Below are 57,671 nucleotides of genomic sequence, written 5' to 3'. Positions count from 1 at the left end.
CAGACAGAGCGTTTCCTCGCAGACCTCGCCCAGCGCCGCATGCGGCTCGACAGCCAGATCGCCAACCAGAAACGCGAACTCGAGGGAATAGAAGCCCGGCTGTCGGCCCTGCCCGATCCCGAAGTCAGGCGCGAAGAACTTGAAGGCGCCGAGATTGCCCATGAAGACGGTGAGGCAGCGCTTGCCTCCGCCGAAATCGCGCTGGCGCATGCCCGAACCGCAGAGACAGACGCCCGCAAGCCGCTGGACGAAGCGCGCGCAAGGCTTCAGATGCTGGATACGGAAGCCCGCACGATCCAGAAAATGCTGGCCGCGGGCGGCAACGCCGAGCATACACCGGTTTCGGAACTGATATCGACCGATGAGGGACTGGAGACAGCGCTGGGCGCTGTGCTGGGTGACGATCTCGATTCGTCGCTAGATGCCGAAGCGGCCTCGCATTGGTCGATGTCTGGCGATGGGGCTGATGACCCCGCTCTACCGGGCGGCGCGCGGCCGTTGATCGGCTTCGTGCGGGCGCCGGAAGAGCTTTCGCGACGTCTCAGGCAGATCGGTCTTGTCGAAGCCGCCGATGGCGCAGCGCTGAGCAAGCAGCTCAAGCCGGGGCAGCGGCTCGTGTCGCGGCAGGGACACATCTGGCGCTGGGACGGGCATGTTACAGACGCTGGCGCGCCGAGCGCGGCTGCCCTTCGCCTGCAGCAGAAGAACCGGTTGGCAGTGCTGGAGGCTGAGAAGGACGAAGCTTCCATCCTCGTCGAGGATTGCGAACTCCGCCATCAGGACGCCGTCGAAACCGTTCGCCGGGACGAAGCGAAACTGGCCAGCAACCGCGACATGGTGCGGCTCTTGGCCCGCAAGCTGACCGAGGCGCGCGACGCCCTGCAGCAGGCCGAGCGCGCCAGCGCCGAACTTGTTCGCCAGAAGGATACGGTCGCTCAGCAGGTGTCCGGCCTGGAAAGCCAGATCGAGGAACTGGCGGTTGCCGAGGAAGATGCCCGGGTCGCACTGGCCGATGCGCCGGACCTCTCCCATCTCGACCAAGCGCTCAGCCAGCATGGGCTCGTTGTCGCTCAATGCCGGGCTGGCCTTGCCGAAGCACGTGCCAACCATGACTCCGAGGCCCGCGAAAACGATGCTCGGCGGCGGCGGCTCACCGCGATTGCCACCGAGCGGCATGTTTGGAAGGAGCGCGAGGCAAGCGCCGGCCGCCAGATCGAAACGCTCGAAACGCGCGAGGAGGAAGCCCGCATCGAGCTGGAGGATCTTCTGGCAGCCCCCGAAGAGTTCGACGACAGGCGCCGCAGCCTGCTCAGCGAGATCGGCAAGGCGGAGATCGCCCGCAAGGAAGCCGCCGACCGGCTGGCGGCCCAGGAAAATCTTGAACGCGAAGCCGACCGGGGCGCCTCGCAGGCGCTTTCCGCGCTTGCCGAGGCCCGCGAAAAACGCGGCCGCTCTGAGGAGCGGCTGCTGTCGGCGCGTGACTGGCGGGTCGCAGCCGAGGCCCGTATCCGCGAAACGCTGGATTGCGAGCCGTACGAGGTTCTCCGGCTCACCGGCCTCGCACATGACGAGCCCCTGCCCGAGATCCGCGCCATCGAAATCGAACTCGAGCGGCTGAAGATGGAGCGCGAGCGGCTGGGAGCCGTCAACCTGCGGGCGGAAGAGGAACAGACCGAGCTTACCGGAAAGCTCGACACGCTGGTCACCGAGCGCGACGACATAATCGAGGCGATCCGTAAACTACGGTCAGCGATCCAGAATTTGAACCGCGAAGGCCGCGAGCGGCTCACCGCCGCCTTCGATGCCGTCAACATGCAGTTCAAGCGGTTGTTTACCCACCTCTTCAATGGCGGCGAGGCCGAGCTTCAACTGATCGAGAGCGACGACCCGCTGGAAGCCGGTCTCGAAATCCTCGCGCGCCCGCCGGGCAAGAAACCGCAGACGATGACGCTGCTATCGGGCGGCGAACAGGCGCTGACCGCCATGGCGCTGATTTTCGCGGTCTTTCTCACCAACCCGGCGCCGATCTGCGTGCTCGACGAAGTGGATGCGCCGCTCGACGACCACAATGTCGAGCGCTATTGCAACCTGATGGACGAGATGGCCGCAACGACGGCCACCCGCTTCCTGATCATCACCCACAATCCCATCACCATGGCCCGCATGGACCGCCTCTACGGCGTCACCATGGCCGAACTCGGCGTCAGCCAGTTGGTGAGCGTCGACCTGCAGACAGCTGAGCGTCTGGTCGAGGTGGCGTGAGTTGACAACGCATTGTTGCAAAAACTATAACAATAGAATGTTTTTCAATGCTTTCCTTGGTGTATAATGGGCATACTTGCGTCGGACGAATTTGTTTCGGCCCCTAAATTGATCTCTGATATACTGGAAAATGGCCATACTTTCGAAATCGGCTACGATCAAAGCGGAAGTAAGATTGTCGGAAGGGAACTCGATGCGTCTGGTGCCAAGGTCGGCGAAGACATCGTTTTCCTGAGATTCGTCGGGCAAACATATCACAGCTATACTGCGTCAAAAGGCCCCGGCGGCAACTACGTCATTTGCGATATCGCGCCAGCCTCGGACACCAGCAGCGACGAGACGATAAAAACCTATTATGAGTTCACTCCATCAGGAACTCTGCTGCAGACCCAGGTGGTGGACTTCGATGCAGATTGGGGTTCTTCGCAGACACTCGGTTTTGCCGGCGACGTTTATGTGGAGTTGAATCGCTACAATTTCGACTCCCGTGTTCAAATCTCCTTCCTTTCTGCTGGAGGCACAATCGTCGATGCCCTGCGCACTTTCGAGCTGACATACAGCCGCGGTCAGACAATCACAGCACTTGATGAACACAGATTTGTCCTGGCATGGCAGCAGGAGTATGACGCCCGAGACGGATCCTCTCCCAGCGGCGCCTATTTCCAGATCTACAACAGTGATGGCACTACGGCGTCGGACGTTGTCAGCCTCCATCCCGGCGTATCCACCTATGCCCCGATTGCAGACGTGATTGTTCTCGCAAACGGGAGCTTTGTTGTCACTACTCTCGAAGAGCGCGAAGTTTCCAATTTTTTATATGATTCCAGCGGAACGCTCTTGGGAGTCACCTCGCCTGCAAACGTGGATCCGGAGACCTACAAACTGGTCGCCGAGACGTTGCCCCTGGCGGATGGAGGATGGATTACCGTCTGGGGAGAAGACGAGGGATACAGCAATGTCACGGAACTCAATTTCCAGCGCTTCGACAGCGATGGCAACCCAATCGGGCAAATCACCAATATCAGCGAATTCGACCCTGTCGGATCATGGTCCTTGGGACTTACCGCGACCCTGCTGGCCGGTGGCGAGTTGGTCGTTACATGGAGCGAAGGACGGCGTTTTCAACAGATATTCAGTGCCGATGGTACGGCTTTGGGGACGGCTGCTCGCGTTTGGGAAAATGAAACGTGGCTCGGGACAGCCAATATAGTCGCGCTGGACGACGGGGGCTGGATGGTCTCCTCCGGCTCAAAGACGAAGACATTTCACCTGACGGACACACACACGCCTCCAAAGGCGGTGGACAGCGGTAGCTGGTGCTACGAGGACGGGTATGTCAGCCGCTTCGATGAAATATTCCAATACAACAGCAGCGCGGGCTATTACGACAGCGAGGGCGACAAACTTCAAAGCATCACCATTACAGACTTGCTCGATCACGGCAAATTGACGCTTGCAGGGATTGAGGTGAAGGAAGGAGACGAGATCTCCTGGTCCGATACCGACAAGCTGGTCTGGACTCCCGATGCCAATTTCCACGGAACCAACGTGGCATTCAAATTCAAGGTGAAAGTCGACAACGGTGACGTCAGCCAGAACGAAGCCGCCTTTACGATTCAGGTTTTTTCGGTGTCGGACGCTCCCGTTGGTGCAGACCGGCGTGTTTCGATCGATGAAGACAGCGCCTACCGCTTTTCGAAGTCAGATTTCAGCTTTACCGACATCGAAGGCGACCAACTGGCCCTTGTTGCCCTGTCCAGCATATCGAAGAATGGCACACTTTGGCTCGGCGACAGGATTTACACCGCAGACGAACCTATCGACGCAGGTGAGATCAAGAACCTTGTCTGGAAGCCAAAGCATGACTTTCACGGCGATGGCGAGGTCATCTTCAAATTCAAGGTCGTGGATACGGGCGAATCCGATCGGGGTGAGTATGTCGATGCCGTCTGGCGAACATTCACGATAGACGTTGCATCCATTGCCGATGCGCCATCCGGAAACAACCGGACTGTTACGCTTGCCGAGGACACGTCATATCGCTTCACGCCAAGCGACTTTCCTCTTCACGACATAGATGGCGATCGTCTGCGGTCGATCATCGTCGACACGCTTCCCGGTGACGGTAAGCTAGTTCTTGACGGCGAGAGGGTGCACGCAGGCGATGAAATCAGGCGCGGAGAGATCGGCAAGCTGTTGTTTGTACCCGATCGAAACGCAATCGGGAATGATGCCGGACTTTTCACATTCCGCGTCAGGGACAATAGCGGCTCAAGCAGCGCCGACACGTCGATCACATCGCACACTTTCAGCTTCAGCATCGCCGATACACCGGACACCTTCATCGGTACCGCATCCGCGAACCGGCTGCTTGGTACCGATGGCAAAGACGAAATCAAGGCGCTGGGCGGCAACGACGCCATCGACGCCGGCATGGGCAACGACCGCCTTTGGGGCGGATCCGGCCGAGATCGGTTCGTCTTCAGGGATGGCAGCGATGTCGATATCATCAAGGATTTCACCGCCAAAGGAAAAGCGCATGACGTCATCGATTTCAGTGGATCGACCGAGTTTCTCAGCTTCGCCGATCTCAATCGCAACCACATGTACCAGTACGGCGATAACGTGATCATCCAGAACTTCCGCGCAAAGCCGAACCTTGACGCGATCGTGCTGCTGGACACCGACTTGGACAGCCTGACCGCCGGCCATTTCATTTTCTGACCAGATGCTTTGTATCTGAACGCACGCCGTTCCGCGCTAGCATGCAAATCGGTGGCCCAACAAATAGTCGCGCCCGCTGTTCGTCAGGATCGATCAACCGCTCGGCCGACCTGCGGGCGGCCGAGCGGTTGATCGAGGTGGCGTAAGCCGCCGCCTCACTCCTCGCGCGGCAGCACCGTCAGCACCCGTTTGATGAACTGGTGGTACTCAGCCATGTAGTTGCGGAGGAACTCGGCGGTGGAATCCACCGTTACCTCGCCGGCATCTGTGATCAACCCGAGCGAGAAGGTGATATAGGCCTCGGGCGAGTTCATTTGCGGCGCGTTGCAGAAGCTGAGAACGCTTCTCAGGCTTTGCTGGGCAACGGCGGTGCCAATTGCACCCGGCGACGTGCCGATCACAGCCGAAGGCTTGCGGGCAAATGCATTGGTGCCGTAAGGCCGGCTCGCCCAGTCGATGGCGTTCTTCAGCGCGCCCGGAATGGAGCGGTTATATTCCGGTGTCACGAACAGGATCGCATCGGAGCTGGTAATGGCTTTCTTGAAGTCGCGCGCGACTTGCGGATAGTCGCCATCGTAATCCGGGCTGTAGAGCGGCAGGTTGCGGAAGGAGATCTCGGTCATCTCCAGTTCGTGCGGGGCAAGGCGAACCAGCGCCTGGGAAAGCTTGCGATTGATCGAGGTGCTGGAAAGGCTGCCGATGAGATAGCCAACTTTGTAGGTCGTCATGATCTATCCTCAGAGTTGCGTCGGGCCGATCTGGCCGATGGCCGGACAGGGCTGGCATGTTCGCACCGGGAGGGCGTAGCAGGCTGACGAACTCAAGCATCCCTCAAAGAGGCTGCACGGCTTCGCCAAAACGTGTGATCGCCGCCCACCATTGGGTTCGAGCTCGAATGAACACGCAGGACCAAGAGGTATTCTTGCGACGTCGGATGCCGCTTGGTCTATATCAAAGACCACGGAAACCGCCCGCTCGCAAATCAAATCTTGCGGAGACCGATCGATGATATCGGGCTCTAAACGATGAGGAAATCGCCGCTGCGTAGATTGAGGTCAGCATCGAGCCTGGCAAACAGCACCGCCGCGCCCCCCTGGCTGCCGTCCTCATCATAAAACAACCTGCCGGTGTCGGGCTCGTAGATGATCCGGTCGTCTCGGTCCTGCGCTAGGCCGCTGGCACCGATGTGAAATGTGCGCGCAGCTACTTGGCCGGTTCCGGTTCCACCCAGCCCCGAATAGACGTCCGTGGAAAGCACGATGACGTCGGTGCCGGCTTCAAAATCCCGTATGCGGTCGAAATTCTTCACCGCATCCGGGGTGGTATCAAAGACAAAGGAATCGGCGCCACCGGCCCCCCTGAGAATGTCCTTTCCCAAGCCGCCATGGATGACGTTGTCCGCCGCATTGCCGATGATCGTATCAACGCCGCGCCCGCCTCTCGCTTCTTCGATCACAGTTCCGCACGAGATGCCGAGGTTGCCGATGTAGCCGTTTATGTCCGAGTATGATTCCGCGCGCATGTCGATCCGCTGCGGGCGTCCATTCCATGAAAAATCCAGCGTGTCATGGCCGTCGGTATCGACAATCGTCCGCGCGACCATGAAATCGAAGTTGTGACGGAAGGAATAGGTGTCGTCGCCGGGACGGATTTCCATGGCTCCGTACAGATTCCTTATCGCCACGATATCGGCCATCATCGGCGTCACAGCATAGGCGAGATCAGCGCGCACATCGGTATTGTCCAGCTGGCTGAAGTAGGACATCACTGTGGCCTGCCAGGAGTCGTTGATGAAGAGATTGTCAACACCGTATTGGGCGGAGCCATTGTAGTTACCCGCATGGCCGAGACCGATCGCATGGCCGATCTCGTGAATGTAAGTCTGCATCGAATAGGTATGGATGCCTGCTCCATAGTCCGCCAGCCATTGACGGGAGATGTTGATCTGCGAAGACGTTATGATGCCGCCGCTGATCGAGGACGAAGCGTAGGCGCCCACATCCTCGTCGTCGAAGGTGATGTTGGCAGATCCGCCGGTAACCTGCAGGAACTGCAAACCACTCGCGGCTGTCCAGGCATCAAGTGCCCAAAGAGCCAATTGCTGGCCTTTCGCGGTCAGGCTGGAGATATCGACGGTAATTTCGCCGCCCGCAGAGATGTCGAATTTGCGTGGGCCCGTCCCTTCGAAAGTCCAGTAGCCATCAGTCAGCTGGAAGGCGAGTTGATCCAGTGGCTTGGAAACGCCCAGAGTGGCGCCGGCGCTCCGCGATGTCACAATCGCTGGAAGCAAGCTTGTATTCAGGTTGGCAACTTCAGAAATACGAGAATGCCTGACAAAGGCATGGTTCTGGGACGTAGAGTTTCCAACAAGCATAACTCAGACCCCCAGTCGCTGGCGATACGCCAACGAAAATACGGACAAGAGCTACAGCGATTCCTTGCTGGACTAACTTTATACTATTTTAAAATCGAAATACATTTTCCATGGATACCAATATAGGCTAGTAACTACGTTGATCTACATCTTTTCTAATACTTTTGAGGTAGCTGGCCACATCGCAAAACAAACAGCCCGGGAAACGCTTACGCTTCCCGGGCTGGTTTTCCTCTTCCGGGACTGAAGGACCTAAACCGGAAGAAGTGATGAAGAAGGGTGGAGGAAGAGGCCGGAGGTCAGCCGCCCGCTCCCTCCATCCCCTTGCGGATGATTGCTCGGAGATCGTCGATGGGGCGCAGGGAAGAGCCCTCCTCGAAATGCCAGAACGTCCATCCGTTGCATGCATCCAGACCCTGCACCTTGGCGCCGAGCCGATGAATGGAACCTGCTTCTCCGCCCGAAGCCAGAGTGCCGTCAGCGCGCACGATCGCCGCATAGCGGCGGCGCGCATCGGTCAGCACCGTGCCGGGCTTGATCATGCCGCTCTCGACCAGTGTGTTGAACGCCACGCGTGGCTCGGCCTTCTTGCCGGTCATGACCGTGAGTTCGGCGGAAGACAGTGGCTCGACGGCAGCGATACGGGCGGAGGCCGCATCGATGTAATCCTGCTCCCGCTCGATGCCGACGAAATTGCGACCCAGCCGCTTGGCGACCGCACCGGTTGTGCCGGAGCCGAAGAACGGGTCGAGCACGATGTCACCGGGCTTCGACGACGCCATGAGGATGCGAGCCAGCAGCGCTTCCGGCTTCTGGGTCGGGTGCACCTTCTTGCCGTCCTCGCCCTTCAGGCGTTCGCCGCCGGAGCAGATCGGAAACAGCCAGTCCGAGCGCATCTGCACGTCGTCATTGGCCGCCTTCATGGCATCGTAATTGAAGGTATAGCTTTTGGCGCTCGGGTCGCGGCTCGCCCAGATCATTGTCTCGTGGGCGTTCTGGAACCTGCGGCCCTTGAAATTCGGCATCGGGTTGGTCTTGCGCCAGATGACGTCATTGAGGATCCAGAAATTGAGATCCTGCAGCGTCGTGCCGACACGGAAAATGTTGTGGTAGGAGCCGATGACCCAGATCGAGCCGGTCGGCTTCAGCACGCGGCGGCAGGCCAGCAGCCAGGCGCGGGTGAAGGCATCGTAGGCCTCGAAGGAAGCAAACTGGTCCCACTCGTCGTCGCAAGCATCGACGAGGCTCTGGTCCGGGCGATGCAATGCGCCCCCGAGCTGGAGATTGTACGGCGGGTCGGCGAAGATGACATCGACCGATTTGTCGGGAAGTGCTTCAAGGGCTGCAACGCAATCGCCCTTGATAATGGAATTGAGCCAGGAATTGCCGTGAAGGCCAGTCGTGGCTTCTCTCAGGGATAGTACAGCCGCCATGTGAAAATCACCAATACGCTTACTCGTTTACTGGCTGTTATGGTTACCGATCTTGGTTACCAAAGACTGAAGGCGGGCGTCATTTGGGCGCTTTTTTATTGCAGGGTCGATGAGACCGAAGTTCAGGTGCGTGGCTTGCACCTCTGAAAGCGCCCTTGCCGGGCACAAGAGTCGCCTTCAAATCCTTTACCGATACCGGCTATCATATCGGCCAGTTCAGCATATATTTCATTGTTGCAATTTTAGCGGGAGGAAAAGACATGTGCCTTGAATGCGTGGCAACAGGTATCAACAGACGCAGCCTTCTTCTGTCACTTGCCGGCGCCGGCTTCGCGGCGGCGACACTTTCCCGCGGCGCTTTCGCAGCAACGCCGGCGGAAGGCGCGCTGTCGCCGGATGAAGCGCTGGCGAAGCTCAAGGCAGGCAACGAAAAATTTGTGGCCGACGCCAATGCCTGCGCGGCGCATCTCGCCGACCAGCGAAAGCAAGCCGCCAAGGGACAGGCGCCCTGGGCGACGATCCTTTCCTGCTCGGACAGCCGCGTGCCGCCCGAACTGGTGTTCGGCGGCGTCAACCTCGGCGAATTGTTCGTCATCCGCAATGCCGGCAATGTGCTTGAGACAAATGGCCTGGGCACGATCGAGTATGGCGCAGAACACCTGCTTGCGCCTCTGGTCGTGGTCATGGGACACAAGAACTGCGGCGCCGTCGTGGCCGCTTGCGAGGTCGCCAAAAACGGCACGGCCTTTGGCGGCTCGATCGACCGGATGATCGAACCGATCGTGCCCGTCGCACTTGCCAACGTCCGCGAGGCTGGCGATTTCGTCGACAACACCGTGCGCGCCAATGCCATACGCGGTGCGGCGCGGATTGTTGCTGAAAGCGCAATCATCGCCGCTATGGTGAAAAGGGGAACGGTCAAGGTCGTGCCTGCCTATTACGACCTGGACAGCGGCCGCGTCGATTTTCTTGCGTAATCTGGCTTTGCGTAGTTGGGCGAATCCCCCTCCGTCGCCATCCCTCGGTCGGCTGCGAAAGTGAGCCTTTCGCAGCCGACAGAAAAGCACATGAATGGCGAACGCGCCCATATCCCCACATGATGCGACTGCGATAACCTCTATATTTCAATTAGATAAAATGATGCATCCGTATTCCCGACGGTTTTTGGGTTGACGAACAGGGCTCGAAACACGATCCTGCACCGCAACATAGGGAGACACGACATGCTGAAAATCTATGGCGTTTACCGATCACGGGCGTCCCGAACCTACTGGATGGCGCTCGAGCTTGGCATCGAGTTCGAGAGCGTACCGGTTGTGCAGGGCTACGCGCTCGATGATCCGCTGGCCCCCGGCGCTCGGCTCAACACTCGCTCTCCCGAATTTCTGAAACTCAACCCAAATGGCCATATCCCGACGATCGACGATGACGGATTGGTGCTGGGCGAATCCATCGCCATCAACCTCTATCTCGCCAGCAAGCACCGCGGGCCCCTCGCGGCCGGCAGCTTGCAGGAAGAGGGCATGATCACGATGTGGTCGTTCTGGGCCGTCAACGAGATCGAGCAGCATTCGATCAAAATCGTCCAGACCTACGACAATGCGCTCGACGCAACGCCCGGCGGCAAGGAAACCATCGCGGTCGCGTCGCGGCTGCTCAAAAAACCGCTTGGCGTGCTCAACGATCACCTTGCCGAACACCAGTATCTGGTCGGCGAACGCTTCACGGTCGCCGATCTCAATCTGGTGGAGATCATCCGCTATGCGCTTTCGGAGAAGGAATTGTTCAAGGCCTTCCCGCATGTCTTGAAATGGGTGGAACGCTGCCATGACCGCGACGCGTTCCGGGAGATGATGGCCGGCCGCGCGGCGGAAGGCTGATCAATCATGCTTGTGGCACAGTCGCTGCGCCACAAGCTTTGTCACTTTGGCATCGACACCCCAGCGAGGAGCAACACCTGACAGCCTCGTTGCCCGCAAGCAAGCATTGAGGCAATACGCCTCAAGCTCAGACCGCCACGCCCGGCACGTCCTTCAGATCGTACCAGACCGGAATGCCGCGTTCTGTAGCGATCTTCACGTCGTTGTCAGCACCCTTGGATGCCCCCGGCAGGCGCAGCACGCCCTCGCACATGGCCAGCAGCCGATGGGCGACCGGATGGAAGATCTCCTCATAGAGTTCATCGCCCACCTCGCTGCCACCAGCCGCGTTCCACACCGGCAACGCCACCCATTCGCCGATCATCGGCACATGGCCGGCCCTGAACAGCGCATGCGACGGCGCCTCCAGCACTCTGAGATTTGCCGCCATCTTCGCCGGATCGTCACCGGTTCCCGAGCGGTAGGGGCCTGCAATCAAAATCAACATCTTTCATGTTCCTTCGTCAGAAAATCAACGACATACCAGCACGAAAAATCCGTATTTCACTTGATCCCGGGTAATTTCGTCGATACATATGTAAATATTCGCGCAACTTCGTGCAATGTCAAGATCGGAATCTGAGAATGCTGACGACCGAACGCAAAGCCCTGATCATGGATCGCATCCGCCGGGACGGGCGACTGGTGGCCAAAGCCTTTGCCGAGGAACTATCGCTCTCGGAAGACACGGTGCGCCGCGACCTCCGGGAGATGGCGAGCGAGGGGCTGCTGAGCCGCGTTCACGGCGGCGCACTGCCCATCCAGCCCGACTTGCCCGATTTTACCGCGCGTCGCGCCGTCGCCTCGGACGAGAAGCGGCGACTGGGGGCAAAGGCAGCCTCGATGATCCAGCCGGGACAGATCGTCTTTCTCGATGGCGGCACCACCAATGCCGAGATTGCCCGCGCGCTGCCAAAGACAATTGCCTTCACCATCGTCACCCACAGCCCGACCATCGCAACTGAGCTGGAACATCATCCGACGGCCGAGGTGGTGCTGATCGGCGGCCGTCTCTACAAGCATTCGATGGTGGCGGTGGGCGCCGTCGCGGCAGCAGCCATTTCCGCAATCCGCCCGGACATTTTCTTTCTCGGTGCGACCGCGATTCATCCGCGCCACGGCTTTTCCACCGGTGACTTCGAGGAAGCAGCGATCAAGCGCCAGATTGCGGCTCAATCGTCCGCGACCTGGGTTCTGGCGACCAAAGAGAAACTCGATGCCGCCTCGCCGGTGACGATCATGCCACTGGAAGCAGCAACCGGGGTTATAGCCTCTACGCAAGTTGAGGCGGAACAGCGTCAAATGTTGGAAAGCGCAGGGCTGGAACAGCTCTTGGTCTAGACCCTGGCCGCTACCTTCCAACTGGAGATTTACGCTTGCCAGCCAATGGCTTGCGATGCAAATGTCGAATAAGATGATCCTGCTGCGCGTTACACAGAAGCACATGCCTCACGGGAAAAATCATGCTGACCGACGCCGATCTTCGCTCCATTCGTGATGCTGGCATCATCGACGATGCCAAGCTCAAGGAAATCTCCGATTTCCTGACCAGCAGAAAGCGCGCCGATGTCGTCGCCAGCACGCCGCGCTTCGATCTGACCCACGTGCTCTGGTATGCCGGCGCGCTGATCATCATCGGCGCGATGGGTCTTTTCACCAATGAGGCATTCAATCGCATGGGTGGCTGGGCGCTTGCCGCCTGCGGCACGATCTATGCCGTGGTCTTTCTGGCAACCGGTCACTACCTCTGGCGCGACAAGAGCCTGCGCGTGCCCGCCGGGCTGCTGATCGCAGTTGCGGTATCGATGGTGCCATTGATCATCTACGGCATTCAGGATGCGCTCGACCTGTGGAAATATGCGCTCGGCAATCCCGGAGAGTACAAGAACTTCTATCCCTATGTGAACGGCAGCTGGCTCTACATGGAGATCGGCACAATCGTTGCGGCCCTGATCGCGATCTGGCGCTACCCCTTCCCCTTTATCCTGCTGGTTGGCGGCGTCGCGCTTTGGTTCATGTCGATGGATCTTGCCATGTGGTTCACGCGCGGCGCGGAAAGCTACGGCGACTGGGAAATCCGCCGGCAGGTGTCGCTGGTTTTCGGGTTGGCAATGATCGTCGCGGCCTGGGCGGTCGACGTCCTCAGGAAGGACGGCCCAGACTACCCCTTCTGGATCCACATCTTCGGCGTCATGGCCTTCTGGGGCGGCATGACGATGACGGATGGCGGTACGGAACTGCAGAAGCTTCTCTATTGCCTGATCAATATCGGGCTGGTCGGGCTCAGCTTGTTTCTCAATCGCCGCGTCTATGCGGTATTCGGAGCACTTGGTATCGCAACCTATCTCGGCTACCTCGCCAGCGAGGTGTTCCAGGACGTCATGTTGTTCTCCTTTGCGCTGTCGGCGATCGGCATTGCCATCATCGGCCTCGGTTTGCTGCTGCACCGCAACCGGGCAAGGCTGGCGGCGGCAATGAACGAGATCCTGCCGCCATCGCTGGCATGGCTGCGGCCGCAGCACGCCAAGACTGGTTGACGCCGGCGGTCCGCTTTTGGCGAGCCGGTGACTGCCCAGGCAACATAACCGACGGAAACGCCCCTCATTTGGTAACTGAGGGCGTTTCCGGCGGTGCTCTCGGCTAGGCGATCTTGTCGAAGAAGGTCATGCCCACATTGGCGATCAGCGAGCCACCGTCCACCGCCAGCACGGCACCATTGACGAAAGATGCTGCAGGCGACAGCAGCCAGGCGATAGCTTCGGCAGCTTCATCCGCTGTTCCGGCCCGACGCTGGGGAACATCCTCGCTGACCTTGGCATAGGCACCTTCCAGGTCTTCGGCGATGTTCATCGTCGCCATTTCCTCGTCGCCCATTTCGGTGCGAATCCATCCCGGTGCGACTATGTTGGCGCGCAGCCCGTTGCGGGCATGCTCATAGGCGATCGCCTGGGTCATCAGCGTGAGGCCGGCTTTCGAAGCGGAATAGGCAGCAAGTCCCGGACCGGTCTGAACCGCGCCGACCGAACTGACCGAGACGATGGCGCCCTTGCGCGCAAGCAAATGGGGAAGCGCCGTCTGCGCCAGCACGAAGGGGCCGGTGAGATTGACTGCAATCTGCTGGTTCCAGTTATCGAGCGAGGTTTCGGCAAAGGGCTTGGTGATGACGATACCGGCATTCAGCACCAGTCCGTCCAGCCGGCCGAACCGCGCCACGACCTCGTCAATCAACTTGCTGGCGGCGGCAGGGTTACCGATGTCGGCGACAAAAGGATGGATGCCTTCAGCGCGCTCTGCGACCGCATTCAGCGCATCGCCGCGTCGGCCGCAAATGGCGACGTCATACTCCCCCGCCAGTCGCAATGCCGTGGCGGCACCAATGCCGCTTCCTCCGCCCGTGACCAAAACGACGGGTCTACCACTGCTGCCTGGAACCAAGATAACCTCCTCCTGAATTATCTGAAAGTGCATATATATTCGGGAAGCAGAACTCTGTCGAGACAAGGCAGTGTCACTATGGTGGAACTGGCGGAAAAATTCACCGCAGGAACAACTCCGCGGCTGCGGCGCGGCCCGGCAGAAGCTGCCCCACAGCGCCAACTTCCATGCAAAGGAAAATAATGGTCTATAGAAATCCGGGATCGGACATCAGGATCGTGCCGCGTAAACACGCCTTGGCGGATTGCCTCCAATGACATTGAGAAGTGCAGATTTTCAGTTTATGGATCTATAAATGGCGGGCGCACCTTCCCTGACCCGTCGTGCATCTTTCACGGAGATCAGCATGCAGTTCCGGCCGGAAACGGATCGAACACCTTCGGCCGAACCCCTTCATCAGCAGACGGAATCATCGCAACAAAACCGAGCGGCAGCGGAAGACGGCCTACCACTTCCACAACGATATATCGCCGCGGCTGCGGTGCTCGCGGCCATCGTGCTGGCCGTGCTCGATGGCGCAATCGCCAATGTCGCCCTGCCCTCGATTTCGCAAACCCTTGCCGTCTCGCCATCCGCCTCGATCTGGGTCGTCACCAGCTATCAGCTGGCTCTGGTGGTGGGGTTGCTGCCCTGCGCCGCACTGGGGGAGAGTTTCGGCTTTCGCCGGGTGTTCACGACAGGCGTCATCGTCTTCACCCTTGCCTCCGCACTCTGCGCCCTTTCACCGTCGCTTGGCTGGTTGATCGCAGCGCGCTTCCTGCAGGGCCTGGGCGGTGCCGCCATCATGTCGCTGATTGCCGCACTTCTGCGTCTCACCTATCCACAGCGGCTGCTGGGAACGGCGATCGGATGGAATGCGCTGGCCGTGGCGCTATCATCAGCCGCCGGCCCGACGATCGGCGCCGCAATCCTGACGGTGGCGGATTGGCCCTGGCTGTTTGCCGTCAATGTCCCTGTCGGCGTGCTCGTGCTGATCGCCTCCCGCTTCCTGCCAACCAACCACGGCACGGGCAGGCGACTGGACCTGTTGAGCGTGATGCTGAATGCGGGCTTTTTCGCCCCTCTCGTGTTCGGCGCCGAATTGTTGTCATCGCGTCCCGCTATCGGTGCTGTACTGCTGGTCGCGGCAGTGATGAGCCTCGTCGCACTGATCCGCCGGGAATTGCATCGGCAAGCGCCGCTTATTCCGCTCGATCTGCTGCGCGCAATTCCGTTTCGCATCTCCGTCATCGCTTCGGTATGCTGCTTTACCGCCCAGATGGTGAGTTACGTCGCCCTGCCCTTCTACCTCCAGCAGGGCCTCGGGCTGCCAGCGCTCGAAACCGGCCTCTACATGACGCCATGGCCCCTGGCGGTCGCGCTTGCCGCGCCGATTTCGGGACATCTGTCTAACCGCATCCCGACTGCCTGGCTCTGCGCAGCCGGTGGGGTGTGTCTTGCTGTCGGCTTGCTTGGCTGCGCCCTATGGCCATTGCAGGATGATCTTACGCCGTTCATTCCGCTTTCCATCCTGTGCGGGCTCGGCTTCGGGTTTTTCCAGACGCCCAACAACCGCAACATGCTGCTTTCGGCGCCACGTGCCCGCAGCGGCGCCGCCGGCGGCATGCAGAGCACGGCGCGCCTGACCGGCCAGACGGTGGGCGCGGTGATCATGGCGCTGCTGTTCACCCAGATTTCGGCCGACATCGCGCCCCGCGTCGGGCTTGCACTGGCAGCGGCACTGGCGCTTGCGGGCGGTATCGTCAGCACGCTGCGGCTGGAAAAGTAGAGCCGGCAGCGCCAATGCGCTGCCGGCATAGGTGCCTTTACCGGTCGCTCGTTTCCCAGCGCGGATTGATCCAAGGTCGCTGATTGGAGCGCGCCAGACGCGGTTTGCCGAGGATGTGATCGGCCGCTTTCTCTCCGGTCATGATCGAGGGGCCGTTGAGGTTGCCATAGGTCAGGCGCGGAAAGATCGAGGAGTCGGCAACGCGAAGGCCTTCGACACCGATGACCTTCGTGTCCGGATCGACCACGGCCATGGGATCGTCTTTCGAGCCCATTTTGCAGGTACCGCTGGGATGATAGGCGCTTTCGAGATGTTCGCGCAGAAAGTTGTCGATCTCGGCGTCGGACTGTACCTTCTCGCCCGGCTGGATTTCCGGACCGCGGAAATCGCCGAAGGCTTGTTGCGCGAAGATTTCGCGAGTGAGCCGCACGCAGTGACGGAACTTCACCCAGTCTTCCTCGTGGCTCATATAGTTGAAGCGGATGACCGGATCGGCCATCGGATCGGGCGAGCGGAGTGTCACCGAACCGCGCGACTTCGAATGATTATAGCCGACATGGACCTGGAAGCCGTGGCTTTTGGCTGCCGCCTTGCCGTCATAGGAAATCGCCACCGGCAGGAAGTGAAACTGGATGTCCGGCTGCTTGACGCCGGGTGCCGAACGAACGAAAGCGCAGCTCTCGAACTGGTTCGACGTACCGAGACCGGATTTGGAAAACATCCATTGCGCGCCGGCAACGCCTTGCCAGAACCAGGGCAGCCAGGAATAGAGCGAGACCGGCTTGGTCGAGACCTGCTGGAAATAGAACTCCATATGGTCCATTAGGTTGGCGCCGACACCGGGGCGGTCGACCTTCACTTCGATGCCCATTTCCTTGAGATGCGCGGCCGGGCCGATGCCCGACAGCATCAATAGCTTCGGCGAGTTGAAGGACGAGGCCGAGACGATGACCTCGCGGTTAGCCCTGACGATCTCGATCCTGCCATCGCGTTCGATTTCCACGCCTGTGGCGCGGCCGTTCTCGATGACGATTCGGCGGGCAAAGCAGCGGACGAGCTCGACATTTTCACGCTTCAGCGCCGGCTTGAGATAGGCGTTTGCGGCGGACCAACGGCGACCCTGGTGGATCGTCTGCTCCATCAGGCCGAAGCCTTCCTGTTTCTCGCCGTTATAGTCCTCCGTCGTTTCGAAACCCGCCTGCTGGCCCGCCTCGACAAAGGCGCGGACGAGCGGGTTCTTCGCCGGCCCACGCTGGACATGCAGCGGACCGTCGGTGCCGCGCCAGCCCTCCTGCCCGCCCTTGGAATTTTCCTGCCGCTTGAAATAGGGTAGCACGTCGGCATAAGACCAGCCGGTGGCGCCTAGCTCGTCCCAGGTATCGAAGTCTTCGGCGCTACCGCGCACATAGACCATACCGTTGATCGAGGACGAGCCACCAATGACTTTTCCGCGTGGCGCGGTGATCCGGCGGTTGTTGAGGTTCGGCTCGGGCTCCGACAGATAGCCCCAATTGTAGCGCTTCATGCTCATCGGCCAGGCCAGAGCCGCCGGCATCTGGATGAACGGGCCGACATCGCTGCCGCCGAATTCCAGCACCAGAACCGTATTCTTGCCGTCCTCGGAAAGCCGGCTGGCCAATGCCGAACCCGCCGAACCCGAACCAATGATGATGAAATCCGCCTGCATCATTTACCTGCTTGCCTTATCTCAAAAGCCCCCTCATCCGGCCCTTCGGGCCACCTTCTCCCCGCCGGGGAGAAGAGGGAGCATGCCGCTTCAATGCCATTCAAATTAAACCGTTCGCACCCACGACGGTCGCGATTGGGCCGCCGACCGCGCCGCATTCCTCTTGTCCCCGACGGGGAGAAGGTGGCCCGAAGGGCCGGATGAGGGGGTGCCGCAAACACCAGGCGTCAATACGGCGCGTCCACCTTGCCCATTGCCACATAGACCGTCTTGATCTCGGAATAGTGGTTGATGGCTGCAGTCGAATTTTCGCGGCCGAAGCCGGATTGCTTGACGCCGCCGAACGGGATTTCCACCGGGCAGAGGTTGTACGTGTTGATCCACAGCGTGCCCGCTTCCAGCCGGTCGACGACCCGATGGCCGCGCGACAGATCGCGGGTGAAGACACCGGCCGAAAGCCCGAACTCGGTCGCATTCGCCCTCTCGATGACCTCGTCCTCGCCATCGAAATCGAGCACGCACATGACCGGTCCAAAAATTTCCTCGCGAGCGATGGTCATTGTGTCGGTCACATCAGCAAACACCGTCGGCTGGATATAGCAGCCGTCGGCGGAAACGTTGTTGGGGATCGCACCGCCCGTCACCAGGGTGGCGCCTTCGGCCTTGCCCTTGGCGATATAGGACAGGATCTTTTCCTGCTGAGCACGGTTGATCACCGGCCCGAGTTGGGTCGCCTCGTCCATCGGATCGCCGATCAGGATCGCTTCGGTGCGCGCCTTGAGGCGCGACAGGAATTCCTTCTTTACCGCTTTGTGAACGAAAACGCGGGTGCCGTTGGAGCAGACCTGGCCGGTGGAATAGAAATTGCCAAGCATCGCCCCACCGATGGCGGAATCGATATCGGCGTCGTCGAAGACGATCAGCGGCGACTTGCCGCCCAGTTCCATCGTCACGTGCTTGAGATGACCAGCAGCGGCTTCGGCCACCTTGCGACCGGTCGGTACCGAGCCGGTCAGCGACACCTTGGCGACGTCGGGGTGATTGACGAGCAGCGGGCCGGTTGAGCGATCGCCCTGGATGACATTGTAGAGACCCTTGGGCAGGCCGGCTTCGATGAGGATCTCGGCGATCTTCAGTGCGCCGAGCGGCGTATTTTCAGACGGCTTGAAAACCATGGCATTGCCACAGATCAGCGCCGGCGCACCCTTCCAGCAGGCGATCTGCTGGGGATAGTTCCAGGCACCGATGCCGACGCAGACGCCGAGCGGCACGCGCTTGGTATAGGCCCAGTCACCGCCGAGCGGGATGTGCTCGCCATTCAGCGCCGCAGCCGCAATGCCGCCGAAGAATTCGAAGGAATCCGCGCCCGACGCCGGATCGGCGACCGTGGTCTCCTGGATTGGCTTGCCGGTATCGAGCGTTTCGAGTTCGGCGAGTTCGCGATTGCGTTCGCGGATGATGTCTGCTGCGCGCTTGAGTATGCGGCCGCGTGCGCTGGGGCTTGCCTTTGCCCATTCGACCTGCGCTCGCTTGGCCGAAGCGATTGCTTTTTCGACAATCGCAGGCGTGGCGGCATGCAATCTCGCGATCACCTCGCCCGTTGCCGGATAGACGCTCTCGAACGGCGTACCGGCAGTATCCTCGACATATTCGCCATCGATGAAATGGCTGGCTTTCGGCTGTGCGCGCATTTTTACCTCTGCCGGATTTTACACCCGGTGCAATGAATGTTGCGAGCATATAAGCGCGAAGCCCTCGGATACTCCCTTTTAATGAGACCATATTCATAGTCTGTTTGCGACGGGATTTTTTCGCAAGCATCACCACCGGCATTGCACAAACAAAAAACGCGCATGGTCGGGCAACCATGCGCGTTTTTCGGGTGAGTACTAATGAACGATGCTCACCGTTTCAGCGTCGAGTTTCTTGCCCACCTTCTGATAGGCGACTTTCACCTTTTCGCCGACCTTGATGCCAGGATCCTTGAAGTTTGCCGGCAGGACGAAGGTATCGCCATTCGCCAGTTCCAGCGACTTGTGGGGAGCGTATGCCTTGACCGTACCGGTCATAGTCATGCTGGCCGCATAAGCCGCAGGAATGATTGCAAAGGAGCTGAGAACTACAACAGAAGCATAGAGCGCGCGCATAGGCGTCATCCTTCAATAACAACTCGGCGGGAACTGGGTCGTTCATCACGCCGTATCGCCACGTGGAACCGTCTGAAGTTGTCGCGTCGCACCCAAGTCGAATGATGCCGGCATCTTCCGGTTCCGTATGGATTATATACCTATGGTTACGCCATTCAAATTAATTCGCCTTAATATTTCCGGCGTAAATGCTTAACTATATTTAACATCTACTTTATTAAAGACTGCCGTATTTGAATAAAATCTGGCGGGATTGCGGCGAAAACTTGGCGATCGCAATCCCGCGACAATATTACTCACTCGCGGGAAACGTTATTCACCCCGTGGATAACGCTTTGAATCTTCGAGATTATCGAGGTTCATGTGGTTGCGCATGTAGCGCTCGGATGCCTTTTGCAACGGCTGGTGATCCCATGGGAAATAGGCACCGTTGCGCAACGCTTCGTAAACCACCCAGCGGCGCGCCTGGCTTTCACGCACCTCGGCATCGAAACGGCCGATGTCCCACCGTTCGCCAGCGCGCGCCTGAAACTGCGCCAGCACGCTGGCATGGGCGGAATTTCCAGCAAGATTTGTGCGCTCCAGCGGATCGGCATCCAGATCATAGAGCTGATCGGGATCCAGTGGGCAATGGATGTACTTCCACTTTCCCTCGCGGATGCAGACAAGCGGCGCATAGGATCCTTCGGCGGCGTATTCCATCAATACCGGCGACGTGCGCGCGCGGCCAATGATAACAGGCAGCAGGCTTTCGCCATCGGTCCAGGGCATCATCTCGCGCATCGGTACGCCGGCGAGATCGGCCAGCGTGGGCGCGATATCGAGATTGGAAACCGGCGCGAGATGGGTGCCAGGTGCAATGCCGGGGCCCGCGATCATCAATGGCACCCGCGCCGAACCCTCGAAGAAATTCATCTTGAACCAAAGGCCGCGTTCGCCCAGCATGTCGCCGTGATCCGAGCAGAAGAGGATGACGGTGTCATCGAGCTGGCGCGTGCGGGTCAGGGTGTCGATGAGTTCTCCGACCTTTTCATCGAGATAGGAAATGTTGGCGAAATAGGCACGACGCGAACGGCGGATATTCTCATCGCTCAGGTCGAAATTGGTGTAGTCGCAGGCCAGCATCAGCCGCTGGGAATGCGGATCCTGTTCTTCGAATGGGATCGCCGGCACCTTCGGCTCGAGATGCTCGCAATTCTCATACAGATCCCAGAACTTGCGACGCGCCACATAGGGATCATGCGGGTGGGTGAACGATGCAGTCACGCACCACGGCCGGCGATCCGCGTCATCGTTTTCCCGCGCCAGCTGGTAGATCTTCTGGTTGGCGAAGAAGGCCACCTCGTCGTCGTATTCCATCTGGTTGGTGATCTCGGCCACCCCTGCCCCGGTCACCGAACCGAGATTGTGATACCACCAGTCGATCCGCTCGCCCGGCTTGCGATAATCCGGCGTCCAGCCGAAGTCGGCGGGATAGATGTCGGTCGTCAATCGCTCCTCGAAGCCATGCAACTGGTCGGGTCCGACAAAGTGCATCTTGCCGGACAGGCAGGTGTAATAGCCCAGCCGCCGCAAATGGTGAGCATAGGTGGGAATGGCGGAGGCATATTCGGCGGCGTTGTCATAGACCTTCGTCCGGCTCGGCAGTTGGCCGGCCATCAGCGAAGCGCGCGCGGGCGCGCAAAGCGGCGAGGATGTGTAGTTGTTGACGAAACGGGCGGAGCGGGCGGCGAGCGCCTTCAGGTTCGGCGCATGCAGGAAATCGGCGGGGCCATCGGGAAAGAACGTCCCGTTGAGCTGGTCGACCATGATGATGAGAATGTTGGGCTTTGCCACCGCCATGTCCTGATGTTCCCGCTCGTCGTTGTCCACTCCCTCCTTTATAAGGCCAGCAGGAAAATCCGCAGCCCTCCAGGAGCAGAATTCTCGCCTGTTTGCGACGATATGGGTGGGCAACCGGGCCCTCATGGCAGCACGACATGTCTGCGGTTGCACGCTCGACCATATTTCGCCACTGTCACGGAACTATCACACTGGAAGAACTATTTATTCAATAATTTCAGTGAACTCTCGGCATGTTGCCAGCCGGAGTATTTCATGACCGCGCCATTGTCCGAGAAGATTTCGTTTCCCATCCGCTATGCCGGTGAAAAGCTGCTGTCGATGGCCAAGCTGGCTCTGCAGCCTGCCTTTCAGCCCTTGGTGGAGATCAATACTGGCGTCGTCTTCGGTTACGAATCCCTGATCCGGGGACATGACCAGATGGGGTTCGATGGGCCGCTCGAACTCATCGACCGGATGGCCGAAATAGGCCAGCTCGCAGCACTCGACCAGATGATGGCCGTGCGGGCGTTGAGCAAGTTCTCGTCGCTTGCCGATTATCGCTCGGCGACGCTGTTCATAAATCTCGACGTCAGGCTGATCCCGGAAGGGCAGGCCTTGCTCGACCTCTTGCTGCGCTATCTGCGGATGCACGCGATACCGCCGTCCTCGATCTGCTTCGAGCTCTCCGAACGCTTCGACAACACGGCCATTCCGGAATTTGCGTCGCTGGTGGCCCGGATGCATAAATCCGGCTTCAAGATCGCCATCGACGATTTCGGCGTCGGAAGGGGTGAGTTCAAACTGCTTTGCGATTATCCCGTCGACTATCTCAAGATCGACCGGCATTTTATCAGCGGCCTCGACAGGTCGCCCCGCAAGCAGCATCTGGTGCGCAACATCGTCGGCATTGCGCATGCGCTGGGTATCCGCGTCATTGCCGAGGGTGTCGAAACAGAAGCCGAATTCCTCGCCTGCCGCGAATATGGCGTCGACATGGTGCAGGGGTGGTACATCGCGCGTCCCAGCGTCAATGCAAGCGAACTGACGGGCTATTATCCGCATCTGGCGGAATCGGCAAAGCACCGGATGTCCGGTCCCTCCTTTGACGAACTCTTGATCCGCCGCCAGATCGAGAACCCGCCAGTCGCCTACGAGAACGATCCGATCGAACGTGTTTTCGAGATGTTCCGCCAGCATCCGGAGAGCAGCTACTTTCCCGTGCTGAACGCCAACAACGAGCCGCGCGGCATCATCCCGGAAAACCAGCTGAAGGAATACATCTACCATCCGTTCGGGCGCGATCTGCTCAAGAACCGCGACTACCTTCGTTCGGTTTCCTATTTCGTCAAGCCGGCGCCGATCGTCAGCCTCGATTCCGACACCAGCGGGCTCGTGAGCGCGTTTGCCAACATGGAGGGTTGCCAATGCGTGCTGCTGACCGAGAACATGCGCTTTGCAGGCGTCATCTCGGCGACGTCGCTGATCAGGATTCTCAACGAGAAGCAGTTGAAAACGGCGCAGGACCAGAACCCGCTGACCGGATTGCCGGGCAACCTCGCCATCGTCAACCACATGCGGTCGGTGGCGATGAATGCCGAGCAGGCGCGCTATCTCTGCTATTGCGACTTCGATAATTTCAAGCCGTTCAACGACCGCTACGGCTTCCATTCGGGGGACAAGGCGATCTGCCTGTTTGCCGCGCTGATGAAAAAGCACATCTTTTCCGGTCAGGACTTCATCGGTCATGTTGGCGGCGACGACTTTTTCCTCGGGCTGGAGGGATACGGGCAGTCCCGAACAGAGGCGATGCTTGGCGCGCTACTGGCTGAATTCAACGCCGAGGTTCGCCAACTCTATACATCAGAGGATCGGCAGGCCGGTTATATGCTGAGCCAGGATCGTGACGGCATGGAGCGGCAGATGCCCCTGATGCGCTGCTCGATCGGCGTGCTCGAATTGCCGGAGGGCATTCTGGTCAATGACCTCAACCGGATCAGCGCCGAAATCGCCAATGTCAAATCCAGCGCCAAGAAAAGCGAACTCGGGCTCAGCTTTAGCCGACTGAACGACTTCGGCATCGCAAGAGCGACAGCACCGGGCGCCGATGCTGCCTGATCCCTGTGAGAGTTCGGGGAGGTCAATTAGCCTCCCCAGAGATCGCCTGCACTGCGATAGAGCACGTAGCCGGCAACGACGAGAATGACTGCGGCGAAAATCCGGCTGAGCAAGTTCTTGCGGGCCGACAGCCGCGTCGCAAGCAGCATGCCGATCGCCCCGCCGGCAATACCGCCGCTGATAAACTCAGCTGCCACGCGCCAGTCCACCAGACCGGACATGGCATAGTTGAGCGCCGTCGCCAGACCGAACGTGCCAACCGCCAGCAGGGACGTGCCGACGGCGTTGATCATCGGCATGCCGGTCGCGATGATCAGCCCCGGCACGATCAGGAACCCGCCACCGATGCCGAAGAAACCGGAGGCAACGCCCGAAACAAGCGCCACGGCGGCGGTCGTGACGCACATTCGCATGTCCACCGGTCTTGGGCCGGAAGTCGCGACCCTGCGGGGTTTGAGCATCAGCCCGCCAACCACAACCATCACCAGCCCGAACAGAAACAACAGTTGCGTTCCGTCGATTGCCTTGCCGAGCGTCGACCCTAGTGCGGCGCCAAGTGTTCCCAGGAGAGCGAACACGATGGCGCAGCGCCACCAGACATGGCCCTTCCAGGCATGGCCGGCGAAGTTGGCAAACGCATTGATGGAGACGGCAAGCGCACCGGTGCCGATTGCCACATGCGGCTGGGCAATTCCGACGATGTAGATCAGCAGCGGCGTGGCCAGAATGGAACCGCCGCCGCCGACCAGGCCGAGCATCAGCCCGACCAATCCGCCGGAACCGACTGTCGCCAGCATAGTGGCGCTCACGATGCCCTCCGGGCGACGAACCTGTCGTGGACGACCATGCCGGCGACCATGAACACCACGAACAGCATGGTCTGGCCAAGCCCCAGTGACAGCGATGCGACAGCCGGACCGGGGCAGAAGCCGCCGAGACCCCAGCCGAAGCCGAAGATTGCCGAACCGACGATCAGTCGCCGGTCGATGCCACGTGTCGGAGGAAGATGAAAAGTATCGCCAAGAACCGGTTGGCGCATGCGCTTGACCAGCCACATGCCTGCCATGGAGACCACTACGGCGCCACCCAGCACAAAGGCCAGGGTCGGATCCCACGCGCCGGTCACGTCCAGAAAGCCCTGTACGCGGGCCGGATTGAGCATGCCCGAAAGCGCCAGTCCGAAACCGAAAACGATGCCCGAGGCGAGGGCGGCGAGCGCCTGCAATCTGTTGTTTCTCACAGGCCTGCCCCCCTGATAATGGCGACGGCGACAACACCGGCCGCAAGGAATGTCGCCACAGCAGCGATGGAACGCGGTGAAAGGCGGGCCAGACCGACCACGCCGTGACCGCTCGTGCAGCCCGAACCCATGCGGGAACCGAAGCCGACCAGAAGTCCTGCCGCCATGATGATCGGCAAAGAGGCACTGATGGTGATCTCGGGCCAGCGGCCAAAGAAGAGAAGATACACAGCCGGGCCAATCAGAAGCCCGGCTACGAAAGCAGCGTTGACGTAAGCGTTCACGCCCTGCGCCAGCCGGCCGACAATGCCGCTGATGCCGGCGACCCGGCCGTTGAGTGTCAGGAAAATCACCGCCGACAGGCCAATGAACGCACCGCCGGCAAGGGCAGTCAAATAGGTGGTCATGCTGTTTCTCCGTCAGCGCAAAATATGGTGTAGAGAGCGGCGATCAGCCGCGTCGTCTTTTCGGCTGTCAGCCAGTAGAAGATCTGCTTTCCCTCGCGCCGGGTTTCGACGATCCCGGCCTCGCGCAGCACTGTCAGTTGCTGGGAGAGAGTCGGCTGGTGAATGCCAAGCTTCTCCTCAAGTTCACTGACCGAATATTCGCCCTGCACAAGCGTGCAGACGAGCATAAGCCGGGCGGGATGGGCCAGCGTCTTGAGAATGGCCGTCACTTCCTTGGCCCGGGCCTCCATGATTTCAGGAGACATTTCGACCTTGCCCATCATTTCCTGAATGCTGCCGTTCACCATGTGGCTCCCCCCAAGGCGTCGAGCGGGATCTTCAGGTAGCGCCGGCCGTTTGCTTCAGGCTCGGGCAGCCTGCCGCCACGGGTGTTGACCTGAAGCGCGTGCAGAATGAGCTTCGGCATCGGCAGGGTCTTGTCACGGGCAGTGCGCAACTCCACGAATGCCTGCTCGCTGACACCGACCAGATGCGCGTTGGCCCGCTTTTGCTCGGCCACCGTACTTTCCCAGCGCGGCGCACGGCCGCCGGGCTGGTAATCGTGGCCGGTAAACAGGCGCGTGTCATCCGGCAAGGCCAGAATGTCCTGCAACGACTTCCACAGCACGCGCGCATCGCCACCTGGGAAGTCGGCGCGTGCAGTGCCGCTATCGGGCATGAACATCGTGTCATGGACAAAGGCGGCATCGCCAATGACATAGGTGATCGAGGCCAGCGTATGCCCCGGCGAGAACATGACGTGCGCGTCGATGGAACCGACCTTGAATGTGTCGCCATGTGCAAACAGCCGATCCCATTGTGAACCGTCCGCGCGGAATTCAGGCCAGTTGTAGATATCCTTCCAGAGGCGCTGCACATCGACCACCCGCTCGCCAATTGCGGTCGGCGCGCCAGTCTTCTCCTTGAGATACGTGGCAGCCGAAAAATGGTCGGCATGCGGATGGGTGTCGAGGATCCACTCGACCGTGAGGCCCTTCTTTGCAATGAAGTTCAGGATCGCGTCAGCGCTGTGCGTCGAGGTCGAGCCCGATTTCTCGTCATAATCGAGCACCGGATCGATGATCGCGCACTTGCGGGTCTCGGGGTCGGAGACCACATACTGGACGCTCCATGTCCGCGGATCAAAAAAGCCCTCGACCTCCGGCTTGCGAACGGAATTTGCCTTCAGCCACTTTTCCGCAGAGGTCAGGTCGTAGCCATGGGCGCTGCCGAATCCGGCCAGATCGGCGATCTTCATCCGGCCATCCAGGACTTCGCCAATGGCATGCAGCGCAATGGCGCGCGAACCGCCCTTGCAGTGGGCGAGCACGGGGCCACTCGCCTTGGCAACCGCGGCCTGGAAGGCGCGGACATCGGCGAGCGTGATCGTCGGCATCGTGACCGGAATGAAGTCATAGGCAAGGCCCGCGGTGCCGGCTGCTGCCGCCTCGACCTTGTTACCGGGCTGGCTGGACTCCTCTCCATCCGGACGCAGGTTTATCAGGGTGGTGAAACCCTGGCTGCCCAACGATGTGATTTCCTCTGCCTGGGGCTGACCTGAAACAGAAAGCCTCTCCGTGATCGCCGTGATTTTCATGGCTGGTCCCTTTGTTAAACTACATTATACATTTTCATATATTGTATAATGTCTGCGCATTCAAGTGCGGAATTGGCGCTTTTTCGCACGCCTGAAAAATTCACCCGAGCCGCGAGCATGGCATTCCCACCTTTGCCGAAGACGGGTTTTGGAATAGGACTCGATCACGCATCATATTGGAGACCGCCATGTCCCTGCCCGACGAAATGACCTTTATCGATCTGCCCGCGCCCGGAGCGCCGGAGGCCATGGTTCTCGCCAAGGGGCCGTTGCCCAGGCTGCGCGCAAACGAGATCCTGATCCGCAGCGAGGCAATCGGCGTCAATCGTCCCGACGTCGCGCAGCGCCAGGGCAGCTACCCGCCGCCGGCGGATGCAAGCCCGGTTCTCGGGCTCGAGGTTGCCGGAGAGGTGGTGGCTGCTGGTGACGAAGTCGTCGGTTTTCGCGTCGGCGACAAGGTGACGGCGCTCGCCAATGGCGGCGCCTATGCCGAATATTGCGCGGTGCCTGCCAGCCAGGCCCTGTTCTGGCCGAAAGGCTATGATGCCGTCCGCGCTGCAGCGATCCCGGAAACTTTCTTCACCGTATGGGCCAACCTGTTCATGATGGCCGGCCTGAAGCAGGGCGAAAGCGTCCTCATCCACGGCGGATCGAGCGGCATCGGCACGACCGCGATCCAGCTCGCCCGCGCAATTGGCGCCGAAGTTTTCGTTACCGTCGGCAACAAGGAAAAGGCCGACGCCTGCCTTGCACTTGGCGCGAGCCGGGCGATCAATTATCGCGAAGAGGACTTTGCCGCCGTCATCAAGGCAGAAACGGGCAAGCGCGGCGTCGATGTCGTCCTCGACATGATCGGTGCGGCCTATTTCGACCGCAACCTCGCCTCTCTGGCGCGCGACGGCCGGCTGTCGATCATCGCCTTCCTCGGCGGCGCGGTGGCCGAAAAAGCAAATCTTACTCCGATCATGGTGAAACGCCTGCGCGTGATGGGCTCAACAATGCGACCGCGCACGGCTGATGAAAAGCAGGAGATCCGCGACGAACTGCGCGAGAAGGTGTGGCCGCTACTCGAGGCCGGCAGCGTGGCCCCCGTGATCAACAAGGTGTTCGCATTCAATGAGGTGGTGGAGGCGCATCGCCTGATGGAATCCAGCGATCACATCGGCAAAATCGTGCTGAAGGTGGGGTAAGGGCGAGGATCAGCCCTTCCGCACAAACCCGCCGATCTTCTCGCGTGTCGCAGATAAATCCATGTTGTCCGCCATGGCAACGGCAGCGTCTGCATAGGCATCGGCGATCTCAAGTTCGGTCTGCCGATAGAACAGGGATTTGCCGAGGCCGATGGCCTCAGGCAGCTTGGCGGCGATTGCACTTGCAGCCGCCTGCACGACCTCATCCAGCCGTTCCGCGGGCACCGCCTCGTTGATCAACCCGATCTCGGCGGCACGCGGCGCCAGGATCAGGCGCCCGGTCAGGGCCAGATCCAGCGCCTGCTTGGGCTGGACCGCCCGTGACAATGCCACCGACGGCGTCGAGCAGAACAGGCCGAGATTGATGCCATTGATGCCGAACTTGGCCGTTTCGACTGCATAAGCGAGATCGCAGGTTGCCACCAGCTGGCACCCGGCGGCCACAGCCGCCCCCTGAACGCGGGCGACAAACGGTTTGGGGCAGGCACGAATAGCCATCATCAGCCGCGAACAGCGGTCGAAATGCGCCTGCTGCCAGCCGCGATCCTCATGCTCCAGCATTTCCTCGAGATCGTGACCGGCCGAGAAGATCTTGCCATTGGCGGCGAGTATGACGACCCTGACATCCGGATTGGCGGATACTTCCGCTACGCGGTCCTCCAGCGCGTCCATCATTGCTGCCGACAGGGCATTGCCCTTGTCGGGCCTGTTCAAGGTTATGGTGGCGATATGATCGGCCACATCGATCAGCACGAGTTCGTTTCGCATTCCACTAATCCTTGAACCGGTCGCGCAGCTTGAATTTCTGGATCTTGCCGGTCGAGGTGCGCGGCAGTTCCGAAAAGATGAAATGGCGAGGCACCTTGAAGTGCGCAAGATGCTGGCGGCACCACTCTGCGAGTTCCGCCTCGGTCGCCTGCATGCCAGGGCGAAGCTCGATGAAGGCACAGGGTGTTTCGCCCCACTTCGGATCCGGCCTAGCGACCACGGCTGCATTGGCGACGGCAGGGTGCTTGTAGAGTGCATCCTCGACCTCGATCGAGGAAATGTTTTCGCCGCCGGAGATGATGATGTCCTTCGAGCGATCCTTGAGCTGGATGTAGCCATCGGGATGCATGACGCCGAGATCGCCCGAATGGAACCAGCCACCGGCAAAGGCATCTTCGGTGGCAGAACGGTTCTTGAGATACCCCTTCATGACCACATTGCCGGAGAACATGACCTCGCCGAGTGTCTCACCGTCGCGCGGCACCGGCTCCATCGTTTCGGGATCGATGACATCGATCCGCTCCAGCGTCGAATAACGCACGCCCTGCCGTGCCTTCTTGCGGGCCCAATCGGATGCGTCGAGAGCGTCCCAGTCGCCTTGCCATTCGTTGACGACAGCGGGACCATAGGTTTCGGTCAGCCCGTAGAGATGAATGACCTCGAAACCGGCCTCTTTCATCGCCCCGAGCACGGCCTCGGGTGGCGGTGCGGCCGCGGTCATGAAGGTGATGCGCTTTGCCACCGGGCGTTTTTCTGTTTCGGTGGCATTCAGGATGGTCGACATGACGATCGGCGCGCCGCACATGTGGGTCACGCCATGTTTCTCAATCGCCTCGTAGATCGCCGCCGCGCGGACCTGCCTGAGGCAGACATGCGTGCCGCCCACTACAGAGATCGACCATGGGAAGCACCAGCCATTGCAGTGGAACATCGGCAACGTCCAGAGATAGACCGCAGCCCCCGGCATCGTGCTTGTCAGGATATTGCCAAGAGCGAGCAGGTGCGCGCCACGATGATGATAGACCACGCCCTTCGGATTGGACGTGGTGCCGGACGTGTAGTTCAGCGAGATTGCATCCCATTCGTCGTCCGGGCCGCGATACGGATGGTTTTCGTCACCGGCTGCGACAAATGCCTCGTAGTCGATCTCACCGAGCAAAGCGCCCGACTGCGGATATTCCTTATCGTCGTAGTCGATCACCAGTGGCTTGTGGACGGAAATTTCCAGCGCGGCGTGGATCGTCGCCGAAAATTCCCGGTCGGTGATCAGCACCTTCGCCTCGCCATGGTCGATCATGAAAGCAATGGTGGCGGCATCGAGCCGCGTGTTCATTGTGTTGAGGATTGCGCCGGTCAGCGGTACGCCATAATGGCATTCGATCATCGCCGGGGTATTGGCGAGCATGACGGCGACCGTATCTCCCTTGCCAATTCCGCGACTGGCCAGCGCCGATGCAAGCCGACGGGATCGAAGGCGAAGGTCGCGATAGGACGTGCGCGTCTTGCCGTGGATGATAGCAATCCGGTCTGGGAATGTATCGGCGGCGCGCTCCAGAAATGTCAATGGCGTCAGCGCCTGGAAATTGGCCGCATTGCGGTCAAGGTCTTTGTCGTAAATGCTTGTCGTCATTGTCGGGCTCCTCCCCTTGCCAATATGTGTAAGTCAAACGCGACCGGTTGGAAAGTTGGCATAAGGTCTGATGCGCCTGGAGAGGTCTGCCACCCTTTGCGAATGGCTACTATGCGCCGGCCGGCATTGCCTGAAAGGGCTCCATCGTGTAGTCAGCGGCACTGAACACATCCTCCCCCGACACCGAGAGACCTATCCCCAATGTCAGGCATCGACCTCATCCTATTTGATTGCGACGGCGTGCTCGTCGATTCCGAAATCATCGCGGCGGAGGTGGAATCCAAACTTCTGCGCGACTCCGGCTTCGAGATCACCGCCGAGGACATGTGCGTGCGGTTTGCCGGTCTCGACTGGAAAAACATCCTGCTGGCGATCGAGAAGGAATCGGAACTGCCGCTTTCGGCCAGCCTGATCGACAAGTCCGAAAGGATCCTCGACCAGACACTGGCAAGGCGGGTAAAGATCATCGACGGCGTCCGCACCGCCCTTGCCCGGATCACCGAACAGCGCTGCATCTGCTCGAACTCGTCGTCGCAGCGGTTGGACATGATGCTGACCAAGGTGGGGCTCAAGCCCTATTTCGAGGGCCATATCTATTCCGCCAAGGATCTCGGTCCAGACCGCACCAAGCCGAAGCCGGATATCTATCTGCATGGCGCCCAGCAGTTCGGCGTCGACCCTTCGCGTTGCCTGGTTATCGAGGATTCCGTGCATGGCGTGCATGCGGCGCGTGCAGCGGGGATGCGCGTGATCGGCTTTACCGGCGGATCGCACACCTATCCGACGCATGCCGACCGACTGACCGATGCGGGCGCCGAAACCGTGATCTCGCGGATGATCGAACTGCCGCAGATGGTGGAAGCGCTGAAGAACTGGACGGAACTGGCGTAAACAAGTCCCAGTTCAGCCTGTCGCCATGTCCCATCCGGCCATTGGGCCAGCTTCTCTCCGCTGAGAAGAAGAAGGGGATCTTTCGATCACTCCAAATGGTGTCATCCTCGGGCTTGACCCGAGGGCCCATGACGCAAGCGGCCCGTGTGATCGTGGATCCTCGGGTCAAGCCCGAGGATGACTCGTGGCAGGAACTGGCTTCCAGTTAACATGGTCTTCGCAACGGTAAGAACGTCGTCAGAAGGGCCGTCTGACGGGGCAAGTTTCCAAGCCTCGCCAATCTCACTTCGTATTGTACGGACCTTCGTCGATGCCGGCGAACAGCCGCGTCATGCCGCCCGCGCCTTGCAGCACGACGTCGTCCTTGGAGAAAATGAACTGGCCGCTACCCTGCCCCGCCGGCACCGTCACCGGGAACCTGGTCAGTTCGGAATAGAGCGTCTGATCGCCATCGGTGGCAGCGACGCGGATCGGCAGCGTATAGCTCCCGGCCTTGCCGGCCGGGCCAAGCACGACGCGAACGCGCACAACTGCGGTCACTTTCAGTCCTTGAGCGGTCTGAAAGCACTGACGAGTGGTGCCGTCGAGCGTCGCCTGAAACTCCAGCTTTTCCGGATCGGCCATGCCGCTCGGGTCCTTCTTCGTTCCCTTGGCATATTGGCGATAGATCGCCGTGCCCTCGCGCAGGTAGATCTGCGGGCATGACCCCTGGACAACGACCGGGGTCGAACTGGAAGGGGCCGTCTCGTCCGTTTTCTTGCCGAGATTGAAGCTGCTGCTCATGTCGGAGGAACTGCAGCCAGCAACGAACGCAGCAATCGAAAGAGAAGCAAGAAGTCGGAAAATTCTACCGGACACTGTGTCGCCCCATCCTGTTAACTCATAAATCCAACACGGAATATAGCTGTTGTTTTCTCATGCAATCGGGCCTTTTCATGGCCCAGCGAGTTGGTCTATATCAGCCGCAAAATAAAAAATCGATTGGTCAGGGCAAAGATTCAGCCATTTTACGGGCGGCAGCGGACGCAAAATGGACAATCGGCGGCGCAACCCGCTGATAGGCTTGTTTTCGCATGCAATCGACAGCAACAGAGGTAGGCAAGTGCGGTACGTATCGACGCGGGGAGAAGCCCCGGAACTCGGATTTCTGGACGTTCTCCTGACAGGCCTGGCGCGGGATGGCGGTCTTTACATCCCCCGGGAATGGCCGCAGTTCTCCAAAAAGGAAATCCGGTCCTGGCGCGGCAAAACCTACCAGGACATCGCATTTGCGGTCCTGACACCTTTCGTCAACGGCGAAATCGAAGCCGACGAACTCAAGCGGATGATCGATGAGGCCTATGCCACATTCAGGCATCCTGCCGTAGCGCCGCTGGTTCAGACCGGGGCAAACTCCTATATCCTCGAGCTCTTCCACGGCACGACGCTGGCTTTCAAGGACGTCGCGATGCAGTTGCTCGCCCGCCTGATGGACCACGCGCTGGCTGTTCGCAACCAGCGGGCAACGATTGTGGGCGCGACATCCGGCGACACCGGCGGGGCCGCGATCGATGCCTTCGGTGGCCGCGACCGCACCGACATCTTCATCCTGTTTCCACATGGCAAGGTCTCGCCGGTGCAGCAGCGCCAGATGACGACATCGGAGCACAAGAACGTCCATGCCATTGCTGTCAACGGCACGTTCGACGATTGCCAGGACCTCGTCAAAGCGATGTTCAACGACATCAAGTTCCGCGACCGGATGCAGCTCGCCGGGGTCAATTCGATCAACTGGGCGCGCATCATGGCCCAGATCGTCTATTATTTCACCTCGGCGATTTCGCTCGGCGGGCCGGACCGCAAGATTTCGTTCACGGTGCCAACCGGCAATTTCGGCGACATCTTCGCCGGCTATGCCGCCAAGCGGATGGGACTGCCGATCTCGCGGCTGGTGGTCGCCACCAACGAGAACGACATTCTCGCCCGCACGCTGAAGACCGGCCGCTACGAGATGAAGGGCGTCAAGGCCACGACCTCGCCATCGATGGACATCCAGATATCCTCGAACTTCGAACGGCTGCTGTTCGAGGTGTACGACCGCGATCCCGCCAAGGTCCGCTCCGCGATGGATGGCCTCAAGCAATCGGGTGCTTTCGAGATCGAGAAGAAGGCGCTTGCCGCCATCGCCAAGGATTTCAGGGCTGATCGCGTCAGCGAAGCGCAGGTCGCCAAGACGATCAAGAACACGCTCGCCGAAACGGGTTACCTGCTCGACCCGCATTCCGCCATAGGCGTGTTCGTCGCCAACAAACAGGAAAAGCCCAAGGCGCCGATGGTGACTTTGGCCACCGCGCACCCGGCAAAATTTCCCTTGGCTGTAGAATCAGCTTGCGGTATTGCTCCCGCGCTGCCATCGTGGCTCACTGGTCTTATGCAAAGGGAGGAGCGCTTCGAGGTGCTGGATGCGGACATAAAGACGGTGGAAGCCTTCATCGCCCAAAATGCCCGGATCAAGAGCTGACCGGGCGTCAATAACTAAAATGAATGTTAAGTCCACTACGCTTCCCTCGGGTCTGACTGTCGTCACGGAAGAGATGCGAAATCTCGACAGTGTCGCACTCGGTGTCTGGATCAAATCCGGATCGCGCAACGAGGCCGAGGGGGAGCACGGGATTGCCCACCTGCTCGAGCACATGGCGTTCAAGGGAACCGGGCGGCGCACCGCGCGGCAGATCGCGGAAGAGATCGAAAATGTCGGCGGCGAAGTCAATGCCGCCACATCGACGGAATCAACCTCCTATTATGCACGCGTGTTGCGCGACGACGTACCGCTCGCAGTCGACATTCTCGCAGACATCCTGACGAACTCGGCCTTCGACGTGGACGAGCTTGAGCGCGAAAAAAGTGTCATCCTGCAGGAAATCGGTGCAGCCAACGATACGCCTGACGATATCGTCTTCGACAAGTTTTCCGAGACCGCTTTCCGTGCTCAGACGATTGGCCGGCCGATCCTTGGCACGCCGGAATCGGTGATGGCATTCAATCCCGACGAAATCCGCCGTTATCTCTCGCGAAACTATGTGACCGACCGGATGTTCGTGGTCGCGGCTGGCGCCGTTCGCCACGAGGACTTCGTCCGCGAGGTCGAGAAGCGGTTCGAGAACCTCCCGACCACGGCGTCATCGCCACTGATCATGGAGCCGGCCCGCTATACCGGCGGAGACATCCGCGAAGCCCGCGACCTCATGGACGCACAGGTGCTGCTCGGCTTCGAAGGCAAGGCCTACCATGCGCGTGATTTCTATTGTTCGCAGATCCTGGCAAATGTGCTGGGTGGCGGGATGTCGTCGCGTCTGTTCCAGGAAGTCCGGGAAATCCGCGGCCTCTGTTATTCCGTCTATGCATTCCATTGGGGCTTTTCGGATACCGGAGTCTTCGGCATTCATGCCGCCACAGGTGGTGACAACCTTCCCGAGCTCATCCCCGTTATCGTCGACGAGCTGAAAAAGTCCTCCATGTCCATCCGGCAGGAAGAGATTGATCGTGCGAGAGCGCAAATTCGTGCGCAGTTGCTGATGGGCCAGGAAAGTCCGGCCGCGCGTGCGGGCCAGCTTGCCCGCCAGATGATGCTCTATGGCCGGCCGATTCCCAACTACGAGCTGATGCAGCGCCTGTCCGATATCACCACTGACCGGCTGACTGACCTCGCCGGACGATTGTTCTTCAATACCACGCCGACGCTATCGGCAATCGGTCCGGTGGATGCGCTGGCACCAACCAGTGATATCGTGTCTTCACTGAGCGCTGCGCAGGCAACCGCGCACAAGACGGCAGCAGAATAACTCCTCCGGCGGTTGGCGAATGGCAAGATCAGTTTTCGGCTTCTTGTCCAAGCAAGCGACCGTCGAAGAGATCTCGGGTCCGGACCATTTTTTCCGGCTGCCGCGCAACTCCGACTATCCGCAGTGGTACAAGCTACGCTCGGAGAGTCGCAACTTTCTCGAAAAATGGGAACCGGCCTGGGAATCCGACGCCTTGACGGAAGGCTCGTTCCGCTCGCGTGTCATCCGTTGCAATCAGGAATTTGCCTCGGGGGTCGCCCAGCCCCTCTTCCTCTATTCCCGCCAGCAGGAAACGCTGCTCGGCGGCCTGACCATCGGCCATATCAGGCGTGGAGCTTCACAATCCTGCATGGTGGGCTACTGGATGGGCGAGCGGCATGCGGGAAAAGGCCATATGACGGCCGCGATCGAACTTGCTGTCCACCACATCTTTGACCGGCTAAACTTGCACCGGATCGAAGCTGCCTGTATTCCGGAGAACGAACGATCCATCCGCCTGCTTGAAAAAGCCGGATTTCGGCGCGAAGGATACATGCACGACTATCTCAAGATAAGAGGCGAGTGGCGCGATCATCTTCTCTATGCGCTCGTCTCGAATAAGCACAGCAAGTACGGGGCCTCAAGCATTTGACAGCACAACATCAGGAGCACGCCCCCGGCTTGGGCCCGCTTGGCGTATGCGTTCGCATATTGCTGTTTCTGGCTGCCCTGCTTCTGCCATCGCTTGCCCATGCGATCGAACCCGTAAAAATCTCCCGAGAAGACAAGGCACTGGATCTTACGGCAATTGCCGAGATCTATGCCAACCAGGGCGAAGCATTCCAGGTTTCGACCGCCGCCGGCACTGACGGAATCGTGCGCCGCATCGAAGTCAGGGCCAGTTCCAAGAATCACAATGGCGACTGGGCCGTCTTTGCGCTCGCCAACGTCTCCGACGAGCAGCTCGAACGATTGATCGTGGCGCCGCACTATCGTCTCGTCAACTCCAGCATCTTCTGGCCGGACCTCGGTTCCGACCGCATCCAGTCGATCACGCCCAGCGAAGGTTTTGCGCTCGACAGGGTCGAGAACAATGATGCCGATATTTTCTCCATCACGCTCAATCCCGGCGCGGTCATCACATTCGTCGCCGAGATCAATTCGCCCAATCTGCCGCAGCTCTACCTTTGGGAGCCGGAGGCTTACAAGGATACCGTAAACGCGTTTACCCTTTACCGTGGTATCGTGCTCGGCATCGCGGGCCTGCTGGCGGTGTTTCTCACCAATCTTTTCGTCATCAAGGGCACATCCATGCTGCCGGCGACGGCGGCACTGGCCTGGGCAGTGCTCGGCTATATCTGTGTCGACTTCGGTTTTCTCGAGCAATTGTTCGGCAACAATGCGCTGGACGAACGGGTCTGGCGCGCTGGCGCGGAGGTGGCGCTGGCCTCCGGACTGGTGATTTTCCTCTTCACCTACCTCAACCTCAGTCGATGGCACGCGAACCTCGCCTATGCGACGCTGGCCTGGGTGCTGGGCCTTGGCACACTTTTCGGGGTCGCCATCTACGACCCCTCGATCGCGGCCGGCATCGCGCGGCTGTCGTTTGCGCTGACCGCAATTGTCGGGTTGGTGCTGATCGTGTTCCTCGGCTTCCGGCGTTATGACCGCGCGATCCTGCTGATTCCGTCGTGGATCGTCATCCTGGTCTGGCTGTTCGGCGCATGGCTTGCGGTGACCGGCGAGCTTGACAACGACATCGTGCAGCCGGCACTGGCTTTCGGACTTGTGCTGATCGTGCTGTTGATCGCTTTCACCGTGATGCAACATGCATTCGCGGGTGGCGCCTACCAGCAGGGGTTGTTCTCCGATCTCGAACGCCAGTCACTGGCGCTCACCGGCTCGGGAGACACGATATTCGACTGGGACGTCGCTCGCGACCGGGTGACGACCATTCCCGATATCGCCCAGCGCCTCGGCGCGCTTCCAGGGACGCTGCATGGCCCGGCGCGCAACTGGCTGCCACGCTTGCATCCGGATGATCGCGACCGCTTCCGCGCAACGCTCGATATTCTGCTGGCGCAGAAACGCGGCCGGCTCTGCCACGATTTCCGCCTCCGCGCCGAAGACGGCCAGTATCACTGGCTTTCGATCAGGGCACGGCCGGTGTTGGCCGGAAACGGCGAGATCAGCCGGTGCGTCGGCATCGTCGAGGACGTGACCGAACAGAAAAACATCATCGACCGGCTGCTCAACGACGCACTCAACGACAATCTCACCGGCTTGCCGAACCGTCAGCTTTTCCTCGACCGGCTGCAGTCGCTGTTGTCACTGGCCGCCCATGACGAGAATATGCGCCCCACCGTGCTGACGATCGACATCGACCGCTACAAACAGGTCAACGACTCGCTGGGCATCGCGGCCGGCGACAATATCCTCATCGCGCTGACACGCCGGCTGAGGCGGCTGCTCCTGCCGCAGGATACACTCGGCAGGCTTTCCGGTGACGAGTTCGGCATCGTGCTGGTGTCGGAGACCGATCCCGCCCGCATCGCCGATTTCGCCGACGCCGTGGCAAAAGCCGTGTCCATGCCCATCAACTTCGCCAACCAGGAGATCATCCTGACCTCCTCGATCGGCATCGTCTCGTGGACAGATCAGACCACCACCGGCGAAGGCATGCTGAATGACGCCGAACTGGCGATGTACCGCGCCAAGAAGTCCGGCGGTGACCGGGTCGAGCCATTCCAGCCGGCATTCCGCATGGCTGTTTCCGACCGCCTGCAACTTGAATCCGATTTGCGCCGCGCCATTGAGCGCAAGGAACTGTCCATGGTCTACCAGCCGATCGTGCGGCTGGAGGATGCCGAAATCGCCGGCTTCGAAGCTCTGATGCGCTGGGACCACCCAAAGCGGGGAAACATCCCGGCCAGCGAATTCATCCCGCTCGCGGAAAGCTCCAGTTTCATCAGCGATCTCGGCCTGTTTGCACTGGAGCGCGCCACGTCTGATCTTTCGGGCTGGCTCGCGCAAACCGGCGAGGTTCCGTTCTTCGTCTCGGTCAACCTCTCCAGTGCGCAGCTGATCAACTCCAGCCTTGTCGACGATTTCAGACGGGTGATGGCGCGCACCGACACCGAGCCTTCGCGCATCAAGCTCGAGCTGACCGAAACGGTCGTCATGGAAAATCCGGAACAGTCACGGCTGGTGCTGGAGAAATTGCGCGAGCTGGGAGTCGGCCTGGCGCTCGATGATTTCGGTGCCGGTTTCTCGTCCCTTGGCTACATCACCCGCTTCCCCTTCGATACGATCAAGATCGACAGGACGCTGGTGCGCGACAAGAGCGAAAAGCGCGACGTGCTGCTGCGCTCGATCATTTCCATGGCATCGGAGCTCGAAATGACGCTGGTGGCGGAAGGAATCGAAAGCGAGGAAGACGCCATCAAGCTCGGCGAGATGGGCTGCCAGTTCGGCCAGAGCTTCTATTTCGGGCCGCCGATCGGCGCCGATTCCGTGCTCAGGATGCTGAAGGAACGCTTCCCGTTGATGAAGCGGAACTAGAGGGGCTGTTGTCAGCCATGCCCCGCTTGCATCGACAGCATGGCGGGGTTGATACCCATCAGGGCCAGTGCACGGTTGTACTTGTCCGCAAGCCCCCGGTCGAAGATCAGCGCTTCGTCCGCCGGGCATGTCAGCCAGCCGTTATTGGCGATCTCATCCTCGATCTGGCCGGCGCCCCAGCCGGCATAACCCAGCATCAACGCAGCTTTGCTCGGCCCTTTGCCGCGCGACATGGCGCGGATGATATCGACTGTCGCGGTCAGGCACATTTCCTCGCTGACCGGAATAGAGGATTGGGTGAGATAGTCGTCGGTGTGGAGCACAAAACCACGCCCCGTCTCCACGGGGCCGCCTTTGCGGATCGGGAATTCCCGCGTCTCGTCCGGAAGGAGAATGGCATCTTCGTCGGCGATCACCTTGAGATGCAACAGGATATCCACGAAGGTCAGCTGCTGCGGCTGGTTGATCACGAAGCCCATGGCACCATCGGCAGAATGGGCGCAAATATAGACAACGGAACGGTAAAAATTGCTGTCAGCCATTCCCGGCATGGCGATCAGGAACTGACCGTCAAGAAATCCACGCTCGCCCTTGCTCTTCAAAGACTTTAAATCGACCATGAAGGTAGCCTATCAAGTCACGGAGAAATGAAAAGGATGAAGATGCAATTCGGCCGCTTTTCTCGTAGAAAGCTTATTGTATCAAATAGGCTCCATCGTTGTCGACAAACGAAGGCGGGAATGAAAACGCGCTGCACTCTTCTCATAACGACGCTCTGTATGCTCGCCAGCACCATCGTGCCCACCCATGCGGCTGTCAGCGACTGGGTTCATTCCGAAGGCGGCAAGGCCCGGCTATCGGCTCTGTCGGATGGCGCCGACGGCAAGATCACCGCGATCCTCGAAATCGACCCCGCTCCGGGTTGGAAAACCTACTGGCAAAATCCCGGCGATGCGGGTCTGGCACCTCAGATCGATCTCTCCGCCGGTCGCAATCTCAAGCTCGTCAAGGTTTCCTATCCCGCACCCGAGATCGGCAATGACGAAGGCGGCCGATTCCTTGGCTACCACAAGCCGGTCACCCTGGTCCTCGAACTTGTCAAGCCCGTGCCAGCGGACCCTGCCGAACTGGATGCGACGATCCTGATCGGGCTCTGCAAAGATATCTGCCTGCCGTTCCAGGCCACCTTCAACCTGCCTCTGGCGGATGCGAGCCAACCCCAGGCCGACGAGTTCATGAAGATACAGATGGCCAAGGCAGAACTGCCGGACCGGCCGTCACCCGGTTTTGACGTGCCGAAAGCCGGCCTGACGGCTGACAAGACCTATTTTGAGGCAACGATTGTCGCGCCCGAAGGTGCCCCTTTGGAAATCGCGATCTCTCCTTCCGGAGGGCTGCAACTCGGTGTGCAAGAGAAGCAATCGGTCATCGACGGAAAGACCGTCGTTCGCTATCCCGTCACCAGATTGCCAACCTCGCTCGAAGGGGCCAATGTCACGATGGTGGTGAAAGCCGCGGGGCGTTCCATTGAAACCACGCTTTCGGTCGACTAAGCGAGAGCAGGTTGATCCCATTTGCAATCAGTTCTGCTGGCGAAGCCCCTGCATTGCGAATCCAGTTGGACGCAAGCGGCTCGATTGGCTACTCCTGTCGGCGAAAATCATACGCATAGGAGAATCCGCGTGACGATTGCAATTGGCGACAAGATCCCCGCAGCCACCCTGAAAGAAAAGACCGCGGACGGTGTCCATGACATCAACCTCGATGACTTCCTGAAGGCAAGAACTGTCGTTCTGTTTGCCGTGCCCGGCGCCTTTACTCCCACCTGCTCGCTCAATCACCTGCCGGGCTTCCTTGAAAACCGTGACGCGTTCCGCGCCAAGGGCGTGGATGAAATCGCCGTCATCGCCGTCAACGATCATCACGTCATGGGCGCTTGGGCGAAGGCATCGGGCGGCGAAGGCAAGATCCGCTTTCTTGCCGATGGAAGCGCCAATTTCACCCGTGCAATCGGGCTTGAGGCTGATCTTTCCGCCGGTGGCCTTGGCATCCGTTCCCAGCGCTATTCCATGCTGGTCAAGGATGGGACCCTCGTCCAGCTGAATATCGAGGACAAGCCTGGCACGGCGGAAACGTCAGGTGCGGCCACGCTACTGGGCCAACTGTAATCCCTGAAATGAATTCGATGCAGCTCCCCGCGTGCGACACGCGTGGAGCTGTTGTTCTTCAAGCCAGCGAAAAATCTATCAAAACCCCTTTATTTTGAATGAACGTTCAGCCAATATATACCATCAGGCTGGATCGGCAGGGGGAATTTGAATGTCGCAACATGATGTCATCGTTGTCGGGGGCGGTTTTACCGGACTCTCGGCCGCTACAGCGCTTGCCGAGGCTGGCCTTGATGTGGTGCTGCTCGAAGCACGTGAGCGCGTCGGAGGGCGGGTGGAATCTCACGTCTTGCCTGACGGAATGCGCGTCGATACCGGCGGTCAATTCCTCTGCGAGGACATGCCCGAGGTGATGGCGCTCGCAAAGGCACATGGCAAGACGCTTGTGCGCGCTTATGTGGATGGCGACGTCGTCTTCCAGCCGCCCATGCCGCTGGAACAGGGCCACGCCATCTACGATGAAGTGGATGCACTGCGTGAGCGGGCGCGCAACACGGACCTCGACGATCCATCCGTTACCAGGCTGACGGTGACCGAGTGGACAAACAGGCAGGATGCAAGCGACGAAGCCAAGCATGGCTTCCTGAGGTTGATCGACGGACTGTGGTGTCGGTCGCCGGACGACGTCTCTTTCGTCTATCTCGCTTCGAGCGACCGGCGCATCACCAACACCCAGTCGGAGCTGGAGCTGTTTCTGGCCGAGACGATGCACTCGCTTGCCGAAGATCTGGCGGCAAAACTTGGCCATCGCGTGGTGCTCAACGCCCCGGTGACAAAGGTTCGCTATTCCGGCGACGGCGTGGAGGTCGACGTTGGCGGCGGCCATTTCACCGCCAGGCAGGCCATCATCGCCCTGCCCCCTGTTATGGCAAGGCGGCTCGATTTCCAGCCTCCGCTCCCCAACCAGTTGTCGCGCGCCCTTGCCGCCTGGGGCAGTGGTGCGGTGATCAAAGTGCTGGCGCGTTATGCCAGACCTTTCTGGCGAGACAGGCAGCTGAGCGGGACCGTGATCTGGAGCGAGCCGGAGGGGCTCTACGCCTGCGATGTCAGCCGCAATCGGGATGATGGTGCGCTGGTGATTTTCATCGGCGGTCCGCTTGCGCTCGACTGGCATGGCAAGGAGGACGCCGACATCAGGAACTTCATTCTGAAAAAGCTGGTCTCCGCCCTCGGCGAAGACGCCGGCAAGCCGCTGGATGTCAGCTTCCGTGATTGGACGGACGATGCCTGGAGTGGCGGCGCCTACAGCGACAGCATCATCGACGTCGAGACCACGGATGCGGAAACAACGATCCTGCAGGGCCTGCCTTCGATCCGCTTTGCGGCATCGGAACTCTCTCCTTCCTTCCCTGGCTACATAGAAGGCGCCATTGTTGCGGGCAGGCAGGCGGCCGAGGACGTGCTGCACATCTGGCGCGGCAGCAGGACGGCTGCTTCTGTCTCCAAATAACGCATCCTTGAGTGATGAGGATGGACTTCATCAGTCGCAGGTTTAAGTCCGTCACTGTATATTAATCATACAAAATGCTTCATGCTTAAATTAATAGTATTTCAATCCCAATTCCCGAAGTTGGCCCGCGTAACCCACCAGGCCAGTCAAGTCCCTCCATGATTTCAGTCATTAATTGCATTACGGACGCGCACAATCTGTGGCTCGTCCTCGTCGCGGCTTTCATCTGCGTTTCAGGAAGCTGGTCAGTCATCCGCCTCTTCCGGCGCGGCAAGGCTGCATCGGGCGGGGAAGCGTTCGGCTGGCAGTTCCTTGCTGCGGTCGCAGCAGGCGCCTCGATCTGGTCGACACATTTCGTTGCGATGCTCGCCTACCATCCTGGAACGCCCGTTGCGTTTGATCCGGTGCTGACGGTCATTTCTCTGCTCGTGGCAATGGTCGGTTCATTGGCGGGGCTTATCGTCGCGGGTATCATCCGCACGCGCTGGTCGCCGGCAATCGGTGGCGGCATGGTCGGCCTGGCCATCGCGATCATGCACTATACCGGAATGCGTGCTTACGTAATCGAGGGCAGCATCGATTGGAACAGCACTTATCTGATCGCGTCGATCATGCTTGCGATCAGCATTACGTCCATAGCGTTCCATGTGGCCAATCTCTATGGCAGCGTTCGCGGCAAAGCGGCCTCCGTCGGCTTTCTGACACTGGCAATCGTTAGTCTGCATTTTACCGGCATGACCGCACTTCAGATCACACCTCTGTCCATTTCCCCGGGATTTACCAATCCCGGGGAAATGCAGGCCATGGCGCTGGCAATCGCGCTCGTCTGCTTCATCATCGTCGGTTCGGTACTCGCCAGTTACCTCATCGACAACCAGACCCGCAGCCGCTCGATGAGCCAGCTCCGTCATATGGCGCTGAGCGACGCACTGACCGGCCTCGCCAACCGCGCATCCTTCAACGATCATCTCGACGAATCGATAGAGGTTGCCAGCAAGCAGGGCCAGAAATTTGCCCTTGCCGCGATCGATCTCGACCGTTTCAAGGAAATCAACGACCTGCGGGGACACTCGGCCGGCGACACCACACTGCAGATTCTGGCCCAGCGCATGCGTGACTTCGACAACGGCAGCCTGTTCGTGGCGCGCGTCGGCGGTGACGAATTCTCCGTCATCCTGCCCCTGAGCGATCCGTTGGACATGCGCAACCTGCTTGTCCGGTTGCGCAACGAGTTGATCCGACCTTTCACGATTGGCGAAGAGGAACTCTCCGTTGGCGCAAGCATTGGCGTCTGCGTGTTTCCGGATGATGCGACAGAAAAGTCCGCCCTGATCAACTACACGGATCTGGCGCTCTACCGCGCCAAGACGGAGATCGCCGACAAGATCTGCTTCTTCGACAACGTCATGGACGAAAATGTCCGCAACAAGCGGGAACTTGCCGCCGATTTGCGCTATGCCATCGAGCACAATCAGCTGGAAGTGCACTATCAGGTCCAGGCGACGATATCGGACAGCGTGATCACCGGCTACGAGGCATTGCTGCGCTGGAACCATCCGCTACGTGGCGCCATACCGCCGTCCGAGTTCATCCCGCTGGCCGAGGAGAACGGCATTATCCTGCAGCTTGGCGAATGGGTGCTGCGCATGGCATGCAAGCAATGCGCCCCACTGGGGATCAAGGTCGCCGTCAACCTCTCGCCCATCCAGTTCCTGCATCCGAACCTTCCCGGCCTTGTCGAGGACATTCTTGCCGAAACCGGCATGCGCGCCGAAAACCTGGAGCTGGAGCTGACGGAATCCGCCATCATCCACGACAAGGAACGGACGCTGGTGCAGCTTCAGGCAATCCGCAAGCTTGGCGTCACCATTGCGCTCGACGACTTCGGAACAGGCTACTCGTCACTCGATACGCTGCGTGCCTTTCCGTTCGACAAGATCAAGCTGGATCGTACCTTCATGAACGAACTCGAGACCAGCGATCAGGCTCGTTCCATCATCCGTGCCGTGCTCTCTCTCGGCCGCAGCCTGGAAATTCCAGTGCTGGCCGAAGGCATCGAAACTAGCGATCAGCTGGCAATTCTCGCCGAAGAAGGATGCCAATCGGCACAAGGTTATTTCCTTGGCAGGCCGGCGCCATTGTCGATGATCGTCTCGGCCATTGAAGTGGAAAACCTGGAAGCGCCGGAGAAGTTGGCCGGCATGCTCAACAAGCTGCGTGATGCGGATGATAGCGCAGAGACAGCGGCAGCCTGAATTGAGGCTTTCGACGAAAAAAGCGGGCGTCGTGGCGCCCGCCTTTTGCATTGATGAATGCCAGGCCCCGACGCTGAGGCCGATGTCTCACCGCTTCTTGTACGGCTCCATGCCCTTGCGGGCCAGTTCATCGGCGCGCTCGTTCTCATCATGGCCGGCGTGGCCCTTCACCCAGTGCCATGTCACCTTATGACGCTGGTTGGCGGCATCCAGCGCCTGCCAGAGTTCACCGTTCTTGACCGGCTTCTTGTCGGCCGTCCTCCAGCCGTTTCGCTTCCAGCCGAAGATCCACTTGCTGATGCCATCCATGACGTATTTGCTGTCGGTATAAAGATCGACCTCGCAGGGCGTCTTCAGTGCGGTCAGCGCAGAGATCGCCGCCATTAGTTCCATACGGTTGTTGGTGGTATCGGCCTCGCCGCCGAAGAGTTCCTTTTCGGTTTCGCCGTAGCGAAGAATCGCCCCCCAGCCGCCCGGCCCGGGATTGCCGGAGCAGGCGCCATCGGTAAAGACATCGACATGCTTCATGCGGTCACCGGCGCTTCGAGCCCGTATTCGACCGCACTTTTGATATGCTGGTGGAAGCGCAGCTTGCGGAGATATTCCTTCGGGTCCTTCTTGGTGACCATGGCGCCGGGCGGTGTCATGATCCAGTCGTAGAGACGGGTCAGGAAGAAACGCAGCGCCGAGCCCCGGCAAAACACCGGAAGCGCTTCGATCTCGGCAGCCGACAACGGCCGCACCGACTGATAGCCCTCGATCAGCGCCATCCCCTTGGTGATGTTGTAGCACCAGTCCTTCTCGAAGCACCAGGCGTTCAGGCAGACAGAAAGATCGTAGGCAAAATAGTCGTTGCAGGCGAAATAGAAGTCGATCAGCCCCGAAAGCCGGTCATCGAGAAAGAAGACGTTGTCCGGGAACAGATCGGCATGAATGACGCCGGACGGCAGCCCCAATGGCCAATTTTGTTCGAGGAAGGATAGCTCAGCGCGAATCTCGTCCTTGAGCCCCTTTTCGACTTCGTCGGCACGCGGCTCGGACTTGTCCCATAGCGGCCGCCAGCCCTCGACGGAGAGAGCGTTCTTGCGGGTGATCGAAAACCCCTCGCCCGCCAAATGCATCTGTGCGAGCGCAACACCGACATCGCGGCAATGCCGCGCTTCCGGCTTTCTCAGCCACATGCCTTCGAGAAAGGAAATCAGCGCAGCAGGACGGCCGGCGAGATGGCCGAGAATTTCGCCATCCTTGCGCGCCACCGGCAGCGGGCAGGAAAGCCCATTGTCGGCAAGGTGCTGCATCAGGCCGAGAAAGAACGGCAAGTCGTTGGGATCGACGCGCTTTTCATAGAGGGTGAGAATATGGGGCGCCTTGTCCGTGTGGAGCAGGAAATTGGAGTTCTCCACGCCCTCGGCAATGCCCTTGTAGGACATCAGATGGCCTGCATCATATTCAGCCAGGAAGGCGGTCAAATCGTCTTCATTGATATCGGTATAGACGGCCACTGACCCTATTCTCCATTCACGAAGGCCATGTCGGCGGCCGTCAGTTCGATCTTGCGCAGTTCCCGGTTGACGGGGAAATGTTCGTTTTCCTCGGCCATCTCGGCCAGTTCGACCGTCGCTTCGTAGCGCTCGCGGAAGGCATCGATGATCTCGTTGACCACCACTTCCGGCGCGGAAGCGCCCGCTGACAGGCCAACCGTCGTCAGCGGCCCATAGGCATCCCAATCGATTTCGGAGGCGCGCTGCACCAGTTCGGCATTGCGCGCGCCGGATTTCAGCGCAACCTCGACCAGTCGCTTGGAATTGGACGAATTCGGCGAACCGACGATCAGGAAAAGATCGCAACCGGGTGACGCCAACTTTACCGCCTCCTGGCGATTGGTCGTGGCATAGCAGATCGATTCCGCCGCGGCATCGTGCAGGTTCGGAAACCGCTCCTTGAGTTTGGCGATCACGTCCTTCATGTCGTCGACCGACAGCGTCGTCTGCGTGACGTAGCCGAGCTTGTCGGGATCGGCGGGCTGATAGCGCTCCGCATCTTCCACGGTCTCGACCAGAGACATGCTGCCTTCGACCATCTGGCCCATCGTGCCGATGACTTCGGGGTGGCCATCATGACCGATGAGGATCACATGGCGTCCGAGTCGCTGGTGGCGCAGCGCCTGCTTGTGGACCTTGGAGACCAGCGGGCAAGTGGCATCGAGATAAAACAGATTGCGGGCAATCGCATCGGCCGGAACCGATTTCGGCACGCCATGGGCGGAAAACACCACCGGCTGCGCACGATGCTCGTCCGGGATCTCGTCGAGCTCCTCAACAAACACGGCACCCTTTGCCTCAAGCCCTTCGACAACGAAGCGGTTGTGGACGATCTCGTGGCGGACATAGACCGGCGCGCCATAGGCCTTGAGCGCCAGAACGACGATCTGGATCGCACGGTCGACACCGGCACAAAAGCCGCGCGGCGCGCAGAGGCGAATGGAAAGCGGAGGCTTCATCTGCTGTAACATACCTTATTGCGTTGTCGTCGGCGCCGAGTATCGGCTGGCGCAACAATCCGTTCCCATCAAATGGGGATTGGCGAACGCCACGGTAATACCCAGAGCGACAATAGCGGGCAAGCCCTGAATGAGCGGGATCGGCCGCGACACAGTGAACACTCCAGACTGCGCGGGAAGAATATAGGCCTCACCGCGCCCTTCTGCGCCACGCTAGCCCGGCCACGATCGCAAGCACAGCGGCAAGCCCATACCATGTGAGCGCATAGCTGAGATGGCTGTTGGGGAAATCGATCTGGGTAACGCCACCGATCGGGAAGCCGCCAGGATTGGGCGCATCATTGGCATCAATGAAGAACGGAAGCAGCTTCTGTTGATCGATGCCTGCCGACAGGGCCATCGCGTCCATGTCCTTCCAGAAATACAGGTTCTTGCCTGGATCGTTTTCCGGCACGACGAAAGACGGCTTCTTTTCGAGCTTGGCTCGTGCAAGGCCAGTAACCTCGGCCTCGCCCGCCGCCAGGCCCTGCGGCCGCGAGGACGGATTCTTCAGCGCCTCCGGAACGAACCCGCGATTGACCAGCACGACACGGCCATCAGCCATGGTCATCGGCGTATAGACGTAGAAGCCGGGCTCTCCATCATGCGTCGCGAGAAAATAGCTCTCATGTGCGTGGTCGAAACGACCCGATACCGAGATAGCGGCGTAGTCGACAGGCTCACTGGCAGCAATCCTGGTCATGGCCTGGTCGACCGTCATTGGCGGCGCGGTCCTGCGCGCCTCGATATCGGCAAGAAGCGTTTCTTTCCAATGCATCCGCTCGATCTGCCAGGTACCGAGCGACAACAGAATGATAAAAGCGACGGCAAGCGCGACAAATGTTGCAATTCGCTTCCCGGACGATGGGCGGACAGTTTCAACCACGGTCGATTTCGCCTTGTCGAGCATTGTTACGGAACTGCATGGCAATCAGCCAGGCCTTCATCACCCTGAGCAGCCACAGCGAAAGGCCGACTGCAAGCGGTATCCAGACGATGAAATGCAGCCAGAGCGGCGGGTTGAGGTTCACCTCGGTCCAAAGCGCCAGCCCGACGACCACGAAACCAATGATCATGATAACAAAGACTGCAGGACCATCACCGGAATCGGCGAAGGAATAATCGAGACCGCAATTACTGCAGGCTGGCCTCACCTTCAACAATCCGTCGAACAGACGTCCCTGCCCGCAGCGCGGGCACGCGCAGGTCAGTCCCGCCCTGATCGGGTCCATAGGAGGATAAAGGGCCTTGTCTTCATTCATGGGGATATTCCTGCCTGAACAGGCCCTTTACAGTCTCAACGCGAAATGATGTCCTGCCACTCGGAATGGCGCTCTACTTGAGCCTTGAAGAATGGGCAAAGCGGGATGATCTTCCATCCGCCAGCGCGGGCCGCTTCGACGGCATGAAGCGCAAGCTTCGCCCCGACACCCTGTCCCCGATAGATATCCGGGACTTCCGTATGGTCGATGATGATCAGCTTTGCAGAGGCGCGTGAGAAGGTCATGATTGCCTCCTGGCCCGGCTCACCAGTCACGTACCGACCGCCCTTGGCGCCATCTTCATCGCGGATATCCATTAGCCCATCCTTTCGACACAAGCAGAAAACAGAAACGGGCACCCGGTACTCCGGGTGCCCGCATTGTATCAGATTCGTGGCCGATCAGCCATGGAGCGGCGCGCCCCATCCGCCCCACACATAGATGGCGAAGAACAGGAAGAGCCAGACGACGTCGACGAAGTGCCAGTACCATGCAGCAGCTTCGAAGCCGAAATGCTGTTGCGGCGTGAAGTGACCAGCGGCCGCGCGGAACAGGCAAACGAGCAGGAAGACCGTGCCGATGAAGACGTGGAAGCCGTGGAAGCCCGTGGCCATGTAGAAGGTCGCGCCATAGATCGAGTCAGAGAAGCCGAACGGCGCATGAATGTATTCATAGACCTGCACGGTGGAGAACAGCACGCCAAGCGCGACCGTCAGCGTCAGACCATAGATCACGCCCTTGCGGTCATTATGCAGCAGCGCGTGGTGCGCCCAGGTCACGGTCGTGCCGGAAAGCAGAAGGATGACCGTGTTGTAGAGCGGCAGATGCCAGGGATCGAGAACCTCAAGACCCTTCGGCGGCCACTGGCCACCAGTGAAGGCGGCGCGCGAGGCCTGGATGGCTTCGCCCGGAAACAGGCTCGCATCGAAGAATGCCCAGAACCAGGCAACGAAGAACATCACTTCCGAAGCGATGAACATGATCATGCCGTAGCGCAGGTGGATCGACACCACCTTCGTATGGTGGCCCTGATGCGCTTCCTTGATCGTGTCCGCCCACCAGGCGTACATCGAGTAAAGCGTGATCACCAGACCAACGACGAAAACCCAATACTTGGCATGGGCAAAGTCGAAGCCGAACAGGTGGAACGGCGAATCATGAAGCCAGCGCATCATGCAGACCGCCCCGAACATCAGCACGAAAGCGCCGATGGAGCTCAGGATCGGCCAGGGGCTCGGATCGATGATGTGATAGTCATGATGTTTTTCGTGTGCAGATGCCATGTTTTTCCCCGGCTCCATTCCCTCTCGCTGTCCGTCCTCTACGGCAACAGCTCAATTACAGTTTTTTCGGCGCGCCTTCGCTCTCATCCTTCACTTCAGCGACCGGCTTGGCCTTGTCGCTGCCGTAGAACGTATAAGAGAGCGTCAATACCTTGAGGTCCTTCGTTTCTGGATAGTTGACGATGTCAGGATCCACGAAGAATACCACGGGCATATCGCGTGTCTCGCCCGGCTTCAGCGTCACGTCGGTGAAGCAGAAGCATTCGAGCTTGTTGAAGTAGGCTCCCGCGACCATCGGCGTCACGTTGAAAACGGACCGCCCCGTCTTTTCGCGGGTGGAATTGTTGGTAACGCGGAAATTGACCTTCGCAGTCTCGCCGATCCGAAGTTCGGTGACGCGGTCAACCGGACGGAAATCCCAGTTCAGATCCGACGACACGTTGGAATCAAGTTCCACGCGAATCTTTTGATCAAGGATGACCTCGGAGGCTTGCTCCACTTTCTGCGTCGTGCCGTTATAGCCCGTAACCTTGCAATAGAGGTCATAAAGCGGAACGGCAGCAAAGCTCATGCCAACCATGCAGGCGACGAAAACGCCACAGGAAGCCATGACCGTATAGTTACGGCGCTGAGAGGCCGGAGCCGCTTGCGGCTCGATGACAGGTGTATCGTCCATTTTCAATTGCCTGCAGCTGGAACCATCTTGATGATGGTGATCGCGTAGAAGATCACCACGAGCAACGCCAGCGTCACGCCAAGCGCGATGTTGCGGTTGCGGCGGGACTTTCGCTGCAGTTCGGTCAGTTGGATCTTGTCCATTCTTATGCTCCACCCACAAGGCCGGACCATAGGCCGGACGCAAAATGATCGATCATCAGGCTCGAGAAAATCGCAAAGAGGTAGACGATCGAATATGCGAAAAGCTTCTTTGCCGGTTTCATGGCGGCATCGCCATCCGGCATGCGTCGACAGAGCACCGAATACCAAACGAATCCGACACCGAGCAGGCCCGAGACAATGCCATAGACCGGCGATGCAAAGCCCATCAAGGCAGGCGCCGCGCCACAAAACGCCGTCAGTACCGCGTAGACCAGGATCTGGTCCTTGGTCACTTTCTCGCCGGCAACGTTGGGAAGCATCGGAACGCCGACCGCGCCGTAATCACGCATCTTGAACAGCGCCAGTGCCCAGAAATGCGCCGGCGTCCAAAGGAAGATGATCATGAACAGGATTACGCTTTCAACCGTCACATCGCCGGTAACGGCGGCCCAGCCGATCATCGGGGGAAATGCCCCGGCAGCTCCGCCAATGACGATGTTCTGCGGCGTCCAACGCTTGAGCCACATCGTGTAGATGACGGCATAGAAAAAAATGGTGAAGGCGAGCAGGCTGGCCGCCAGCACATTGACGGCGAGGCCGAGCACGACCACCGAAAAACCGGAGAGCGTGATGCCAAAGGCAAGCGCCTCGCCCGGCTGAATGCGTCCGGCAGGAATCGGTCTGTTTGCGGTGCGGCTCATGATGGCGTCGATATCGGCGTCGTACCACATGTTGAGCGCACCCGAGGCCCCTGCCCCCACGGCAATCGCCAGAATCGCAATGAATCCGATAACCGGATTGATATGTCCCGGAGCCACGACCATACCGGCCACGGCGGTAAATATAACGAGCGACATGACGCGCGGCTTGAGTAGCGCGAAATAGTCCTTGAACGTCGCCTCCGAGATTCTCAGGTGCTCCGTACCGGCCACTGGGTTTTCCCCTTCGATCACCGCCATTTGCTCAGTCACTTTCAATTCTTATCACATGGGAGCCGCCACCGGCGACTCCCCGTTTCGATCGCGCGCTTGTTACTTGATGCGCGGAAGCTGTTCCCACTGGTGGTACGGCGGCGGCGAAGACAGCTGCCATTCCAGCGTATCGGCGCCCACACCCCACGGATTGTTGCCAGCAACACGCTTCTTCATGAATGCCTCGATGATGCAGACGAAGAAGATCGCGACGCCAACGACCGAGATGTACGAGCCGATGGACGACACGTAGTTCCAGCCAGCATAGGCATCCGGATAGTCGATGTAACGGCGCGGCATGCCGGCGAGACCGAGGAAATGCTGCGGGAAGAACACCAGGTTCACGCCGATGAACATGACCCAGAAATGCAGCTTGCCGAGGAATTCGCTGTACATGTAGCCGAACATCTTCGGGAACCAGTAGTACCAGGCGGCGAAGATCGCGAACACCGCACCCAGCGACAGAACGTAGTGGAAGTGAGCAACCACATAGTAGGTGTCGTGGATGACGCGGTCGAGACCGGCATTGGCGAGCTGCACACCGGTGACGCCACCGACCGTGAACAGGAAGATGAAGCCGATCGCCCAGAGCATCGGAGTACGGAACTCGATCGAGCCGCCCCACATCGTTGCAATCCAGGAGAAGATCTTCACGCCGGTCGGAACCGCGATGACCATGGTGGCGAACACGAAGTAGCGCTGCGCCTGAAGCGACAGGCCGACCGTGTACATGTGGTGCGCCCAGACGATGAAGCCGACTGCGCCGATTGCCGCCATTGCATAGGCCATGCCGAGATAGCCGAAGACAGGCTTCTTGGAGAAGGTCGAGACGATGTGGCTGATGATGCCGAAGCCTGGCAGGATCAGGATGTAGACTTCTGGGTGACCGAAGAACCAGAACAGGTGCTGGAACAGGATCGGGTCGCCGCCGCCTTCAGGATTGAAGAAGGTGGTGCCGAAGTTGCGGTCGGTCAGCAGCATGGTGATGCCACCAGCCAGAACCGGCAGCGACAACAGCAGCAGGAAGGCGGTGATCAGCACGGACCAGGCAAACAGCGGCATCTTGTGGATGGTCATCCCAGGAGCGCGCATGTTGAGGATCGTGGTGATGAAGTTGATCGCACCGAGGATCGATGAGGCACCGGCGACGTGGATCGCGAAGATCGCAAGGTCGACTGCCGGGCCAGGCGAACCCGACGTGGAGAACGGCGGATAGAGCGTCCAGCCACCGCCGACGCCGTGCGAGCCGGCCGAACCTTCGGCAAACATCGAAAGGACCAGCAGCAGGAATGCCGGAGGCACAAGCCAGAACGAGATGTTGTTCATGCGCGGGAACGCCATGTCAGGCGCACCGATCATGATCGGGATCATCCAGTTGGCAAAGCCGCCGATCAGCGCCGGCATGACCATGAAGAAGATCATGATCAGCGCATGCGCCGTGGTGAACATATTGAACATCTGCTTGCCGGCATCGACGGCATTGTTTGCATCAACGCCGTAAACCATCTGCGCGAGGCCGTGGAAGATCTGAATCCCCGGCTCCTGCAGCTCGATGCGCATCATGACCGACAGGAAACCGCCGACAACGCCAGCGAAAATCGCGAAGATCAGATAGAGAGTACCGATATCTTTATGATTGGTGGAAAACAGCCAGCGCGAGACGAAGCCAGGCTTGTGGGCGTGGTCGTCATGCGCGTGGTCATGGTCATGACCGGCATGTGTGTCGTTTGCGGAATGTCCAGCCATTGTGGTCACTTTCCTCGAAATGAATTTCAGTTGGCGCCGTTCTCGGCGACATCAACGGTCTTCGGACCATCGGCGGACGCCAAGAGAGCCTTATAGGCGGATGGGAGGTCTGTGGCCGCAGCAGCGAGCCATGCCTTGTACTTTTCTTCCGATACGACACGAATGGCGATCGGCATGTACGCATGGTCCTTGCCGCACAATTCCGAACACTGCCCGTAGAAGATACCTTCCTTCTCGGCCTTGAAGTGCGTTTCGTTCATACGGCCGGGCACGGCGTCGATCTTGACCCCGAACGACTGCATGGCGAAAGCATGGATCACGTCGGACGGCTCGGCCGTGACGATGACGCGGACTTCCTTGTTGACCGGAACGACGAGTTCGTTGTCGACAGCCAGCAGACGCGGATAGACGTTCTTGTCTTCCTTGCCGAGAGCCGCGCGATCCTTGTCTTCGAGAATCAGCGAATCGAACGAGAAGCCATTGGCGTCCGGATACTCATAGGTCCACTTCCACTGGGTGGCGGTGACCTTGATGGTCAGATCCGGATTTTCCGGCTGCGTCAACTGCGCAGTCAGAAGCTGGAAGGAGGGAATCGAAAAGAAAAGCAGAATGACGACCGGCGCCACAGTCCAGACAACTTCGATTGCTGTATTGTGGCTGGTCTTGGACGGCACCGGGTTGGCGCTCGCGCGAAACTTGATCACGACGACCAGAAGCAGAGCCAGAACTAGCAGGGTGATGGGGACGATGAACCATAGAGTATAATGGTTAAACCACCGCACTTCCTCCATGATCGGAGTAGCGGCTTGTTGCAGGTCGATCTGCCAATCGACCGGCTTATCGGCATAAGCGCCTGAAGCAGTCACAAGACACGAAACCGTGGCCAGCGCTGCAAGAGCTTTGTTCTTCACGAATGAATCTCCCCAGATGTTTGATCACCATCAAACGGACATGCAGAATCCCTGCTATGGAATTCTCTTAAAATCATAGTTTCCCGCCTGCCGCAACAGGCGGGGGCAGGGTTTCATGCGGCATTTTTGCGCAACAATCGACGACCGAGGGGCAATTTCCACTCATTTTAGCATCCGGGCAATTTTCTTCAAGGACTGCAACGGCTTGCCGCGCTTTTGCCGCAGTCCCCGGGTTGAAATCCGCTCACCGCGTTTACCGGCGCTGCCGTTTGCTCTAGACAGACGGCTCTGCCGGACGGCGCTCTTGATTCGAACCAGAGGTTTTTATGGATTTCCGCGTCCCCATGCGCTTTGCAGCTTTCGCGGCCGCGCTTCTCATGCCGCTCGCAGCATTTGCGCAGGCCCAACAGCCCCAGCAGCCCGGCGTGGTCAAGTCCAATCACGGCTCCTGGTCCATCGTCTGCGACAAACCGGCGGGTGCAGCCGAAGAGCAGTGCGCGCTGATGCAGAACGTCATCGCCGACGATCGTCCCGAAGTCGGCCTTTCCGTTGTCATCCTCAAGACAGCCGACCGCAAGGCCCGGATCCTGCGCGTGCTGGCACCACTTGGCGTGCTGCTGCCGAACGGACTCGGCCTCAATATAGATGGCAAGGATATCGGCCGCGCCTATTTCGTTCGCTGCTTCTCGGATGGCTGCTATGCGGAGGTCGTGCTTGAGGATACGCTGCTCAAGGCCCTGCGCGCCGGCAAGCAGGCGACCTTCATCGTCTTCCAGTCGCCCGAGGAAGGCATCGGCATTCCGGTCGATCTGGCCGGTTTCGGCGAGGGCTACGACGCCCTGCCTTGATGGACGCGACTACTTCTCACTATCCGGCGTCACCAGCGCTACAGTTGGAAAGTAGGTCCTGTATCGGCCGATATCCCGCGTAAGAACCGGCATTTGCATGACGGCTGCTTGCGCTCCAATGAAGAAATCGGGAAGCACGCCGTTCCTGGTTCCGCCGGAGTGGCGATAACGCGTGAATACCTTGGCTGCAAGGAAAAGGGCTTCCTTAGGGAAAGGGGCCGTCACAAGGCCTGCGGCCTGGAGGAATTCGTCGAGCGCTTCAATGCGTTCATAGCGGACCGCCAGTTCTGCATATATGACGTCATTGATAAGCAAAGGCCCTAGCAGGCTGGCAGCATCAAGCTGGCCAACTGACCATTCAGCCCAAACAGGATCATTCGTCACGAGGTCGAGCAGGACGTTGGTGTCAACCAAAATCACTCTTCACCACGTGTCAGCGCCAGAATTGCATCGGTGCTCATGCCTTTGCCGGCATGGCCGCGAAACCGGGCGAATCGGCTCGCTTTTTCGCCGTGATTTGCTGTCACAAGCACGATACTGCCGTCAGCAGCACGTTGAAAATCAACCTTGCTGCCGGGCGTGATGCCGAGCATATCGCGAACGGATTTTGGTATTGTTACCTGACCTTTTGCCGTCACCGTGGTCGCCATCGAGAGCTCCAGTAAGGACTACCGCTAGCAAGGTATTACTTTGCCTGCACGATTTCAATCCCCGCCGCGCCCTTGCGTGGCATGGCTTAAGTGCCTAAATCTTAATGCACAAAACCTGCCTTTGAAAGCGCCGTCCATGAAAACCGATCTTCTCGCCGATTTCGACATTTCCGAATCCTCGTTGCAATCCTTTCTGGAGACCAGCCTCGCGGGTGCGGATGATGGCGAACTCTATGTCGAATACGGCGAAGCCGAATCGCTGAGTTTCGACAACGGAAGACTGAAGGGCGGCAGCTTCAACACCGATCAGGGTTTTGGCCTCAGGGCCGTGGCGGGAGAAGCCGTTGGCTATGCCCATTCGGGCGAGCTCTCAGAGGCTGCCCTGAAGCGTGCGGCGGACGCGGTGAGCGCGGTGACGCGCGGCCACTCCGGCACCTATGCGGCAGCACCCCAACGCACCAATGCCAAGCGATACGGCGAAGAGAACCCGATCGGCTCACCGAGCTTCGAGGAGAAAGCCGCACTTCTGGCTGATATCAATTCCTATCTCCGCGACAAGGACGAGAAGGTGCATCAGGTCAGCGCCTCGATCAGCGCCTCGTGGAAAGTGGTGGAGATCCTTCGCGCCGACGGTTCGCGCTTTCGCGACATCCGGCCGATGACCAGGCTGAATATTTCCGTCATCGCCGCGGAAGGCGGCCGTCAAGAATCGGGTTCGTTCGGGTTCGGCGGCCGGCGGCCGTTCGGCGAATTCCTGACGACCGAAAGCTGGCAGCACGGCGCCGACCAGGCGCTGCGGCAGGCACTCGTCAACCTGAGCGCCGTCGAGGCACCGGCCGGATCAATGGACGTCGTGCTCGGCTCCGGCTGGCCCGGCGTCATGCTGCATGAAGCCGTCGGCCACGGGCTGGAAGGCGATTTCAACAGAAAGAAGACCTCGGCTTTTGCCGGCCTGATGGGCGAGATGGTCGCCGCCAAGGGCGTGACCGTCGTCGATGACGGCACGATCGACGGCGCGCGCGGCTCCGTCACCATCGACGACGAGGGAACGCCTGCGGGTTACAATGTGCTGATCGAGGACGGCAGGCTGGTCGGCTACATGCAGGACCGCCAGAACGCCCGGCTGATGGGCATGAAGGCGACCGGCAACGGCAGGCGCGAATCCTACGAACATGCGCCGATGCCCCGCATGACCAACACTTATATGCTCTCGGGCGACAAGACGCCGGAAGAAATCATTTCGTCGGTGAAGCGCGGCCTCTATGCCGTGTCCTTCGGCGGCGGCCAGGTCGACATTACCTCGGGCAAATTCGTGTTCGGCTGCACCGAGGCCTACATGATCGAGGACGGCAAGGTGACGACGCCGGTCAAGGGCGCGATGCTGATCGGCAACGGCCCGGAAGCCATGCGGCGCATCACGATGGTCGGCAACGATTCCAAGGTCGACACCGGACTTGGCAATTGCGGCAAGGCCGGCCAGTGGGTTCCGGTGGGCGTCGGCCAGCCGCATCTGAGAATGAACGATATCACCGTGGGCGGCACGAAGGCCTAGCACTTTCGACCTTAGGACAGCACACCCCCTCATCCGGCCTTCGGCCACCTTCTCCCCGATGGGGAGAAGGGGTAATTCGCCATGCCGCTTTGCTAACTAGCCACTCAATATCCTACAACCGAACTGCCTTGACGATCCTGCGCCACAGCATCAGCCAGAAGCGCGACCAGCCCATGACCCACATTCTCAGGCCGCCCGGCCGGACTTTTCTGACGACGTCGTCCAGCAGCTGTCGGACTGTCGGGTCCGCCTGGAGTTTTTCGGCATCGTAGAAGGCGCATTCCTGCGCCCCTTCGAGAAACAGGCGCTTGGCCGGCGACGGGATCATGCTGGCTTTGTATCGCGCCAGCAACTGGCGCTCCGCACGCCGGAAAACCGGCTGCTCGCGATCGATGGTCATGTTCTG

Annotated in this window: 53 protein-coding genes (2 of these 53 cut by a window edge); 20 read left to right on the top strand and 33 right to left on the bottom strand. The window is 59.6% G+C overall.

The window, feature by feature from the left end; translation table 11 throughout:
• Both JJB09_RS02400 and JJB09_RS02395 read left to right on the top strand, forming a co-directional pair.
• Positions 1–2,262, top strand: the 3' portion of a protein-coding gene (locus tag JJB09_RS02400; protein WP_201652480.1) for a chromosome segregation SMC family protein. 1,197 nt of this gene lie to the left of the window's left edge; 2,262 of the gene's 3,459 nt are visible here — the last part of the coding sequence; the start codon falls outside the window, past its left edge; it ends in the stop codon at positions 2,260–2,262.
• Positions 2,263–2,370: 108 nt separating this feature from the next.
• Positions 2,371–4,986, top strand: coding sequence for an Ig-like domain-containing protein (locus tag JJB09_RS02395; RefSeq protein WP_201652477.1), 2,616 nt, complete (start codon positions 2,371–2,373; stop codon positions 4,984–4,986).
• Positions 4,987–5,141: 155 nt separating this feature from the next.
• Here the strand turns inward: JJB09_RS02395 and JJB09_RS02390 are convergent, their stop codons facing one another.
• From JJB09_RS02390 to JJB09_RS02380, 3 genes are all read right to left on the bottom strand, one after another.
• Positions 5,142–5,714, bottom strand: a complete 573-nt coding sequence (locus JJB09_RS02390) for an NADPH-dependent FMN reductase (RefSeq protein ID WP_201652474.1) — start codon at positions 5,712–5,714, stop codon at positions 5,142–5,144.
• Between the two features lie 290 nt (positions 5,715–6,004).
• Positions 6,005–7,276 (bottom strand): M10 family metallopeptidase, encoded by a 1,272-nt coding sequence (locus JJB09_RS02385; protein ID WP_201652471.1) that lies wholly within the window; start codon positions 7,274–7,276, stop codon positions 6,005–6,007.
• A gap of 383 nt (positions 7,277–7,659) precedes the next feature.
• Positions 7,660–8,793 (bottom strand): site-specific DNA-methyltransferase, encoded by a 1,134-nt coding sequence (locus JJB09_RS02380; protein ID WP_246748533.1) that lies wholly within the window; start codon positions 8,791–8,793, stop codon positions 7,660–7,662.
• Between the two features lie 260 nt (positions 8,794–9,053).
• Here JJB09_RS02380 and JJB09_RS02375 point away from each other — a divergent pair, with 260 nt between their 5' ends.
• Together JJB09_RS02375 and JJB09_RS02370 are read left to right on the top strand one after the other, a co-directional pair.
• Positions 9,054–9,770 carry a carbonic anhydrase gene (locus tag JJB09_RS02375; protein ID WP_201652468.1) on the top strand — a complete coding sequence of 239 codons (717 nt, stop codon included), beginning with the start codon at positions 9,054–9,056 and terminating at the stop codon, positions 9,768–9,770.
• A gap of 246 nt (positions 9,771–10,016) precedes the next feature.
• The gene (locus JJB09_RS02370; protein WP_201652465.1) at positions 10,017–10,673 is read left to right on the top strand and encodes a glutathione S-transferase family protein; all 657 of its coding nucleotides are present in this window, start codon (positions 10,017–10,019) and stop codon (positions 10,671–10,673) included.
• A 127-nt stretch (positions 10,674–10,800) separates the two neighbouring features.
• Here the strand turns inward: JJB09_RS02370 and JJB09_RS02365 are convergent, their stop codons facing one another.
• Complete coding sequence (locus JJB09_RS02365) at positions 10,801–11,160, bottom strand: DUF4406 domain-containing protein (RefSeq protein ID WP_201652462.1); 360 nt, start codon at positions 11,158–11,160, stop codon at positions 10,801–10,803.
• Between the two features lie 137 nt (positions 11,161–11,297).
• Between JJB09_RS02365 and JJB09_RS02360 the strand changes: the two genes are divergently transcribed.
• Positions 11,298–12,053, top strand: coding sequence for a DeoR/GlpR family DNA-binding transcription regulator (locus JJB09_RS02360; protein WP_201652460.1), 756 nt, complete (start codon positions 11,298–11,300; stop codon positions 12,051–12,053).
• Positions 12,054–12,175: 122 nt separating this feature from the next.
• Positions 12,176–13,249: a hypothetical protein gene (locus tag JJB09_RS02355; protein WP_210341633.1), complete on the top strand. Its 1,074-nt coding sequence runs from the start codon at positions 12,176–12,178 to the stop codon at positions 13,247–13,249.
• Between the two features lie 103 nt (positions 13,250–13,352).
• On the opposite strand, the gene JJB09_RS02350 is transcribed toward JJB09_RS02355, so the two are convergent.
• Positions 13,353–14,147: an SDR family NAD(P)-dependent oxidoreductase gene (locus tag JJB09_RS02350; RefSeq protein ID WP_246748532.1), complete on the bottom strand. Its 795-nt coding sequence runs from the start codon at positions 14,145–14,147 to the stop codon at positions 13,353–13,355.
• 295 nt (positions 14,148–14,442) lie between these two features.
• Here JJB09_RS02350 and JJB09_RS02345 point away from each other — a divergent pair, with 295 nt between their 5' ends.
• A complete protein-coding gene (locus JJB09_RS02345; RefSeq protein WP_201652454.1) occupies positions 14,443–15,915 on the top strand; it encodes an MFS transporter in 1,473 nt (490 codons plus the stop codon).
• A gap of 37 nt (positions 15,916–15,952) precedes the next feature.
• Here the strand turns inward: JJB09_RS02345 and betA are convergent, their stop codons facing one another.
• The 4 genes from betA to betC form a co-directional block, all read right to left on the bottom strand.
• Positions 15,953–17,602: a choline dehydrogenase gene (gene betA, locus JJB09_RS02340; protein WP_201652713.1), complete on the bottom strand. Its 1,650-nt coding sequence runs from the start codon at positions 17,600–17,602 to the stop codon at positions 15,953–15,955.
• 227 nt (positions 17,603–17,829) lie between these two features.
• Positions 17,830–19,293, bottom strand: coding sequence for a betaine-aldehyde dehydrogenase (gene betB / locus JJB09_RS02335; RefSeq protein WP_201652451.1), 1,464 nt, complete (start codon positions 19,291–19,293; stop codon positions 17,830–17,832).
• A gap of 198 nt (positions 19,294–19,491) precedes the next feature.
• Positions 19,492–19,749, bottom strand: coding sequence for a DUF1344 domain-containing protein (locus tag JJB09_RS02330; protein WP_201652448.1), 258 nt, complete (start codon positions 19,747–19,749; stop codon positions 19,492–19,494).
• Between the two features lie 312 nt (positions 19,750–20,061).
• A complete protein-coding gene (betC, locus tag JJB09_RS02325; RefSeq protein ID WP_201652710.1) occupies positions 20,062–21,591 on the bottom strand; it encodes a choline-sulfatase in 1,530 nt (509 codons plus the stop codon).
• 255 nt (positions 21,592–21,846) lie between these two features.
• Between betC and JJB09_RS02320 the strand changes: the two genes are divergently transcribed.
• Positions 21,847–23,688: a bifunctional diguanylate cyclase/phosphodiesterase gene (locus tag JJB09_RS02320; protein WP_201652446.1), complete on the top strand. Its 1,842-nt coding sequence runs from the start codon at positions 21,847–21,849 to the stop codon at positions 23,686–23,688.
• A 26-nt stretch (positions 23,689–23,714) separates the two neighbouring features.
• Here JJB09_RS02320 and JJB09_RS02315 read toward each other — a convergent pair whose 3' ends face one another.
• The 5 genes from JJB09_RS02315 to blh are packed head-to-tail and all read right to left on the bottom strand — an operon-like array spanning position 23,715 to position 26,971.
• On the bottom strand, positions 23,715–24,497 hold the full coding sequence (locus JJB09_RS02315) for a sulfite exporter TauE/SafE family protein (RefSeq protein ID WP_343228974.1): 783 nt from the start codon (positions 24,495–24,497) through the stop codon (positions 23,715–23,717).
• On the bottom strand, positions 24,494–24,928 hold the full coding sequence (locus JJB09_RS02310; protein ID WP_201652443.1) for a DUF6691 family protein: 435 nt from the start codon (positions 24,926–24,928) through the stop codon (positions 24,494–24,496). The genes JJB09_RS02315 and JJB09_RS02310 overlap by 4 nt, the downstream gene beginning before the upstream one ends.
• Complete coding sequence (locus JJB09_RS02305) at positions 24,925–25,335, bottom strand: YeeE/YedE family protein (RefSeq protein ID WP_201652441.1); 411 nt, start codon at positions 25,333–25,335, stop codon at positions 24,925–24,927. Before JJB09_RS02305 ends, JJB09_RS02310 begins: the two co-directional genes overlap by 4 nt.
• Positions 25,332–25,682 carry a sulfite-sensing transcriptional repressor BigR gene (gene bigR / locus JJB09_RS02300; protein ID WP_201652438.1) on the bottom strand — a complete coding sequence of 117 codons (351 nt, stop codon included), beginning with the start codon at positions 25,680–25,682 and terminating at the stop codon, positions 25,332–25,334. The genes JJB09_RS02305 and bigR overlap by 4 nt, the downstream gene beginning before the upstream one ends.
• The gene (gene blh / locus JJB09_RS02295) at positions 25,676–26,971 is read right to left on the bottom strand and encodes a bifunctional sulfur transferase/dioxygenase Blh (RefSeq protein ID WP_201652435.1); all 1,296 of its coding nucleotides are present in this window, start codon (positions 26,969–26,971) and stop codon (positions 25,676–25,678) included. Before blh ends, bigR begins: the two co-directional genes overlap by 7 nt.
• Positions 26,972–27,159: 188 nt before the next feature.
• Here blh and JJB09_RS02290 point away from each other — a divergent pair, with 188 nt between their 5' ends.
• Complete coding sequence (locus JJB09_RS02290) at positions 27,160–28,161, top strand: NAD(P)H-quinone oxidoreductase (protein WP_201652420.1); 1,002 nt, start codon at positions 27,160–27,162, stop codon at positions 28,159–28,161.
• 9 nt (positions 28,162–28,170) lie between these two features.
• Here JJB09_RS02290 and JJB09_RS02285 read toward each other — a convergent pair whose 3' ends face one another.
• Together JJB09_RS02285 and JJB09_RS02280 are read right to left on the bottom strand one after the other, a co-directional pair.
• Complete coding sequence (locus JJB09_RS02285; protein WP_201652418.1) at positions 28,171–28,929, bottom strand: enoyl-CoA hydratase; 759 nt, start codon at positions 28,927–28,929, stop codon at positions 28,171–28,173.
• A 4-nt stretch (positions 28,930–28,933) separates the two neighbouring features.
• Positions 28,934–30,559, bottom strand: coding sequence for an acyl-CoA synthetase (locus JJB09_RS02280; protein WP_201652416.1), 1,626 nt, complete (start codon positions 30,557–30,559; stop codon positions 28,934–28,936).
• 201 nt (positions 30,560–30,760) lie between these two features.
• On the opposite strand from JJB09_RS02280, the gene JJB09_RS02275 reads away from it, so the two are divergent.
• On the top strand, positions 30,761–31,450 hold the full coding sequence (locus JJB09_RS02275) for an HAD family hydrolase (RefSeq protein ID WP_201652414.1): 690 nt from the start codon (positions 30,761–30,763) through the stop codon (positions 31,448–31,450).
• A 282-nt stretch (positions 31,451–31,732) separates the two neighbouring features.
• On the opposite strand, the gene JJB09_RS02270 is transcribed toward JJB09_RS02275, so the two are convergent.
• A complete protein-coding gene (locus JJB09_RS02270) occupies positions 31,733–32,308 on the bottom strand; it encodes a hypothetical protein (protein ID WP_201652412.1) in 576 nt (191 codons plus the stop codon).
• Between the two features lie 244 nt (positions 32,309–32,552).
• Between JJB09_RS02270 and thrC the strand changes: the two genes are divergently transcribed.
• The 4 genes from thrC to JJB09_RS02250 are packed head-to-tail and all read left to right on the top strand — an operon-like array spanning position 32,553 to position 38,811.
• A complete protein-coding gene (gene thrC, locus JJB09_RS02265; protein ID WP_343228973.1) occupies positions 32,553–33,950 on the top strand; it encodes a threonine synthase in 1,398 nt (465 codons plus the stop codon).
• 19 nt (positions 33,951–33,969) lie between these two features.
• Positions 33,970–35,271, top strand: a complete 1,302-nt coding sequence (locus JJB09_RS02260) for a M16 family metallopeptidase (protein WP_201652408.1) — start codon at positions 33,970–33,972, stop codon at positions 35,269–35,271.
• Positions 35,272–35,290: 19 nt separating this feature from the next.
• On the top strand, positions 35,291–35,902 hold the full coding sequence (locus JJB09_RS02255; RefSeq protein WP_201652406.1) for a GNAT family N-acetyltransferase: 612 nt from the start codon (positions 35,291–35,293) through the stop codon (positions 35,900–35,902).
• A gap of 56 nt (positions 35,903–35,958) precedes the next feature.
• Positions 35,959–38,811, top strand: a complete 2,853-nt coding sequence (locus JJB09_RS02250) for an EAL domain-containing protein (protein WP_343228975.1) — start codon at positions 35,959–35,961, stop codon at positions 38,809–38,811.
• Between the two features lie 11 nt (positions 38,812–38,822).
• Here JJB09_RS02250 and JJB09_RS02245 read toward each other — a convergent pair whose 3' ends face one another.
• Positions 38,823–39,431 carry a YqgE/AlgH family protein gene (locus tag JJB09_RS02245; protein WP_201652404.1) on the bottom strand — a complete coding sequence of 203 codons (609 nt, stop codon included), beginning with the start codon at positions 39,429–39,431 and terminating at the stop codon, positions 38,823–38,825.
• Positions 39,432–39,551: 120 nt separating this feature from the next.
• On the opposite strand from JJB09_RS02245, the gene JJB09_RS02240 reads away from it, so the two are divergent.
• The 4 genes from JJB09_RS02240 (at position 39,552) to JJB09_RS02225 (ending at position 44,684) form a co-directional block, all read left to right on the top strand.
• Complete coding sequence (locus tag JJB09_RS02240; protein WP_201652402.1) at positions 39,552–40,364, top strand: protein-disulfide reductase DsbD domain-containing protein; 813 nt, start codon at positions 39,552–39,554, stop codon at positions 40,362–40,364.
• Positions 40,365–40,493: 129 nt separating this feature from the next.
• A complete protein-coding gene (locus JJB09_RS02235) occupies positions 40,494–40,979 on the top strand; it encodes a redoxin family protein (protein ID WP_201652386.1) in 486 nt (161 codons plus the stop codon).
• Between the two features lie 151 nt (positions 40,980–41,130).
• Entirely contained in the window at positions 41,131–42,429 is a 1,299-nt protein-coding gene (locus JJB09_RS02230) for a flavin monoamine oxidase family protein (RefSeq protein WP_201652384.1), read from the top strand.
• 158 nt (positions 42,430–42,587) lie between these two features.
• The gene (locus JJB09_RS02225; RefSeq protein WP_201652383.1) at positions 42,588–44,684 is read left to right on the top strand and encodes a putative bifunctional diguanylate cyclase/phosphodiesterase; all 2,097 of its coding nucleotides are present in this window, start codon (positions 42,588–42,590) and stop codon (positions 44,682–44,684) included.
• Between the two features lie 87 nt (positions 44,685–44,771).
• On the opposite strand, the gene rnhA is transcribed toward JJB09_RS02225, so the two are convergent.
• From rnhA to coxB, 12 genes are all read right to left on the bottom strand, one after another.
• Positions 44,772–45,212 carry a ribonuclease HI gene (gene rnhA, locus JJB09_RS02220; protein WP_201652380.1) on the bottom strand — a complete coding sequence of 147 codons (441 nt, stop codon included), beginning with the start codon at positions 45,210–45,212 and terminating at the stop codon, positions 44,772–44,774.
• Positions 45,209–46,186 carry a homoserine kinase gene (locus tag JJB09_RS02215; RefSeq protein ID WP_201652377.1) on the bottom strand — a complete coding sequence of 326 codons (978 nt, stop codon included), beginning with the start codon at positions 46,184–46,186 and terminating at the stop codon, positions 45,209–45,211. Before JJB09_RS02215 ends, rnhA begins: the two co-directional genes overlap by 4 nt.
• A gap of 5 nt (positions 46,187–46,191) precedes the next feature.
• The gene (gene ispH, locus JJB09_RS02210; RefSeq protein WP_246748530.1) at positions 46,192–47,184 is read right to left on the bottom strand and encodes a 4-hydroxy-3-methylbut-2-enyl diphosphate reductase; all 993 of its coding nucleotides are present in this window, start codon (positions 47,182–47,184) and stop codon (positions 46,192–46,194) included.
• 190 nt (positions 47,185–47,374) lie between these two features.
• Complete coding sequence (locus tag JJB09_RS02205) at positions 47,375–48,133, bottom strand: SURF1 family protein (RefSeq protein WP_201652371.1); 759 nt, start codon at positions 48,131–48,133, stop codon at positions 47,375–47,377.
• Positions 48,102–48,485 carry a DUF983 domain-containing protein gene (locus JJB09_RS02200; RefSeq protein WP_201652366.1) on the bottom strand — a complete coding sequence of 128 codons (384 nt, stop codon included), beginning with the start codon at positions 48,483–48,485 and terminating at the stop codon, positions 48,102–48,104. Before JJB09_RS02200 ends, JJB09_RS02205 begins: the two co-directional genes overlap by 32 nt.
• A 35-nt stretch (positions 48,486–48,520) precedes the next feature.
• Positions 48,521–48,802 (bottom strand): GNAT family N-acetyltransferase, encoded by a 282-nt coding sequence (locus JJB09_RS02195; RefSeq protein ID WP_201652365.1) that lies wholly within the window; start codon positions 48,800–48,802, stop codon positions 48,521–48,523.
• Positions 48,803–48,886: 84 nt separating this feature from the next.
• Complete coding sequence (locus JJB09_RS02190) at positions 48,887–49,768, bottom strand: cytochrome c oxidase subunit 3 (protein WP_201652362.1); 882 nt, start codon at positions 49,766–49,768, stop codon at positions 48,887–48,889.
• Positions 49,769–49,823: 55 nt separating this feature from the next.
• Positions 49,824–50,444 carry a cytochrome c oxidase assembly protein gene (locus JJB09_RS02185; protein WP_201652359.1) on the bottom strand — a complete coding sequence of 207 codons (621 nt, stop codon included), beginning with the start codon at positions 50,442–50,444 and terminating at the stop codon, positions 49,824–49,826.
• A gap of 2 nt (positions 50,445–50,446) precedes the next feature.
• Positions 50,447–50,587, bottom strand: coding sequence for a hypothetical protein (locus JJB09_RS02180; RefSeq protein WP_201652356.1), 141 nt, complete (start codon positions 50,585–50,587; stop codon positions 50,447–50,449).
• 2 nt (positions 50,588–50,589) lie between these two features.
• A complete protein-coding gene (locus tag JJB09_RS02175; RefSeq protein ID WP_201652701.1) occupies positions 50,590–51,546 on the bottom strand; it encodes a heme o synthase in 957 nt (318 codons plus the stop codon).
• A 72-nt stretch (positions 51,547–51,618) separates the two neighbouring features.
• The gene (gene ctaD, locus JJB09_RS02170; RefSeq protein WP_201652353.1) at positions 51,619–53,304 is read right to left on the bottom strand and encodes a cytochrome c oxidase subunit I; all 1,686 of its coding nucleotides are present in this window, start codon (positions 53,302–53,304) and stop codon (positions 51,619–51,621) included.
• A 26-nt stretch (positions 53,305–53,330) separates the two neighbouring features.
• Positions 53,331–54,215: a cytochrome c oxidase subunit II gene (coxB, locus tag JJB09_RS02165; RefSeq protein ID WP_201652350.1), complete on the bottom strand. Its 885-nt coding sequence runs from the start codon at positions 54,213–54,215 to the stop codon at positions 53,331–53,333.
• A gap of 377 nt (positions 54,216–54,592) precedes the next feature.
• Between coxB and JJB09_RS02160 the strand changes: the two genes are divergently transcribed.
• Positions 54,593–55,063: an invasion associated locus B family protein gene (locus JJB09_RS02160; RefSeq protein WP_246748551.1), complete on the top strand. Its 471-nt coding sequence runs from the start codon at positions 54,593–54,595 to the stop codon at positions 55,061–55,063.
• Positions 55,064–55,072: 9 nt separating this feature from the next.
• Here JJB09_RS02160 and JJB09_RS02155 read toward each other — a convergent pair whose 3' ends face one another.
• Positions 55,073–55,483 (bottom strand): PIN domain-containing protein, encoded by a 411-nt coding sequence (locus JJB09_RS02155; RefSeq protein ID WP_201652344.1) that lies wholly within the window; start codon positions 55,481–55,483, stop codon positions 55,073–55,075.
• The gene (locus JJB09_RS02150; RefSeq protein ID WP_201652341.1) at positions 55,480–55,713 is read right to left on the bottom strand and encodes an AbrB/MazE/SpoVT family DNA-binding domain-containing protein; all 234 of its coding nucleotides are present in this window, start codon (positions 55,711–55,713) and stop codon (positions 55,480–55,482) included. Before JJB09_RS02150 ends, JJB09_RS02155 begins: the two co-directional genes overlap by 4 nt.
• Before the next feature lie 136 nt (positions 55,714–55,849).
• Here JJB09_RS02150 and tldD point away from each other — a divergent pair, with 136 nt between their 5' ends.
• Positions 55,850–57,265 (top strand): metalloprotease TldD, encoded by a 1,416-nt coding sequence (gene tldD, locus JJB09_RS02145; protein ID WP_201652338.1) that lies wholly within the window; start codon positions 55,850–55,852, stop codon positions 57,263–57,265.
• 112 nt (positions 57,266–57,377) lie between these two features.
• Here the strand turns inward: tldD and JJB09_RS02140 are convergent, their stop codons facing one another.
• Positions 57,378–57,671, bottom strand: the 3' portion of a protein-coding gene (locus JJB09_RS02140; protein WP_201652335.1) for a sulfotransferase domain-containing protein. It continues 792 nt past the right edge of the window; only the last 294 of its 1,086 coding nucleotides appear in the window; its start codon lies off the right edge, out of view — the gene reads right to left on this strand; it ends in the stop codon at positions 57,378–57,380.

The organism is Phytoamicus setariae, assembly GCF_016722925.1.
GTDB lineage: Bacteria > Pseudomonadota > Alphaproteobacteria > Rhizobiales > Rhizobiaceae > Rhizobium_E > Rhizobium_E setariae.
The sequence above is the reverse complement of the archived record's forward strand: the minus strand, read 5'-3'. Positions and strand labels throughout refer to the sequence as shown.

What these genes read in the sequence shown, in the direction of transcription:
- JJB09_RS02290 (WP_201652420.1), top strand. Translation starts at nt 27,160, where the DNA reads ATGTCCCTGCCCGACGAAATGACCTTTATCGATCTGCCCGCGCCCGGA.
- rnhA (WP_201652380.1), bottom strand. Translation starts at nt 45,212, where the DNA reads ATGAAGCATGTCGATGTCTTTACCGATGGCGCCTGCTCCGGCAATCCC.
- JJB09_RS02285 (WP_201652418.1), bottom strand. Translation starts at nt 28,929, where the DNA reads ATGCGAAACGAACTCGTGCTGATCGATGTGGCCGATCATATCGCCACC.
- JJB09_RS02260 (WP_201652408.1), top strand. Translation starts at nt 33,970, where the DNA reads ATGAATGTTAAGTCCACTACGCTTCCCTCGGGTCTGACTGTCGTCACG.
- JJB09_RS02275 (WP_201652414.1), top strand. Translation starts at nt 30,761, where the DNA reads ATGTCAGGCATCGACCTCATCCTATTTGATTGCGACGGCGTGCTCGTC.
- ctaD (WP_201652353.1), bottom strand. Translation starts at nt 53,304, where the DNA reads ATGGCTGGACATTCCGCAAACGACACACATGCCGGTCATGACCATGAC.
- JJB09_RS02200 (WP_201652366.1), bottom strand. Translation starts at nt 48,485, where the DNA reads ATGAATGAAGACAAGGCCCTTTATCCTCCTATGGACCCGATCAGGGCG.
- JJB09_RS02365 (WP_201652462.1), bottom strand. Translation starts at nt 11,160, where the DNA reads ATGTTGATTTTGATTGCAGGCCCCTACCGCTCGGGAACCGGTGACGAT.
- JJB09_RS02355 (WP_210341633.1), top strand. Translation starts at nt 12,176, where the DNA reads ATGCTGACCGACGCCGATCTTCGCTCCATTCGTGATGCTGGCATCATC.
- JJB09_RS02280 (WP_201652416.1), bottom strand. Translation starts at nt 30,559, where the DNA reads ATGACGACAAGCATTTACGACAAAGACCTTGACCGCAATGCGGCCAAT.
- JJB09_RS02230 (WP_201652384.1), top strand. Translation starts at nt 41,131, where the DNA reads ATGTCGCAACATGATGTCATCGTTGTCGGGGGCGGTTTTACCGGACTC.
- JJB09_RS02185 (WP_201652359.1), bottom strand. Translation starts at nt 50,444, where the DNA reads ATGGACGATACACCTGTCATCGAGCCGCAAGCGGCTCCGGCCTCTCAG.
- JJB09_RS02225 (WP_201652383.1), top strand. Translation starts at nt 42,588, where the DNA reads ATGATTTCAGTCATTAATTGCATTACGGACGCGCACAATCTGTGGCTC.
- JJB09_RS02330 (WP_201652448.1), bottom strand. Translation starts at nt 19,749, where the DNA reads ATGCGCGCGCTCTATGCTTCTGTTGTAGTTCTCAGCTCCTTTGCAATC.
- JJB09_RS02255 (WP_201652406.1), top strand. Translation starts at nt 35,291, where the DNA reads ATGGCAAGATCAGTTTTCGGCTTCTTGTCCAAGCAAGCGACCGTCGAA.
- JJB09_RS02205 (WP_201652371.1), bottom strand. Translation starts at nt 48,133, where the DNA reads ATGCTCGACAAGGCGAAATCGACCGTGGTTGAAACTGTCCGCCCATCG.
- JJB09_RS02360 (WP_201652460.1), top strand. Translation starts at nt 11,298, where the DNA reads ATGCTGACGACCGAACGCAAAGCCCTGATCATGGATCGCATCCGCCGG.
- JJB09_RS02305 (WP_201652441.1), bottom strand. Translation starts at nt 25,335, where the DNA reads ATGACCACCTATTTGACTGCCCTTGCCGGCGGTGCGTTCATTGGCCTG.
- ispH (WP_246748530.1), bottom strand. Translation starts at nt 47,184, where the DNA reads ATGAAGCCTCCGCTTTCCATTCGCCTCTGCGCGCCGCGCGGCTTTTGT.
- betC (WP_201652710.1), bottom strand. Translation starts at nt 21,591, where the DNA reads ATGGCGGTGGCAAAGCCCAACATTCTCATCATCATGGTCGACCAGCTC.
- JJB09_RS02240 (WP_201652402.1), top strand. Translation starts at nt 39,552, where the DNA reads ATGAAAACGCGCTGCACTCTTCTCATAACGACGCTCTGTATGCTCGCC.
- JJB09_RS02190 (WP_201652362.1), bottom strand. Translation starts at nt 49,768, where the DNA reads ATGGCATCTGCACACGAAAAACATCATGACTATCACATCATCGATCCG.
- JJB09_RS02380 (WP_246748533.1), bottom strand. Translation starts at nt 8,793, where the DNA reads ATGGCGGCTGTACTATCCCTGAGAGAAGCCACGACTGGCCTTCACGGC.
- JJB09_RS02150 (WP_201652341.1), bottom strand. Translation starts at nt 55,713, where the DNA reads ATGGCGACCACGGTGACGGCAAAAGGTCAGGTAACAATACCAAAATCC.
- JJB09_RS02180 (WP_201652356.1), bottom strand. Translation starts at nt 50,587, where the DNA reads ATGGACAAGATCCAACTGACCGAACTGCAGCGAAAGTCCCGCCGCAAC.
- JJB09_RS02370 (WP_201652465.1), top strand. Translation starts at nt 10,017, where the DNA reads ATGCTGAAAATCTATGGCGTTTACCGATCACGGGCGTCCCGAACCTAC.
- JJB09_RS02320 (WP_201652446.1), top strand. Translation starts at nt 21,847, where the DNA reads ATGACCGCGCCATTGTCCGAGAAGATTTCGTTTCCCATCCGCTATGCC.
- JJB09_RS02390 (WP_201652474.1), bottom strand. Translation starts at nt 5,714, where the DNA reads ATGACGACCTACAAAGTTGGCTATCTCATCGGCAGCCTTTCCAGCACC.
- blh (WP_201652435.1), bottom strand. Translation starts at nt 26,971, where the DNA reads ATGAAAATCACGGCGATCACGGAGAGGCTTTCTGTTTCAGGTCAGCCC.
- betB (WP_201652451.1), bottom strand. Translation starts at nt 19,293, where the DNA reads ATGCGCGCACAGCCGAAAGCCAGCCATTTCATCGATGGCGAATATGTC.
- JJB09_RS02345 (WP_201652454.1), top strand. Translation starts at nt 14,443, where the DNA reads ATGGCGGGCGCACCTTCCCTGACCCGTCGTGCATCTTTCACGGAGATC.
- tldD (WP_201652338.1), top strand. Translation starts at nt 55,850, where the DNA reads ATGAAAACCGATCTTCTCGCCGATTTCGACATTTCCGAATCCTCGTTG.
- JJB09_RS02175 (WP_201652701.1), bottom strand. Translation starts at nt 51,546, where the DNA reads ATGGCGGTGATCGAAGGGGAAAACCCAGTGGCCGGTACGGAGCACCTG.
- bigR (WP_201652438.1), bottom strand. Translation starts at nt 25,682, where the DNA reads ATGGTGAACGGCAGCATTCAGGAAATGATGGGCAAGGTCGAAATGTCT.
- JJB09_RS02245 (WP_201652404.1), bottom strand. Translation starts at nt 39,431, where the DNA reads ATGGTCGATTTAAAGTCTTTGAAGAGCAAGGGCGAGCGTGGATTTCTT.
- JJB09_RS02195 (WP_201652365.1), bottom strand. Translation starts at nt 48,802, where the DNA reads ATGGATATCCGCGATGAAGATGGCGCCAAGGGCGGTCGGTACGTGACT.
- betA (WP_201652713.1), bottom strand. Translation starts at nt 17,602, where the DNA reads ATGCAGGCGGATTTCATCATCATTGGTTCGGGTTCGGCGGGTTCGGCA.
- JJB09_RS02375 (WP_201652468.1), top strand. Translation starts at nt 9,054, where the DNA reads ATGTGCCTTGAATGCGTGGCAACAGGTATCAACAGACGCAGCCTTCTT.
- JJB09_RS02160 (WP_246748551.1), top strand. Translation starts at nt 54,593, where the DNA reads ATGCCGCTCGCAGCATTTGCGCAGGCCCAACAGCCCCAGCAGCCCGGC.